This window comes from Streptomyces sp. NPDC047014, from assembly GCF_040644195.1.
Taxonomy (GTDB): Bacteria; Actinomycetota; Actinomycetes; order Streptomycetales; family Streptomycetaceae; genus Streptomyces.
Genome location: NZ_JBEYVX010000025.1, coordinates 1 through 56,713, shown reverse-complemented (window position 1 = coordinate 56,713; position 56,713 = coordinate 1). Strand labels below are relative to the sequence as shown.

Genomic DNA, 56,713 nt, shown 5'->3' with positions numbered 1-56,713 from the left:
CCTCGCCCTCGGGGAGCGTGGCCCGTCCCATGGAGACGGTGACGTCGCCCGCCTTGTCCAGGTGGACGCGCTTGACCCCGCCCCGGGTGGCGACGGCGAGGTCGCCCGCCTCGGCGTGGCCGGCGTACTGCAGGTAGCGGGCGAAGACGCGGACGCCGTTGCCGCACATCTCGGCGACGGAGCCGTCGCTGTTGCGGTAGTCCATGAACCACTCCGCCTCGCCGGCCAGGTGCGCCACCTCGGGGTGGGCGGCCGTCCGCACGACGTGCAGGACGCCGTCGCCGCCGATCCCGGCACGCCGGTCGCAGAGCCGGGCGACGGCGGACGCGGGCAGCTCGACGGCGTTGTCCGGGTCCGGGACGATCACGAAGTCGTTCTCGGTGCCGTGGCCCTTGAGGAAGGGGAGGGTGGTCTGCGTCACCGGCCCATCGTACCCAGCCGCAGCTCAGCGGGCCGGAGCGGCCGGGGTGACCGGCGCATCCAGGTGGCCGGCGCAGCCGGGGCCGGTCAGCGCAGCCGGGCGACCCGGTACACGGCCAGTCCTACGACGGCCAGCGCGACCAGGGCGTACAGCGCGGCCATGCGCCAGTCCGGACGGCGGCCGCTCCCCCGGGCCGGGAGGCCGGGCCAGGTGTAGCCGACCCGGCGGGCGGCCATCATGCCCCAGCCCCCGGCGCAGCAGCTGATCAGGAAGCCCAGCATGGCGACCACGGCACCGCCGTCACCGAACTCGAAGGCGAGCGGGAAGGCGAACATCAGGGAGCCGGTGGCGGCCAGCATCACGATGGGGGCGATCTGCCACAGCCGCAGGCGGCGCTGCGGACGCAGTTCGACCTCGACCTCCGGTCCGGCGGCGGCCGCGGCCTCGGCGGAGTCGGGGACGTCCGGGCCGTCGGGGCTCAGCCCGGCGGGGTCGGCGGGCAGACCGAGAACCGCGGTCCCGTCCACCGCGTCGAGAAGCATCGGCTCCGCTTCCCGCCGCGTGTCGTCCCGCCCGGTGTCACGAGGGCCGGCCTCCATCGCCACGCGCCCTCCCCACTCGGACTCAGTACGCCGCCATGCCATGCGGGTGATCGCACCCGTCGGAGTTTGATGATGGCACGCCCCCGGCCCTGCTATGGGCGCCCGGGGCGTCCCGATGCCATCACGTGATCAGGCTGTAACCGCTCGTTCGACCAACGACTGCGCGAGTCCGGGGAGTTCTCCCCGGTCGGCGGCGGCTCCGCTGAGCCAGTGGACCCGCGGATCGCGGCGGAACCAGGAGTCCTGGCGGCGGGCGAAGCGCTTGGTCGCGCGGACGGTCTCGGCCCGCGCCTCGTCCTCGGTGCACTCCCCCGCGAGGGCGGCCAGCACCTGCTGGTAGCCGAGGGCGCGGGAGGCGGTGATGCCGTCGCGCAGGCCGCGGGCCTCCAGGGCGCGGACCTCGTCGACCAGGCCCGCCTCCCACATGCGGTCCACGCGCAGGGTGATCCGCTCGTCCAGCTCCGGCCGGGCCACGTCCACGCCGATCTGGACGGTGTCGTAGACGGACTCGTGGCCGGGAAGGTTGGCGGTGAAGGGCCGGCCGGTGATCTCGATGACCTCCAGCGCGCGGACGATCCGCCGGCCGTTGCTCGGCAGGATGGCCGCGGCGGCGGCCGGGTCGGCGGCGGCGAGCCGGGCGTGCAGGGCTCCGGGGCCGCGCAGGGTGGCCTCGGCCTCCAGCCGGGCGCGGACCTCGGGGTCGGTGCCGGGGAACTCCATGACGTCGAGGGCGCCGCGGACGTAGAGGCCGGAGCCGCCGACGAGGACGGGGGTGCGGCCCTCGGCGAGCAGCCGGTCGATCTCGAGGCGGGCGAGCCGCTGGTACTCGGCGACGTTGGCGGTGTCGGTGACGTCCCAGATGTCGAGGAGGTGGTGGGGGACGCCGCCGCGCTCCTCCGTCGTCAGTTTGGCGGTGCCGATGTCCATCCCCCGGTACAGCTGCATGGAGTCGGCGTTGACGACCTCGCCGTCGAAGTGGCGGGCCAGGGCGACGCCCAGGTCGGACTTTCCTGCCGCGGTGGGACCGACGACGGCGATGACCCGCGGGGCGGGGGCTGCTTTGCTCACCGCCCCAGTTTCGCAAACCCCTCGGCATGTACCCGATCGAGCTACGTGACGGGGCCGGATCGGGGTCGTTGCCCTGGCGTGGTTCCGGCCGGTCGTGGGCCCGGCGCGCAGCCGGACACAGGTGCCGCCGGAACTTCACTCGCACGAGTAGCGTTACAGGAGGAGACATGGGCGTTTTTGATCGGTTTTTTCGTCGTAGGGCAGAGGCCGTGACCGAGGAGGTCGCGGCCGAGGCCGTGACGGTGGAGTCCGGCGCGGCCGAAGGGGCCGGGGCGGAGACCGAGCAGGCAGCCGCGGAGGCTCCGAAGGCGGAAGCCGTGGAGATCCCGAAGCAGCAGTCGGCCGAGGCGGCAGCGGACACCGAGGCCGGCGAGGGCGCCCGTACCTAGCCACCGCCAACGGAAGGTGACCCATGGGCCTGCTGGACAATCTGAAGGCCAAGCTCGCGCCGGCGAAGGAGAAGGTCGGCGACCTCGCCCAGAAGAACGAGGGCCGGATCCAGGAGGGTCTGGACAAGGTCGCGAAGGCCGTGGACTCCAAGACCCACGGCAAGTACAGCGGCCAGATCACGAGCGGCACGGGCCTGGCGAAGGACGCCCTGGGCAAGATCGCGCACAAGGACGCCCCCGGCCGCGGGCAGACCCCGCCGCCCGCGGCCCCCTGACGCGGCTCCGGAAGGGGCGCGGGACCGGCGGCACGGCCGTTCCCGCGCCCCTTCGGCGTACCCGCGGCCCGGCGGCTTACGTCGACAGCCAGCCGCTACGACCAGGCCGCGACGAAGTACCCCACCCCGTACGGGGCGTCCTCGTACAGCAGCCGTCCCGCGAGGCCCGCGCCCTCGGCGGCGCCCGCCAGCACCTGCCAGGGGGCCCGTCCGGCGGCCTGGAGCTCGCTCGCGAGCCCGGCGTCGAGCGCGGCGAGCGCGGCCGTGTCGGCGGTCCCCAGGGCGCGGGCGGCGGCCGCGTCGAAGGCGGCGGCGCGCTCGTCCAGGTAGCCGGGGGCCTTGAGGGTGCGGCAGGCGCTGCCGTCCCCGAGCACCAGCATGGCCACGCGCGCGGCGGACCGGCCGAGGTCCGCGCCGAGCAGCCCGCAGCCGCTCGGCGGAAGGTCCTCACCGACGGCCACACCGGCGACGGGGGCGGCCGTCCAGCGGGCCTGGCCGAGCAGCCACCCGGCCACCGCGAGGGAGACCGGGAGGGTGGTCCCGGTGGCATGGCCGGTCGGCGGTTCCCCCAGGTCGGGGCCGAGGGTGACGGTCAGGTCCACGCCGAACCCGGCGAAGCCGCCGGGTGTGCCCTGGTCGTACGCGCCGCCCTCGCCGGCGGCTCCGACCACGACGAGCAGGTCGGGCCGGGAGGCGGCGAGCACCGCGAGCGCGTCGGAGCAGGCGGTACGGGCGTCACCGAGCTCGGCGGCGGCGCCCGCGGCGACCTCCGGTACGAGCAGCGGCGGGGCGGGGCAGACGGCGGCGGCTACGAGCATGATCCGCAGCCTAGCCGGAGGGGCGGGCCGGGCAGCCCGCCGGCACCTCAGGAGGAGGCGGGCACCGAGCAGCCGGACACGGCGGCCGGGAGCGGCGCCGGGACGCCGAGCGTCGGGATGCCGAGCATGACCCCCGCGGGCTGCGCCGGGGCGGCGTTGCGCTTCTCCCAGGCGTCGCCGGCGCGGGTGCGGCGCACGGTCAGGGTCGGGCCCTCGGCGAGCAGGTGGTGCGGGGCGGCGTAGGTGATGTCGACGGTGACGACATCACCCGGGCGGACCTCCGCCTCCGGCTTGGTGAAGTGCACCAGGCGGTTGTCGGGGGCGCGGCCGGAGAGCCGGTGGGTGGCGCCGTCCTTGCGGCCCTCGCCCTCGGCGACCATGACCTCCAGGGTGCGGCCGACCTGCTTCTTGTTCTCCTCCCAGGAGATCTCCTCCTGGAGGGCGACCAGGCGCATGTAGCGGTCCTGGACGACCTCCTTGGGGATCTGCCCCTCCATGTCGGCGGCGGGGGTGCCGGGCCGCTTGGAGTACTGGAAGGTGAAGGCGTTCGCGAAGCGGGCCTCGCGGACCGCGTGCATCGTCTGCTGGAAGTCCTCCTCCGTCTCACCGGGGAAGCCCACGATGATGTCGGTGGAGATCGCCGCGTGCGGGATGGCGGCGCGGACCTTCTCGATGATGCCGAGGAAGCGCTCCTGCCGGTACGAGCGGCGCATCGCCTTGAGGATCGGGTCCGAGCCGGACTGGAGCGGCATGTGCAGCTGCGGCATCACGTTCGGCGTCTCGGCCATGGCGGCGATCACGTCGTCGGTGAAGTCGCGCGGGTGCGGGGAGGTGAAGCGGACCCGCTCCAGGCCCTCGATCTGCCCGCAGGCGCGCAGCAGCTTGCTGAACGCCTCGCGGTCGCCCAGGTCGGAGCCGTACGCGTTCACGTTCTGGCCGAGCAGGGTGATCTCCGAGACGCCCTCGCCGACCAGCGCCTCCACCTCGGCGAGGATGTCGCCGGGGCGGCGGTCCTCCTCCTTGCCGCGCAGCGCCGGAACGATGCAGAAGGTGCAGGTGTTGTTGCAGCCGACGGAGATCGAGACCCAGGCGGCGTAGGCGGACTCGCGGCGGGTCGGGAGCGTGGAGGGGAACGCCTCCAGCGACTCGGCGATCTCGACCTGCGCCTCTTCCTGGATGCGGGCGCGCTCCAGCAGCACGGGGAGCTTGCCGATGTTGTGCGTACCGAAGACGACGTCGACCCAGGGGGCCTTCTTGACGATCGTGTCCCGGTCCTTCTGGGCGAGGCAGCCGCCGACGGCGATCTGCATGCCGGGGCGCCGCGTCTTCATCGGGGCCAGCCGGCCGAGGTTGCCGTAGAGCTTGTTGTCGGCGTTCTCGCGGACCGCGCAGGTGTTGAAGACCACGACGTCGGCGTCGCCGTCGGAACCCTCGGGGGCGCGCACGTAACCGGCGTCCTCCAGCAGACCGGAAAGCCGCTCCGAGTCGTGCACGTTCATCTGGCACCCGTAGGTGCGCACCTCGTAGCTTCGCTTCACGTCCACTGCCTGGCTCCGGTCGCTGCTGGTCATGCACCAAGGGTAGGCGGTGGACGGAAGCCCTCCGCTCCCCTGTGGACAGAGCGCACCCGCGGGCGGCGGCCGGGCAGGAGGAGTCGCAGGTCAGCGCGGCCGGAAGCGGTCCGGGCCGGGGGCCCGGGCAGGGGCCGGGCCGTGACAGGAGGGCGGGGCGGGTGGCAGGATCGCGGGCATGCCCTACGTACCGCCCCGCATCAGCAGGCGCCGCGCCCTGCAGGTGGCGGTGGCCGTACTCGCCGTGCTCGGCCTGCTCACCTGGTGGCTGAACCCCTTCGGCAAGCCCGAGCTGCACGGCGGGCTCACTTTCAGCACGGGCGCGCAGACCGGCGTCTACCACCGCTACGGGCAGCTCCTCAAGCAGGAGCTGCGCCAGAGCATGCCCGGGGTGGACGTCGAGCTGATGACGAGCGAGGGCTCGCAGGAGAACCTGAAACGGCTGGCGACGGGCGAGGCGGACTTCACGGTCGCCACGGCGGACGCGGTCGCCAAGTACCGGCTGGACCACAAGCCCGGGGCGGACCTGCTGCGCGGCTGCGCGCGGCTCTACGACGACTACGTGCAGCTGGTGGTCCCGGCCGGCTCCCCGGTGCAGTCGGCCCGGGACCTGCGGGGCAAGCGGGTGGCGATAGGCCAGCCCGGCTCCGGGGTGCGGCTGGTCGCGGAGCGGCTGCTCGTCGCGGCGGGCCTCGACCCGGTGCTGGACCTCACACCGGTGTCCATAGGCATCGACACCATGCCGTCCGAGCTGGAGGCAGGCCGGATCGACGCCTTCTTCTGGTCGGGCGGCCTGCCGACGAACGCGGTGCAGAAGCTGTCGGAGCGCTCCGACATCCGGCTGGTGCAGCTCGGTGACCTGGTGGAACGGCTCCAGGGGGACGGCAGCCCGGCGCGGTACTACCGGACGGCCGTGATGCCGCAGGACGCGTACAAGCGGGCGCGCAACACCAGCGCGATCACCACCGTCGCCGTGCCGAACCTGCTGGTGACGACGGCGGCGAGCGATCCCGAGATGACCGAGCAGCTGACGCGGACGGTGATCAGCAGCCGCGACCTGGTGGGCCGCGAGGTGCACGCGGCGCAGCTGGTGGACCTGCGGACGGCGATCTACACCGACCCCCTGGAACTGCACGAGGGCGCGGGCCGGTACTACCGCTCCGAGAAGCCCTGACGGCCGGGCCGCACCTCTAGGAGGTGGGCCCCGGCAGCAGCATCGCCGCCGCCGCGGCCGCGCCGATCAGGCCCGCGTGCGTGCCCAGGCTCGCCGGTACCACCCGGAGCCCCGAGACGAAGCCCAGCGTGGCGTACTGGGCGAGGTGCGCCCGGATCGGCCCGAAGAGGGTGTCCCCGGCGGCGGCCACACCGCCCCCGACGACCGCGATGTCCGTCTCGACGAGGGTGGCGGTGGCCGCGATGGCGGCGGCCAGCGCGCGCCCGGCCCGGTCGTAGGCGGCCAGTGCCACCGGATCCCCCTGTTCCGCGGCCGCGGCCACCCCGGCGGCCGTGGCGTCGGGTGCGCCCGGGGCGTCCTCCCGGGCGGCCGGGGTCCAACCCTGCTCCAGGGCCCAGCGGGCGATCGCCGTACCGGAGGCCAGGGACTCGACGCAGCCGCGGCCGCCGCAGACGCACGGCTCGCCGTCGAAGGCCACGCTCATATGACCGATGTGGCCGGCGTTGCCGGTGGGGCCCGGGTGCAGCTGGTTGTTCAGGATCAGCCCGCCGCCCACGCCGGTGGAGACGACCATGCACAGCGCGTTCGCATGCCCCCGGGCCGCGCCCAGCCAGTGCTCGGCGGCGGTCATCGCCACCCCGTCGCCCGCCAGTACGGTCGGCAGCCCGGCCCCGCGCGCGGCGAGCTCGGCGGCCACGCGCTCCTGGACGGGGAAGTCCCGCCAGGCCCCGATGTTGACCGGGCTGACCGTGCCCCGGGAGGTGTCCACCGGGCCGGCGCTGCCGATCCCGCAGCGCACCGCCGAGCCCCACAGCGGCGAGGCCGACAGATCGGCGACGACCTCCGCGACCGCCGCCATGACGGCCTCGGCGTCGGTCCCGCGCGGGGTCGGGCGGCGGGTGGTGCCCGTCATCGTGCCGTCGGGGCAGACCAGCGCACCGGCGATCTTGGTGCCGCCGATGTCGATCGCCACCGTCGGTCCGGTGGCCGCCGCGTCCGGGCGCGGTACGGGGGACGGGGCGGTGGGGGTGATCACGGTGGCGGCTCCAGGAAGGGTTCAGGAATCAGTATGCGCCGGGGGTGGCGCCGTGCTGTCGCGCGGCTCCAGCCGGGGCCGCTCGCTCTCGCGTACCCCGGGCGGGCGCCCGGCGAGCACGGCGAGCAGTTCCTCGGCCGCCAGCCGCCCGAAGCCGGCGGTGTCGCGGACCAGCGCGGTGAGCCGGGGGTGGGTGACCCGGCAGAGCGCGGAGTCGTCCCAGGCCACGATCGAGAGCCGGCCGGGCACGGGGATGCCCAGCTCGGCGGCGACCGCACGCCCGGCGACGGCCATCACGTCGTTGTCGTAGACGAGCGCGGTCGGCGGACGCGGCTCGGCGAGCACCCGGCGGGTGGCCGCGGCCCCCTCCGCGTCGGAGTAGTCGGTGACCACGGAGCGCACGTCGCCGGGTCCGAGCCCGCGCCGCGCCGCCTCGGCGCGCAGCGAATCGATCCGGCGGACGGTGTGGGCCAGCGCGGGAAGGCCCGCGACGTGGACGATCCGGCGGTGGCCGAGGCCGTGGAGATGGTCCAGGACCTGGGCCATGGCCCCGGCGTCGTCGGCCCGGACGGCGGAGACGGCCGGGGCAGGAGTGGCTGGTGAGGCGGTGGACTGGGCGGGGATCGCCGGACCCGCCATCGCCGGGCCCGCCATCGCCGGGCCCTCCGTCGCCGGGCCCTCCGTCGCCGGACCCTTCGCCGCCGGTTCCGGTTCCGGTTCGCCGACGGTCACCGCCGGCAGGCCCAGTTCCGCGAGGAGCGCCGGCCGCGGGTCCCCCGTACGCGGGTCGACGACGAGGACCCCGTCCACCCGGCGTTCGGCCCACCAGCGGCGGTAGAGCGCGCATTCGGCGTCGATGTCCTCGACCACCTGGAAGAGCAGGGCGGTCCGCGCCGCCGACAGCGCCTCCTGGATCCCGGAGACCAGCTGGAGGAAGAAGGACTCGACGCCGAGGGTGTGCGCGGGCCGGGCCAGGACGAGTCCCACGGCGCCGGAGCGTTCGCCGGACAGGGCGCGCGCCGCGCTGTTGGGCTGCCAGCCCAGGTCTTCGGCGACGCGGTGGATCCGGGCCCTGGTCTCCTGGGAGACTCCCGGGCGGCCGTTCAGGGCGAAGGAGACGGCGCTCTCCGACACCCCCGCCCGTCGGGCGATGTCCTTGATCGTGGGTCTGCGGGCCATGACCTGCCTCATCCGTCCTTCGGGTGCGTCGCGCGCGGCCGGTCACGGACGGCGCGATGGCCGGACCGTACGCGATCCGGCCCCGCCGCGTGTGCCGAACGGGCCGTCATCCCCCTGAGCCCGCCCAGGTCATAGCTGCGGGGAAGCCTCCGGACGCTCACCGCGCGCCGTCCGAAAACCACCCTCGATTTCCCGTTCGCTTCCCTGTCGTCCGGTCCCTACTAAACCGCATTAGTCGCTCATGATCCAGCAATCAGAACCCTTGTGCCCACTGGGCTCAAGCGCATAAGTAGCACCATCCCGGGCCCTGTTGACTTTCCGCATCCGCAACGGCATTTTGTGGCGCGTCCGGTGAATTCGCGCACCACTCCAGAACCCGGGACCCCCTGTGCACGATGACGCACTCCGCTTCGGCGCCAACTACACGCCCGCCCGAGGCTGGTTCCACCACTGGCTGGACTTCGACCTGGACGAGGTACGGGCCGATCTCGACGCGATCGCCGCCCTCGGCCTGGACCACGTCCGCGTCTTCCCGCTGTGGCCGGTCTTCCAGCCCAACCGCACGCTGATCCGGCCGCGCGCCGTCGAACAGCTCGTCGCGCTCGCCGACGCCGCCGCCGAACGCGGGCTGGATGTGGCCGTGGACGGGCTGCAGGGGCACCTGTCCAGCTTCGACTTCCTGCCCTCCTGGGTCCGGACCTGGCACCGGAGCAACATGTTCACCGCCCCCGAGGTCGTCGCCGGGCAGGAGGAGTACCTGCGCACCCTGGCCGCCGCCCTCGCGGACCGGCCCCACTTCCTCGGCATGACGGTCGGCAACGAGATCAACCAGTTCTCCGACGACCCGCACCCCGACCCCGACCGCATCACCCCCGACCAGGCGGCCCGCTGGCTGGAGCGGATGCTCGACGCCTGCGAGCGGGGCGCGCCGGGCCGGCTGCACGTGCACGCCGAGTACGACGCCGCCTGGTACCGGGACGGCCACCCCTTCACCCCCGCCCAGGCGGCCCGGCTGGGTGGGGCCACCGCCGTCCACTCCTGGGTGTTCAACGGGACGGCGCAGCGCCACGGCGCGCGCGGGACGGCCACCGAGCACCATGCCGCCTATCTGATCGAGCTCTCCAAGGCGTGGGCCCTCGACCCGCACCGCCCGGTGTGGCTCCAGGAGACGGGCGCCCCGGCGCCGCTGATCCGGCCCGAGCAGGCCGCGCGGTTCACCGAGGCCACCCTGGCGAACGCGCTGGACTGCGCGGACCTGTGGGGGGTGACCTGGTGGTGCTCGCACGACGTGTCCCGGGAGCTCGCGGACTTCCCGGAGCTGGAGTACGGCCTCGGCCTGCTCACCAACGAGGGCAAGGTCAAGCCAGCGGGCGAGGCCGTCGCCCGGATCGCGGACCTCCGGCGGGGGCGCCCGCACCGGCCCGCACCGCGTACGACCGCGCTCGCGCTGGACACCGGAGAGCGCGCGGAGCACGCCGGGGGCTCCTGGCGGGCGGCATGCGCCCCCGGCGGCGCCTTCTTCGACGCCTGGGCCGCGCTGACGGCCGAGGGGGTGCGGCCCGCGGTGGTGCTCGCGGAGCACGCCGAGGACCCGGAGCGGCTGTCGGCCCGCGGGATCACCGAGGTCCTGCGCGTGCGGGACGTGATCCCGCCGCCCCCGGTCTGACCCCTCGGTCTGGCCCCTCGCTCTGCCCCCTGATCCGGTCCCCGTTTCCCGTCACCCCATTCCCACCACCCGCCCCATCCCCCTGAGGAGACCCGCATGCCCGAGACCGGCAACGGCGCCGGCCGTCGTACACCGCCCGCCCCCGACCCGTTACGCCCCACCCGGCGCAGAGTGCTGGCCGCCGGAGGCGGGGCCGCCGCGATGCTCGGCCTCGCCGGCCGGGCGCGGGCGGCCTCGGCCCCGCCGGCCCCGCTCGGCGCGCACGCCCCGTCCACCGCCCCGCCGATGGCCCCGGCGAGCGCTCCGACCCCGGGCGACCTGGCCCCGTACGCCTCCTACTGGTTCCCGGACACGCTGCCCGCCGGGAGCCCCGGGCCCGGCATCGTGTGGCGCTCGCTGCGCGCGTGGCGGCCGGAGAGCGATCCCGATCTGGCGTACAACACCGCGACCGTGCCGCTGGCCGGGCGGTTCACCCCGGTGCCCGCGAACCGGGAGGCCCGCGCCGACCGGGCCCGTATCGCCTCGCTCGTCTCCTTCGGGCCCACCGCCGGGAACCCCTCCCAGGGCTCCCCGACCGCCGACTCCTACGCGCTCACGCACTGGGCGTACCTCGACGAGCTGGTCTTCTGGGGCGGCTCCGCGGGCGAGGGGATCATCCTCGCCCCGAACGCGCCCCTGGTGGACGCCGCCCACCGCAACGGGGTCCGCGTGCTGGGCAATGTCTTCCTGCCACCCGTCGCCTACGGCGGCGACCTCCGTTGGACCCGCGATCTGGTCCAGCGCGACGCCCTGGGCCGTTTCCCGATCGCGGAACAGCTCGCCCTGGTGGCCCGTACGTACGGCTTCGACGGCTGGTTCGTGAACGCCGAGACGGACGGCGGCGACAGCACCCTCGCCACCCGGATGCGGGAGTTCCTGCGCGCCCTGCGGGCGGCGGGCGAGCCGTACGGGCTGCGCATCACCTGGTACGACGCCATGAACAGCACCGGCCGGGTCGGCTGGCAGGGCGCGCTCAACGCGCTCAATCAGGAGTTCTTCGAGGACCGGGCCGGCCCGGTCGCCGACACCCTGTTCGTGGACTTCCGCTGGACCCCGGGCACGCTGGCCGCCTCGGGCGCGCTCGCGGACCGGCTGGGCCGCTCCCGCCACGAGCTGTGGGCCGCCGTGGACACCGAGTCCCGCGGCTGGGACGCGCCCGTGGACTGGGACGCGATCGTCCCTCGCGACCGCGAGCACATCGTGAGCTACGGCTTCTACCGGCCCGAATGGACCCGCAACCACCTCACCGACCGCTCCCCCGGCGCCTTCCACCACGCGGACGACCGCTTCTGGACGGGCTCCTCGCTGGATCCCTCCCGGCCCGATACCGGGGACCACTGGCGGGCGCCCGCCACGGTGGTCGCGGACCGCTCCACCGTCACCGCGCTGCCCTTCGCCTGCTCCTTCAACACCGGCCACGGGCTGCGCTGGTACGAGAACGGAGCGGTCGCCTCCGAGACCCCGTGGACCCACCTCGGGCTGCAGGACCGGCTGCCCGGCCGCCGCTGGGTGGTGGACACCGCCGGGGAGCGCCCCGCGGTGACCCTGGACTTCGCGGACGCCTGGCGCGGCGGCTCCAGCCTGCTGGTCTCGGGGGCGGTGACCGCCCCGGTGACGGTGGGGCTGCATACGACGCGGCTGCCGCTGACCCGGGCGAGCGTGCTGGAGCTGGTGCACTCCACCGGCGCCGGTTCCGGCCGGGTGGCGGTGGAGATCGGCGTGGCGACCCGCGAGCCGTCCGCCCCCGGCGAGCCGGTCCCGTACACCTGGCTGCGGGGCGGGAGCGCGGACGCAGGGCGGGGCTGGCGCACCACGCGGGCGGCGCTCGCGCCGCTGGCCGGGAGGACCGCGTACGCCCTGGCCGTACGGATCACCGCGCGCGGGAAGAGGCCGGTGGTGTGGCGACTCGGCGCGGTATCGGTACACGACGAGCCCCGCACCCGGCGCCCGTCCCCGGCCGGATCCCCGGCCGTCGATGCCTCGGCCCAGCAGAACGGCCGCGCCCGGCTCCGCCTGTCCTGGCGCCCGGCGGCCGGTCCGGGCGGGCGGCCGCGGCACTACGAGGTGGCGCGGGTGCTCCCCGGCGGCGGCAGGCGCTTCCTCGGCGGCACCTGCGGCACGGCCCTGTACCTCGACGGGGTGGAGCGCGCGGGCCGGGAGGCGGCGGCGGTGTTCGAGGTACGGGCCGTGGACGAGCTGTACGCGGCCTCCGAGCCCGTCCGCACGGCCCTGCCCTGGGAGCCGTAGCCCGGGGGCGGGGGCAGGGGCGCGAGCCAGCGGGCCGGGGGGTCAGTGCCGGTCGGAGCCGTGCGGGGCGGTGCGCGGGACGGCCACCGTCACCCGGAGCCCGTGCGGCGGGTTCGTCTCGTAGGAGAGGGATCCGCCGCCCGCGGCGAGCAGGGCCCGGGAGATCGACAGGCCCAGCCCGGAGCCCTTGATGTTCTGGTGGCGGCCGCTGCGCCAGAAGCGGTCACCGACGCGCAGCAGCTCCTCCTCGGTGAGGCCGGGGCCGCGGTCGGCGACGACCACGCGGACCGTGCCCGCCTCGGCGGCGACGGCCACCTCGACCTGTTCACCGGCGGGGGTGAATTTCAGGGCGTTGTCGATGACGGCGTCGAGCGCGCTGGACAGGGCGATGGGATCGGCCCAGCCGGTGAGGGCGGTCCGGCCCGTCCCGATGAGCCGTACGCCCTTCTCCTCCGCGACCGGGCGCCAGGCGGCGACGCGCTCGGCGGTGAGCGCGCCGATGTCGGTGAGGCTGATCTCGGCGGAGGCGTGCTCGGCCAGCGCCAGGTCCAGCAGGTCGTCGAGGACCTGGGTCAGGCGCTTGCCCTCCGTGCGGACGGAGGCGATCTCCTCGTTGCCCTCGGGCAGTTCGAGGGCGAGCAGCTCGATGCGCAGGAGCAGCGCGGCGAGCGGGTTGCGCAGCTGGTGCGAGGCGTCGGCGACGAACGCCCGCTGCTGCTCCAGCACCTCCTCCACGTTGTCGGCCATCTCGTTGAACGAGCGGGCCAGGCGTTGGAGTTCCGGCGGGCCCCCGGCGGCCGCGACGCGCGAGTTCATCCGGCCGGTGGCGATGCCGTGCGCGGCGGCGTCGAGGGTACGGACGGGCTTGAGCACCCAGCTGGTCAGGCGCAGGGCGGCGCCGAAGGCGACGAGCATGGCGGCGGCGAGCCCGGCCGCGATCAGCAGCCACCCGCGCAGGATGCGGGCCCGCATCTGGTCGGTCGGGGACTCGGTGGCGACGACCGCGACCACGTCCCCGTCGAGGACCACCGGGGAGACGACGAGGAGTTTGCCGTTCGGCTGCCAGGGCCACACCTGCGGCGGGTCGTGGCTGCGCCGGCCGGCCAGCGCCTGGTCCAGGGCGTCGGCGCCCTCGCCGGACTTGGGGAGCTGCCACCAGCCCGGGGAGCGGGCCAGGGCGTTGGCGTCGCGGAAGAAGACGCCGACGCGGATGCCGTACAGCTCCTGGTAGCGGGCGAGTTCGAGCTGGAGGAGGTCGCGGCGCTCGTCGGCGCCGGTGGAGCCGGAGCCCTGGGCGTCGATGACGAACTGGGCGAGCGCGGCGAAGCGGGCGCTGTCGTCGATGCGGTCGACGACGACCCGCTGCTGCTGCCCGGCGGCGAGGGAGACGGCGAGCGGGAAGCCGAGCGCGAGCAGGGTGCCCGCCATGAGGATGACGAGCAGGGGGAGCAGACGGGCGCGCACGGCAGGCGGTCCTACGGGGCGGTCGGGGCGGTGGGAGCGCTCGGGGCGACGAGCCGGTAGCCCACCCCTCGGACGGTCTCGATCAGGGCGGGCATGCGCAGCTTGGAGCGCAGCGAGGCCACATGGACCTCCAGGGTGCGCCCGGTCCCCTCCCAGCTGGTGCGCCACACCTCGCTGATGATCTGCTCGCGGCGGAAGACGACCCCGGGGCGCTGCGCGAGCAGGGCCAGCAGGTCGAATTCCTTGCGGGTGAGGGGTACGTCCGCGCCGTCCACGCTGACCCGGCGGGTGGGCAGCTCGATGCTGACGGGGCCGAGCCGGACCGTGGCGGGCGTACCGCCGCCGGGGGTGACGGCCTCGTCGGCGGCCGCTCCGGTGCGCCGGGCGACGGCGTGGATGCGGGCCAGCAGCTCGCCGGTGTCGTAGGGCTTGGTGACGTAGTCGTCGGCGCCCATGTTCAGCCCGTGGATGCGGGAGCGTACGTCGGCCCGCGCGGTCACCATGATGACCGGGGTGGAGGTGCGCTTGCGGATCCGGCCGCACACCTCGTAGCCGTCCTGGTCGGGCAGGCCGAGATCGAGCAGGACCACGCCGAAGGGCGGGGCGCCGGCGGGCAGCAGGGCCTGCAGGGCCTCCTCGCCGTTGCGGGCGTGGGTGACCTGGAAGCCGTGCCGGGCGAGGATCGCGGACAGGGCGGCGGCGACGTGGTCGTCGTCCTCGACGAGCAGCAGTCTCATCTCGTCCCCCTCTCCTCTCTTCTCTTTCGGTTCCCCGTGCCCGGCTCCGGACTCCGGCTCCGGCCGTACGCGCCGCGCGTGGGGCGCGCTCACGGCCACGCACGTGACCACCATGCATACACGCCGATGCCGGGTCCCACGTCAAGGGGCTGCCGCCGCGGCGCGCCTTCCGTTATGCACCCGGTATTCGGACATGATCGTCCGAACCGTGTCGTACACGGAGCGTATCCGGCGGAGGCCGGATCGTTATCCTCAATTCTCCCTCAGATGTGATGACGGTGTGCTCGTCTCGTCACTACTGTCCTCCCAACCGAGGAGGACGGAGCTAGAAGCCGATGAGCGGAGTATCAGTGACCAAGGACGTGCAGGACGCGGCCGGTGCCGCGGACGACCTGGTCGTACTGAGCAACGTCAACAAGCACTTCGGCGCGCTGCACGTGCTTCAGGACGTCAATCTGAGCATTGCCCGCGGCGAGGTGGTCGTGGTGATCGGTCCTTCGGGATCGGGCAAGTCCACGCTGTGCCGGACCATCAACCGCCTGGAGACCATCGACTCGGGCACGATCACGCTCGACGGCAAGGAACTGCCCTCGGAGGGCAAGGAACTCGCCCGGCTGCGCGCCGATGTCGGCATGGTCTTCCAGTCGTTCAACCTCTTCGCGCACAAGACGGTGCTGCAGAACGTCATGCTGGGCCAGCAGAAGGTCCGCAAGACCGACCAGGCCGCGGCGCACGCGAAGGCGGTGGCCCTGCTGGACCGGGTGGGCGTCGGCTCGCAGGCCGACAAGTACCCGGCGCAGCTCTCGGGCGGCCAGCAGCAGCGCGTGGCGATCGCCCGTGCGCTGGCGATGGAGCCGAAGGTGATGCTCTTCGACGAGCCGACCTCGGCGCTGGACCCGGAGATGATCAACGAGGTGCTGGAGGTCATGCAGCAGCTCGCCCGGGAGGGCATGACGATGGTGGTCGTCACGCACGAGATGGGCTTCGCCCGCTCCGCCGCCAACCGGGTCGTCTTCATGGCCGACGGAAAGATCGTCGAAGAGGCCACCCCGGAGCAGTTCTTCAGCAACCCGCGCAGTGACCGGGCGAAGGACTTCCTGTCGAAGATCCTGCACCACTGACGACCCACGTCTGGTAGTGATCCCCTGGCGGCCCGACCCCCGCGTCGTCGCTCGTCGTTCAACAACGTCTCATCCGAGGGAAGTTCACCATGAAGATCTCCAAGGCCGCCGCGGCCGCGGCTGTCGCCGTCGCCCTGTCCCTGACCGCGACCGCGTGTGGCGGCAGCAAGCAGGACGCCGGCAGTGACGGCGGTGCGTCCGGTGGCGCCAAGGACAAGATCGTCGTCGGCATCAAGTACGACCAGCCCGGCCTCGGCCTCAAGACCCCGGACGGCAAGTTCACGGGCTTCGACGTCGACGTGGCGACCTACGTGGCCAAGGAGCTCGGCTACCAGCCCGACCAGATCGAGTTCAAGCAGGCCGTCAGCGCCGAGCGCGAGAACCTGATCTCCAACGGCGACGTCAAGTTCATCGTCGCGACGTACTCGATCAACGACAAGCGCAAGGAGCGGGTCGACTTCGCCGGCCCGTACTTCCTCGCGCACCAGGACCTGCTGGTCCGCGCCGACGACACCTCGATCACCAAGGCCGAGGACCTGAACAAGAAGAAGCTCTGCTCGGTCACCGGCTCGACCTCGGCCCAGAACGTCAAGACCAAGCTGGCCCCCGAGGCCGACCTGCTGGAGCAGGGTGGCTACTCCGAGTGCCTGACGGGCCTGGAGAACAAGAAGGTCGACGCCCTCACCACGGACAACTCGATCCTGGCGGGCTACGCGGCCCAGGACAAGAACAAGGGCAAGTTCAAGCTGGTCGGCCTGAGCCTGAGCAACGAGAACTACGGCATCGGTCTGAAGAAGGGCGACAAGGAGCTCCAGACCAAGATCAACGCCGCGCTCAAGAAGATGGTCGCGGACGGCAGCTGGCAGCAGGCCGTGGACAAGAACCTGGGCCCGGCCAACTTCAAGAACGAGCCTGCCCCGCAGATCACCGAAGGCAGCTGATTCATCGGTGAGGCTCGTCGCCGCCCGCCTGCCGCGGGCGGCGGCGCGTCTCACCGGCCATCCTGGGGAGAGCGCAGGGCATCGTGTTCGATTTTCTTGATTCCGGGCAGTACGACGTGCTCGGAGCCTTCTGGGTGACGGTTCAGCTCACCCTCTACTCGGCGGTCGGGTCCCTGATCTGGGGCACCGTCCTGGCGGGGATGCGGGTCAGCCCGGTCCCGCTGCTGCGGAGCTTCGGTACCGCGTACGTCAACCTGGTGCGCAACACGCCGCTCACCTTGCTGATCATCGGATGTTCGCTGGGTCTCAGCCAGACCCTCGGCATCGATCTGGGTGGCACCACCTTCAAGGAGACCGGTTTCCGGCTCGCCGTTCTCGGACTGGTCGCCTACACCGGCACCTTCGTCTGCGAGGCCCTGCGCTCCGGTATCAACACCGTGCCCGTGGGGCAGGCCGAAGCGGCCCGCGCACTGGGGCTGAGCTTCTTCCAGGTCCTCACCCTGATCGTGCTCCCCCAGGCATTCCGGGCGGTCGTCGGACCGCTCGCCAACGTACTGATCGCGCTCACCAAGAACACCACGGTGGCGGCGACCATCGGCGTGGCCGAGGCGGCCCTGCTGATGAAGGAAATGCTGGAGAACGAGGCGCAGGCGGTCTTCGCGGTCTTCGCGGTCTTCGCCCTCGGTTTCGTCCTGCTGACCCTGCCCACCGGCCTGCTGCTGGGCTGGGTGGCCAAGCGAGTGGCGGTGAAGCGATGAGTTCCGTGCTGTACGACACCCCGGGCCCCAGGGCCAAGGTGCGCAACTGGATCTACAGCGGGATCTTCGTCGTCCTGTTCGCGCTCGTCCTGTGGTGGGCGCTGTCCCTCATGGCCGAGAAGGGCCAGCTGGACGCCGACAAGTGGTCCCCCTTCGTCACCGACAGCCGGGTCTGGACCACCTACCTGCTGCCCGGCCTGGTCGAGACGCTGAAGGCCGGCGCGCTCTCCATGATCATCGCCCTCCCGTTCGGTGCGGTGCTGGGTATCGGCCGGCTTTCCGACCACGCCGGTGTGCGGGCCGCGGTCGGCGCCTGGGTGGAGTTCTTCCGCGCCATCCCGGTGCTGATGCTGATGCTGTTCAGCAACGCGCTGTTCGCGCCGCAGTTCATGGATGTCCCCTCCGACACCCGGCCGTTCTGGGCCGTGGTCACGGGCCTGGTCCTCTACAACTCGGCCGTCATCGCCGAGGTCGTCCGGGCAGGTGTGCTCTCCCTCCCGAAGGGACAGGCGGAGGCAGCGAAGGCGATCGGCCTGCGCAAGGGCCAGACCATGACCCACGTGCTGCTGCCGCAGGCCGTCACGGCGATGCTGCCCGCGCTGGTCAGCCAGCTCGTGGTGATCCTCAAGGACACCGCGCTCGGCGGCGCCCTGCTCGGCTTCGCGGAGCTGCTTTCCACGAACCGGCAGATCTCCGCGAACTACAGCAACACCATCGCCACCCTCTTCGTGATCGCCCTGATCTACATCGCGGTGAACTTCGCCCTGACCACCTTCGCCTCCTGGATGGAGAAGCGGCTGAGGCAGTCGAAGAAGGGCACCGGCGCGGTCGTCGAGGGCGACGTGGCCGAGGTCGACGCGGGCGGCGCCGCCGGCGTGGGCAAGGCGCCCTGAGACCGGAGGGCCTGACGTCCGGTCAGCGAAACGGTACGGCTCACGTGGTGCGGCGGAACTCATCCGCCGCACCACGCCGCGTTGCGCCGTCGAGTGTCACTTGACGCAGACACCTCCAATGGGTTGCATACGTTCTGTGATCACATACCGGACATCGGGAGCCGCGCCATGGACCCGGTGATCGTCGTCGGCGCCGGGCCCGTCGGGCTGGCCCTGTCCCTCGCCCTGGCGGGCGCGGGCGTGCCCTCCGTCGTGCTCGACGAGCGGCCCGGCAAGGACGAGGTCCGGCCCGCCCGTACCGTCGTCCTGCACGCCGAGACCGCCGCCATGGTGCACCGGCTCGGCTGCAGGACGCTGCGCGACGAGGGCGCGTACTTCGCCGCCTGGCGCACCATGCGCCGCGGCCGGGCCGCGCAGCGGATCACCTTCGAGGACCGCCAGGCCCCCCTGCACCTCCCCCAGCACGCCCTGACACGCGGGCTGCGCGACGCCGCCGCCGCGCACCCCCTCGTGCAGCTGGTCCACGACACCAAGCTGGACTCCCTGGAACAGGACGAGCGCGGGATCACCGCGCACACCCGGGGCGCCGAGACCACCTGGTGGCGCGGGAGCCACCTCGTCGGCTGCGACGGCGCCCGCTCCACCGTGCGCAAGCTGCTCGGTATCCGCTTCCCCGGACGCACCGCCGTGGAGCGGCACGCCGTGGCCGCGCTGCGCACCGAACTGCCCTGGCCCGGCGAGGCCCTGCTGCACCGGGGCGGCGCGCAGGAGGTCACCTCCCGGCCGCTGCGCGACGGGGTCTGGCGGCTGGACTGGCTGCTTCCGGCGCGCGGCGAGCTGGTGACCCCCGACGCGCTGGTCACCCTGATCCGCGACACCCTCGCGGTGTGGTGCGGGGGCACGACTCCCCCGTACGACCTCATCGACACCGGCGTCCACACCCTCCACCACCGCCTCGCCCGGCGCTGGCGCGACGGGCGGGCCTTCCTCGCCGGGGATGCCGCGCACCTGCTGGGCGCGCTCGGCACGCAGGGCGTGGAGGAGGGGCTGAGGGACGTGGAGAACCTGGCGTGGAAGCTCTCCCTGGCCTGGCACCAGGGGGCTTCGGAAGCCCTGCTCGACAGCTACGAGGAGGAGCGGCGCACCTCGGTCGCCGCCCGGCTGCGCGCCGCCGACCAGGCCATGCCGGCGCTGCGGACCGGCGGGGGCCTGCGGACCTATCTGCCGGGGGCCGCGCGGTCCGCCGAGTCCCTGCTCACCGACGGCCACCTGGGGCGCGGGCCGCTGGGCGCCGAGCCGGCGTACGCCCCTCCGGCCGCCGTACGCGAGGTGGCGACGGCCACGGAACCGGGCGGGCCGGTGGCCAACGTGCCCGTCACCGCGCCGGACGGCGCGACGGTGCCGCTGCGCGATCTGCTCGGGCAAGGGAAGCTGCTGGTGGTGCTGGTGGCTCCCGGGACCGGGGTGTGGGACCGGCGGCACTGGCTCGGCGCCGGGCTGATGCCCCGTCTGGCCGCCGCGGTCGGCGCCCTGCCGGCCCGCGCCGACCTGCTGGTGGCCGACGCCTATCCGGGGGCTCCGGCGCACACCGTGCTGCTGGTGCGGCCGGACGGGCATCTCGCGGCGACGTTCGCGGGGGTGCTGCCCGAGGAGCTGTACGACGCGGCGGACGCCGTGCGGGCGGGTGCGCCGGAGTCCCGGGCGGTGGTCCCGGCCAAGACCTCGACCGCCGTGATCGATTGACCGTGTCCGGGCCTCCGTGGTTCACTCGCGGAATGACCGGCAACGACGTACGCCTGTGGCGGAGGGTCCATATGGACCTGCTCCGCTACGCGGGCTGCGTGTGTCGCCCTTCCTGCTGATTCGCCCTCCCTCCGCGCGCCCCGTGCCGTCCACCGGCCCGCGCGCGTTTCCGCGAACCCAGGAAATGGTCACCTCTCCATGTCTGCTGCACCCGCGTACACCCCTGAGCCCGTGCTGGCCGGGGGCCCCACGATCACCGAACTCCTCGACTTCGCCCTCCGTACCGCGGCCGATCCCACGATCGTGGCCTCCCTCCCCCTCGACCCCGAGGGCCGTACCTGGATCCGGCTGGACGGTCCCGGCGGCAGCGAGGCGTGGCTGATCGGCTGGCCGCCGGGCACCGGCACCGGCTGGCACGACCACGCCGAGTCCCGGGGGGCGTTCGCCACCGCCCGGGGCCGTCTCACCGAGCGCTCGCTGGCCGTACGGCTGCCCTCGGAGGGCTGGCGTTCGCTGGAGCTGGCTCCCGGGGTCGACCGCAGCCGCGTCCTGGAGGCGGGTGCCGGGCGGGCCTTCTCCCAGCACCATGTGCACGAGGTGCTGAACGAGTCCGCGACCGCGCACGCCGTCTCGGTGCACGCCTACTACCCGCCTCTCCCGCTGATCCGGCGCTACAGCCGCAGCGGGCCGGTGCTGCATCTGGAGCAGGTCGAGCGTGCGGCGGAGTGGCAGTGAGCGGGCCGGTCGGCATCGACGAGCTGCTGGAGCGGGTCCGCGCGGGCTATACGCGGGTGGACGCGCGGGAGGCGTACGCCGCTTCGCTCGCGGGGGCGGTGCTGGTGGACATCCGCTACCAGGCGCTGCGCGAGCGGGAGGGGCTGATCCCGGGGGCGCTGGTGATCGAGCGCAACGAGCTGGAGTGGCGGCTGGATCCGCGGGGCAGCCACCGCGTGCCCGAGGCCACGGGCCATGACCTGCGGGTGGTGGTGATCTGCAACGAGGGCTACGCCTCCAGCCTCGCGGCGGCCTCCCTCCACGCGCTGGGCCTGCACCGGGCGACGGACCTGACGGGCGGCTTCCAGGCATGGCGCGCGGCCGGCCTGCCGGTCACGGCTCCGGCCTGAGCGGCGGGGCGGCGGACGGAGCGGGCTGCGCCTGACGGCCCGTCACCGTCCGGTACGGAACCGGCCCGGGGCTGTTCGCGCCCCGGGCCCACCGGTTCACTCCCCCGGGTGAGGGAAGTCGTCGGGGTCCTCGCCCTCCGACTCCAGGGCGCGGCGGACCACCCGCAGGGCCATGCCCTCCGGGTATCCCTTGCGGGCGAGCATGCCGGCGAGTCTGCGGATCCGCTTGTCCCGCTCCAGGCCCCGGGTCGCACGGAGCTTGCGCTCCACCAGCTCCCGGGCGGTCTCCTCCTCCTGGTCGGAATCCAGCTGCTCCAGGGCGTCCGCCACGAGGGTGGCGTGCACCCCCTTGGTACGGAGCTCCTGGGCGAGGGCCCGGCGCGCGAGACCGCGGCCGCGGTGCCGGGACTCGACCCAGGCGCCGGCGAAGGCCGCGTCGTCGATGAGGCCGACCTCCTCGTACCGGGAGAGGACCTCCTGCGCCACCTCCTCCGGGATGCCCCGCTTCTCCAGGGCGTCGGCAAGCTGGCGCCTGGTACGGGGGCTCCCCGTGAGCAGGCGCAGACAGATCGCCCGCGCCTGCTCCTCGGGACTCTGGGGCGGCAGCTCCTGGCGGCCCTCACGGCCCGCCCGGCTCCCGCCGCCCCTCTCTTCGTGCTCGCGCACGGATCAGCTCTTGGCCACGGCCGTCTTGGCCGCCGTCTTGGCCTTCGACGCCGGGGCGGGCACGGCCGTGGCGGCGGCGTCGGCCGGAGCGGCGGCGGCCTCGTCCGCGGAGTCGTCCCTCTTGATCCCGACGCCCAGCTTCTCCTTGATCTTCCGCTCGATCTCGTTGGCGAGATCCGGGTTGTCCTTGAGGAAGTTGCGGGCGTTCTCCTTGCCCTGGCCGAGCTGGTCGCCCTCGTACGTGTACCAGGCGCCGGCCTTGCGGATGAAGCCGTGCTCCACGCCCATGTCGATCAGGCCGCCCTCGCGGCTGATGCCCTGGCCGTAGAGGATGTCGAACTCGGCCTGCTTGAAGGGCGGCGCGACCTTGTTCTTGACCACCTTGCAGCGGGTGCGGTTGCCGACGGCCTCGGTGCCGTCCTTGAGGGTCTCGATGCGGCGGATGTCGATGCGCACGGAGGCGTAGAACTTGAGCGCGCGGCCACCGGTCGTGGTCTCCGGCGAGCCGAACATCACACCGATCTTCTCGCGGAGCTGGTTGATGAAGATCGCGGTGGTCTTGGACTGGTTGAGCGCACCGGTGATCTTGCGAAGCGCCTGGCTCATCAGGCGGGCCTGGAGACCGACGTGCGAGTCGCCCATCTCGCCCTCGATCTCGGCGCGGGGCACGAGGGCCGCGACGGAGTCGATGACGATCAGGTCGAGGGCGCCGGAGCGGACGAGCATGTCCACGATCTCCAGTGCCTGCTCGCCGGTGTCGGGCTGGGAGAGGATGAGGTTGTCGGTGTCGACGCCGAGGGCCTTGGCGTACTCGGGGTCGAGCGCGTGCTCGGCGTCCACGAAGGCGACGGTGCCGCCGGCCTTCTGCGCGTTGGCCACGGCGTGCAGGGTCAGGGTCGTCTTGCCGGAGGACTCCGGGCCGTAGATCTCGACGACGCGGCCGCGCGGCAGGCCGCCGACGCCGAGCGCGATGTCCAGGGCGGTCGACCCGGTGGAGATGACCTCGATGGGGTCGTTCGGCTTGTCGCCGAGACGCATGACCGCGCCCTTGCCGAATTGCCGTTCAATCTGTGCGAGCGCGGCGTCGAGAGCCTTCTCGCGGTCGGTGCCTGCCATGGGTTCCACCCGGTTTGCTTGAGTCGATCGCTTCACGCCTTTGACGCTAATGCCTGCCACTGACAATGCGCCTCCACGGCCGTTCCGGCTGTGGATAACCCATCAGAATGGATGTTCGATTTCCCTGTCAAGCGCACCACGCCGAGCGCGGAACGCCTGACCCCCGGCCAGGAGACGCACCCCGCCCGCCCACGGGAACCCACCGGTCCGCCGGGACCCGTCGGCAGCGCTGTTTCGTAGGGTCGTCGGGTGAGAGTGATGATCCGGGGGTTTCGGGGAGGCGTGGCGTTTCTGGGGGCCGGGCTCGTGGTGGGGGCCGTGATCGTGCCCGGTACCGGGGTGGCCACGCTGTGGTGGGGGCTGCCCGCGGCCGTGTGCGCGTTCCTGGCCGGGCGGCAGCCCGGGCGGGACCGGCGGACCGCCCTCGCGCTCGGCGGGGTGCTCGTGGCCGCCGCGCTCGCCATGCTGCTGGTGCCCGCCTGGCCGGGGTGGGCGAGCCGGTTCGTCGGGCTGTTGCTCGTGGCGGCCATGCTGCCCTGGTTCGCGGGGCGGTTCCTGCGCCAGTACCGCGAGCTGGTCGAGGCCGGGTGGGAGCGGGCCGCGCGGCTGGAGCGCGAGCAGCGGCTGGTCGCGGAGCAGGCCCGGCTGCGCGAGCGGACCCGGATCGCCCAGGACATGCACGATCTGCTCGGCCACGACCTCAGCCTCATCGCCCTCTCGGCGGGAGCCCTCAAGCTGGCGCCCGGCCTCGCCGACGAGCACCGCGCCGCGGCCCAGGACATCCGGGCCCGGGCCGCCGCCGCCGTGGACCGGCTCGGGGAGGTGATCGGAGTGCTCCGCGAGCCCCCGCGGCCCGACCCGGCGGCGGCCGGCACCCCCGCGGAGACGGGGGCCCGGCACGACAGCCTCGACAGTCTCGGCGGGCTCGTCGAGCGGGCGGCCGCCGCCGGGCTCGACGTACGGCTGCGCGTGGAGGGCGCGCCGGCCGGCCACGAGGTCCCGCGCCCCGTGGAGCGGGCCGCACACCGGGTCGTGCAGGAGGCGCTGACGAACGTGGCCAAGCACGCCCCGGGCCACCGGGCGACCGTCCGCGTCCGGCACACCGGGGCCCGTACCGAGGTGGAGGTCACCGACAGCGCCCTCGGCCCCGCTCCCGCCCCGGCCGCGCACCCCGCACCGCGCGCCGCCGGCCACCGCTCCGGCCTCGTCGGGCTGGAGGAGCGGGTCCGGCTGGCCGGGGGCACCTTCGCCGCGGGCCCCGAGGACGCCGGCTTCGCCGTCCGGGCCGCGCTGCCGCACCGCCCCGGGCCCGCCCCCGTACCGCACCGCCCCGTACCGCACCGCGAGGGGCCGGGGGCCGCCGGGTACGCGCTGCCGCCCGAGCACCACAGCGCCCGGCGCCGCCTCGGCCGTACCGCCGTCGCGGCCGTGCTCGTCCCGCTGTGCACCACGCTCCTGCTGATCGGCGGGGTGCGGGTCTGGGACACCGCGACGGCCCGCCAGTCGGTGCTGAGCCCCCACCACTACGGCCTGCTGCGCCTCGGCCAGCCCCGCGCGGAGGTGGAGCCGTACCTGCCGGAGCGCCAGACGACCCGCCGCCCGGCGGATCCGGGCCCGGCGGCTCCGGACGCGGCGTGCGAGTTCTACGTACAGACCGCGGACCCCTTCGACGACCGCTCGGGCGACATCTACCGCCTCTGCTTCCGGGCCGGACGCCTGGTCTCCACCGACGACTACACGGGAAAGGGCGTCCGATGATCCGGATCCTGATCGCCGACGACGAGCCCATGATCCGCGCCGGGGTGCGCACGATCCTCACCACCGACCCCGGCATCACGGTCGTCGCCGAGGCCGCCGACGGCCGCGAGGCGGTGGAGCTCGCCCAGTCCCACCGCCCGGACGTCGCCGTGCTCGACATCCGGATGCCGGGGACCGGCGGCATCGAGGCGGCCACCGAGATCCGCCGGACCGTACCCGGCACGGGCGTGGCGATGCTGACCACCTTCGGCGAGGACGAGTACATCCTGCGCGCCCTCACCGAGGGGGCCACCGGCTTCCTGATCAAGTCCGGCGAGCCGGAGGAGCTGATCGCGGGCGTCCGCGCCGTGGCCGACGGGGCCGCCTACCTGTCACCGAAGGTCGCCGCCCGCGTCGTGGCGCACCTCGCCGCCGGCGGGGCGGGCGCCCGGGCCGGCCGGCAGGCCGCGGCCCGCGCCCGCGTGGAGACCCTGACCGCCCGGGAACGGGAGGTACTGGGCTTCCTCGGCGGCGGGCTGTCCAACGGGCAGATAGCCCGCCGGCTCCGGCTGGCCGAAGGCACCGTGAAGGCCCATGTCAGCTCGATCCTGGCGCGGCTCGGCGTCGACAACCGGGCCGCGGCGGCCGTGCTCGCCCACGAGGCCGGCGGGATCCCGGCGCCGCCGCCCGGGCTGCCGCACCAGGGCTGAGGCCGCGGCCTCGGCCGCCGGCTGCGCGAGCAGGCGTACGGTGACCACCGCGGCCGTGGCCAGCAGCGCCCCGGCCAGCACGTCGTGCGGGTAGTGCACCCCGACGAGCACCCGCAGCAGCGCGGCCGCCGCCCCGACGGGCAGGGCGAGCGCGGCGAGCCGGGGGCGTACGGAGGCCACGCCGACCGCCATGGCCACGGCGAGGGTGGAGTGGTTGCTCGGGAAGGACCAGTCGCCCACCTCGGGGCAGTCCGCGAGCGCGGCGGCGCCCGGCACCGCACGGCAGGGCCGCTCCTCCTCCAGGATCACCTTGAGGGTCTCGCTGAGCCCGTAGGCCAGGAGGACGGCGGCGCCCACGGCGGCCACGGCGCCCAGGACCCGGGCGTCACGGCGGCGCAGGGCGTCCCAACCCACCCAGGCCAGCAGCAGCCCGAGGAAGATCACGGTGCCCTCGCTCGCCGCCTCCAGGGCCGTCTCCGCCCAGGGCGGCGCGTCCGCCAGGGCCCCGGTCAGGGAGCGGTAGAGCGCGGCCGAAGCGCCCCGCGTCTGCTCCCCGTCCGGTGCCAGCAGGGCCACGCCCGCACCGCCCGTGCCCGCCGCCGCGCCCGCCCAGGCCAGCCGCCGCCCCCACCCGTACCGCTCGATCGCCTTCATCCCACGACCGTAGGAAGCTCACGTTCCGGGCACCTCGGCCGAACGGCTTCCGGCAACCCTGACGATCGTCAGGGTTGACTTGAGCCGAACTTCCGGTAAACGACTCTCCGACGATTCACCGTCACGTACTGAGGCGCGCGGGCCGGGACCTGAGCAAGCCTCAGCCCGGGGGCGAGCCTCAGCCCGGCGTCGCCACCCCGAGCGAGGTCGCGCCCCACGGCTTCGGCGAGCCCTCCACGTAGAACTCGTCCAGCGCGCCGATCGTGAAGCCCGCGTCCGTCAGCAGCCGGGCGGTCGGCCGCGTGAGGTGGCAGCCGCCGCAGAGCCGGATCTGGAGCGGGTCGAGGCGGTGCTGCCAGCGGCGCACGCCCCGGTCGGCCGCCGGGGCGATCCCGTGCTCGACGAAGTGCAGGCTCCCGCCGGGCCGCAGGACGCGCCGCAGTTCCCGGAGGGCCGCGACGGGGTCCGGGACGGTGCACAGGGTCCAGGTGCACAGGGCGGTGTCGAAACGGTGGTCCTCGAAGGGCAGCGCCTGGCCGTCGAGACCGGCCCGCCGCACCGGGACGGACGAGGCGGCGATCCGCCCGGCGGCCAGCCCCCAGCCCACGTCGGAGGGCTCGACGGCGGCGACGCCCGCAAGGCCCGGCGGGTAGTAGGGCACGTTGTGGCCGGTGCCGAAGCCGATCTCGACGACCTCCCCGGTGAGGCCCGCGCAGACCCGGCGGCGCAGCGGCACGGTGATCGCCGCGCCGCAGGCCAGGTCGACGAGGCGCGGCACGATCCGTTCGGCGTAGAAACCCATGGCGTGCTCCCGTGCTCCTGTCGTCCGGTGGTCCCCGCCGTTCCCTGCGGCCGCGTTCAGCATGGCACCGGCCGGGCCGCGCGCGGGGCTTCACCACCCCCGCCCCACCCCATGGAGTGACAACCCAGGGTTGACGCTCCCCGACTGTCAACCTAGGGTTGCCTCCATGACGAACCCTGCGGTGGAACCCGTTCGCATGACCAATCCGGTACGCCTCGACGACCTCATCGAGGCCATCAACAAGGTCCACACCGACCCCCTGGAGCAGCTCAGCGGCGCCGTCGTCGCCGCCGAGGCCCTGGGGGACGTCGCGGACCACCTCATCGGCCACTTCGTCGACCAGGCCCGCCGCTCCGGCGCCTCCTGGACCGACATCGGCCGCAGCATGGGCGTCACCCGCCAGGCCGCCCAGAAGCGCTTCGTGCCCAAGGCCGACAAGGAGGGCTCCCCCGCCCTCGACCCGAACGCGGGCTTCGGCCGGTTCACCCCCCGCGCCCGCAACGTCGTCGTGACCGCCCAGAACGAGGCCCGCGCCGCCGGCAACACCGAGATCCGCACCGAACACCTCGTCCTCGGGCTGGTGTCGGAGTCCGAGGGCCTGGCCGGGCTCGCCCTGCGCGCCCAGGACGTGCCCACCGAGGAGGTACGGGCCGCCGCGCTCGCCCTCCTGCCCCCGGCCCAGGAGGAGGTGCCCGAGCTGGTCCCCTTCGACGCCTCCGCGAAGAAGGCCCTGGAGCTGACCTTCCGCGAGGCCCTGCGCCTCGGCCACGACTTCGTCGGCACCGAGCACATCCTGCTCGCGCTCCTGGAACTGGAGCACGGGGAGGGCGTACTGAGCGGTCTCGGCGTGGACAAGGCCCGCGCCGAGGCCACCGTCACCGAAGCCCTGGCAGTCGTCCTCGGCGACGCGGACGGGAAGTGACCGTATCGGCCCCGTGCGTCAGCTCGTAGCGCCTGACGTACGCGCCGAGGAACGCCTGCAGCGTGGCGACGGCCGGGATCGCGATGAGCGCCCCGACCGCGCCCAGCAGGGCGGTGCCGGCGATGACCGAGCCGAAGGCCACCGCCGGATGGATGTCGACCGTCTTCGAGGTCAGCTTCGGCTGGAGGACGTAGTTCTCGAATTGCTGGTACACCACCACGAATCCCAGGACGTACAGCGCGTACCAGGGGTTGACGGTGAAGGCGATCAGGACCGGTAGCGCGCCCGCGAGATAGGTGCCGATGGTGGGGATGAACTGCGAGACCAGCCCCACCCACACGGCGAGCGCGGGCGCGTACGGCACCCCGAGGATCGCCAGCAGGATGTAGTGCGCGACGCCCGAGACCAGCGCCATCAGCGTGCGCGAGTAGAGGTATCCGCCGGTCTTGGCCACGGCGATCTCCCAGGCGCGCAGCACCTCGGACTGCTTCGCGGGCGGCAGTACGGAGCACAGCGCGCGGCGCAGCCTGGGCCCGTCGGCGGCGAAGTAGAAGGAGAACAGGCCGATCGTCAGCAGCTTGAAGAGCCCGCCGAGCACGGTGGCGGACACATCGAGCACGCCGGAGGCGCTGTTCTGCACGTACTTGCGCAGCCAGTCGGAGCGCAGCACGCTCTCCTGGATCTCCAGGCGGGACAGGTCGGTGCGGAAGGTGGAGTTGATCGACCTGATCACGGAGTCCAGGTAGCCGGGGAAGCCCTCCACCATGGCGACGATCTGCCCGGCGAGCAGGGAGCCGAGCAGCGCCACGAATCCGGCGGTGACGACGAACACGCCGATGAACATCACGAAGGTGGCCAGTCCCCGGCGCATACCGCCCGCGGCCATCCGGGCCACGGCGGGCTCGATCGCGAGGGCGAGGAAGAACGCAATCAGGATGTTGACGAGCAGCCCGATCAGCTGGTGGAAGGCCCAGCTGCCGAGCTGGAAGCAGGCGACGAGGGCCAGTACGAGGACCACCGCGCGCGGCAGCCAGCGCGGCATACGCCCGTCGTCGTCGGCGCGGGCGGCGCGGGGCGGCGGGCCCCCGGGCCCGGCGGCGCCGGCCTCCGGCCCCGGATCCGCGCGGGTGACCCCGGCAGCCCCGGCGGCCGCTTCGGCGGCCACGTCGGGATGCGCGTGCGGCGACCGGTACGGCGGCCCGCCCTCGGCGTCAGGAGTCGGGTCGGTCGTCGTCTCATCGCTGGCTGCCACGCCGCCCAGTCTGTCCCACCGGCGGCCCGCTCCGCGAAGCGGTGCCGCCCGCCGGGGCCGGGGCGGGGCCGGAGCGGGGCCAGGACGGTGCCGGTGCGGTCCCCCGGCGCGGGATCAGCGCAGCGAGGCGGGCACGTCCATGGCCGAACAGACCGCGCGCCACACGTCCTTGGTCTCCCAGCCCGCGTCCAGCGCCTGGTGGACCGTCCGCCCGCCGAGCTCCGTCATGACGTGGTCCCGCGCGAAGGAGTCGGCATACGCCTCGCCGAAGTGCTCCGCCATCCGTTCCCAGAAAATCGTCAACCGCATGTCCCCAGTATCCCGCCCCGGGAGAGTGCACCGGCAGCGTTCACCCCTCCTCGCCGCACCGCCGCGCCCTAGGTTGCACGCATGCCCGGAGACGAAGCTTCCGCACAGCCCCCGCAGCCCGCCCGGATCCCCGCCCCCCAGCCGGAGCAGGGCCCGCTGGCCCGCGCCGAGCAGTTCATCTGGCTCACCGCCCGCGTCCTGGAGCAGCGCCGGTTCGCCTTCCACTTCCTCGGCGGGGCCGCCGACCCGGTGGACACCGCCCTCGGCTCCTACCTCAACGGCGACGGCGGCTACGGCCACGCCCTCGACCCGGACCTGCGCGGTCCGCTGAGCCAGCCCCTGCACACCGCGCACGCCCTGCGCGTCCTGGACACCCTCGGCCGGTGCGGCGGGCAGCGCATCGAACGGCTCTGCCGCCACCTGACCGGGGTCTCCACCGCCGAGGGCGCGCTCCCGGTGGTCTTCCCCGCCCCGCGCGCCTATCCCGCGGCCCCCTACCACCCGGTGCAGGACGATCCGCCGGGCGAGCTGCTGACCACGGGCCCCGTGGTCGGCGTACTGCACCGCAACCGGGTCTGGCACGCCTGGCTGTTCCGGGCCACGGACTTCTGCTGGGACCGGATCGAGAACCTGCGCCACTCCCACCCGTACGAGATCCAGAGCGCGGTGGCCTTCCTCGACGGCGTCCCGGACCGGGCGCGGGCCGCGGCCGCCGCCGACCGGCTGGGGCGGCTGGTGCGCGAGCAGCGCCTGGTGGTGCTCGACCCGGAGCGGCGCGCGGAGTACCCGCCCGCGCCGGGCTACGGGCCGCAGGAGCTGCTGTTCCCGTACGACTTCGCGCGGCGGCCCGAATCGCTGGCCCGCGGCTGGTTCACCGACGAGGAGCTGGGCCGCGCGCTGGACTTCCTGGCCGCCGAGCAGGAGCCGGACGGCGGCTGGCCGGTGCGCCGCCGGGAGTGGGCGCCGGGCAGCGCGCTGGAGCGGCGGCCGATCGCCACGCTGGACGCGCTGCTGACGCTGCGGGCGTACGGCCGGCTCGCGACCGGGGTCAGCCGCCCAGGGCCCGTACCCCCGCCGTGACGACGACGGCGGCGGCGACCACCAGCAGGAACGGCGCGCGCAGCAGCAGCGCCAGCCCGGCGGCGGCCAGCCCGGCGGCGCGGGCGTCCACGACGAGCGCGGAGCCGGTGGCGAAGGTCTGCTGCGCGGTGAGCGCGGCGAGCAGCGCCACGGGCAGCAGGGCGGCCAGGCGGCGCACCACGGGCCGTTCCAGCGCGCCGGCGGGCACGAGCAGTCCGGCGTACTTGACCGCGTAGCAGCCGACGACGGTGAGGGCGATGGCGATCCAGACGGTCACGGACGGCGTCCCTTCATCCACAGCACGGCGGGTGCGGCCAGGGCCGCGATCAGTACGGGCACCCCGGCGGGCAGCACGGGCAGGAAGCCCAGCCCGAGCACGAGCGCGAGGGCGGCGACCGCCCGCTCGGTGCCGGTCCTGAGCATCGGCGCGAGCAGCGCGAGGAACACGGCGGGGCCGGCGGCGTCCAGCCCCCACGCCCGGGTGTCCCCGATGGCCTCGGCGCCGAGCGCGCCGAGCAGGGTGGTGAGGTTCCACAGCGCGTAGAGGGTGAGCCCGGTGGCGGTGAAGCCGAGCCGGGCCGATTTCCGGTCGGGCTGGGCCAGCGCCACGGCGGTGGTCTCGTCGATCACCCAGTGCGCGGCGAGGGGGCGGACGGCGCGGGGCAGCCCGAGCAGCTGGGAGAGGCGCAGCCCGTAGAAGGCGTTGCGGGTGCCGAGGAAGAAGGCGCCGGCCGCCGCCGTGAACGGGTTGCCGCCCGCGGCCAGCGCTCCGACCAGCGCGAACTGCGAGGCCCCGGTGAAGACGAGCAGGCTGAGCACACACGCCTGGAGGGTGCTGATCCCGGCGCCCGCGGCGGTCACCCCGAAGGCGAAGCCGGACAGGCCGACGGCCACCCCGACGCCGAGCGCGTCCCGCACCACGGCGGCGCGCGGCCGCCCCGGCGCGACCGGTGTCTGTCGTGTCTCCGGCTCTGCGGCCGTGCTGTGCTCTCCCACGCCCCGAACGTACGCGCGGCGCATCCCGCCGGTCTTGTACGTTCTTGCGCGCGCCCGGCGGAGCCGCGCTAGCCCCCGGCCCGCCCCCGCCGGTAGGCGCCCGGCGGGACGCCCACGATCCGGGTGAAGTGGCGGTTCAGGTGCGGCTGGTCGGTGAACCCGACGGCGACGGCCGCCTCCGCCGGCGGGGTGCCCGCGTCGAGGAGGCCGCGGGCACGGCGGACCCGCGCGTCGGTGAGCCAGGTGTGCGGCGGCATCCCGTACCGCTGGCGGAAGGCCCGCAGCAGGGCGAACGGGCTGGTGCCCAGCTCGGCCGCCAGCTGCTCCAGGGAGGGCGGATCGGCCATCCGCTCCTCCAGCAGGGCCCGGGCGGCGGCCGCGTCGGCGCCGCCCGCACCGCGCGGCGGCCGGGCGGGCAGCGGTCCGGCGTGCCGGGTGAGCATCCGTGCGACCACGCCGCGCAGCATGGTGTCGGCGGCCAGCGCGTTCCCCGCCTCGGCGGCCCGGTGCACCTCGGTGATCGTCCGGGACGCCTGCGGGTCGGCGACCATGTCGGCGGTGAAGCCGGGGGTGCCGCGCGGGGTGCCGATCTCGGCGGCCACCTCGGCGATCAGCTCGCGGGAGGGGTAGAGGGTGGAGTACGCCCAGCCCTCGGGGGCCCCGGCGCGCGCCGAGTGCGGCACCTCGGGGTTGATCAGCACCACGCTGCCCGGCCCGGCGCGCAGCGCATGGCCGGGGAGGCCGATCTCCTCGATGCCGCCGGTGACGGCCGCGATGACATAGCCGTCGTGGGCGTGGCGGGGGAAGGTGTGGCGCACGTAGTGGGCGCGCAGCAGGTCGAGGCCCGGCAGTGCGGCGTACCGCCAGTGCCGTGCCCACTCCCGGTGGCCGTCGCGCGTCCCCATGCCCCCATTCTGCGCTCCGGCCGGGGCGCGCGTCCGCGCAGGTCCGGGCCGCTGTCAGTGGCGGGGTGCACGATGGGGGCATGGCAGGCGCTGCGCTCGATTCGTTCTCCCCCGCGACCCGCTCGTGGTTCACGGGGGCCTTCGTCACGCCCACCTCCGCCCAGGAGGGAGCCTGGCGGGCGATCGGGGAGGGTTCGGATGTGCTGGTGGTCGCCCCCACCGGCTCCGGCAAGACCCTGGCCGCCTTCCTCGCCGCCCTGGACCGGCTGGCCTCCACCCCGCCGCCCGCCGAGGCGCGCAAGCGCTGCCGTGTGCTGTATGTGTCGCCGCTCAAGGCCCTCGCCGTGGACGTGGAGCGCAATCTGCGCAGCCCGCTGACGGGGATCCGGCAGGAGTCGGTGCGGCTCGGACTGCCCGAGCCGGACATCCGGGTGGGCATCCGCTCCGGGGACACCCCGGCGGCGGAGCGGCGGGCGCTGGCCACCCGCCCGCCGGACATCCTGATCACCACCCCCGAGTCGCTGTTCCTGATGCTGACCTCGGCGGCGCGCGAGGCCCTGACCGGGATCGAGACGGTGATCCTGGACGAGGTGCACGCGGTCGCCGGCACCAAGCGCGGCGCGCACCTGGCCGTGACCCTGGAGCGGCTGGACGAGCTGCTGCCGCGCCCGGCCCGCCGGATCGGGCTGTCGGCGACGGTCCGCCCGGTGGACGAGGTCGCCCGGTACCTCGCGCCCCGCGGCCGGGTGGAGATCGTCCAGCCGCCGTCGGCGAAGGAGTTCGACCTGTCGGTGGTCGTCCCGGTGCAGGACATGGGCGAGCTGGGCGGCTCCCCGGCGACGGAGGGCCGGGAGGGCGGCGACCGGCCGTCGATCTGGCCGCAGGTGGAGGAGCGCATCGCGGATCTGGTGCAGGCCCACCGGTCGACGATCGTGTTCGCCAACTCCCGCCGCCTCGCGGAGCGGCTGTGCAACCGGCTCAACGAGATCGCGTACGAGCGGGAGGTGGGCGAGAAGCTGCCCGAGCACGGCTCACCGGCCGAGCTGATGGCCCAGTCCGGCGCGGCCCTGGGCGCCCCGCCGCTGCTGGCGCGGGCCCACCACGGGTCGGTGTCCAAGGAGCAGCGGGCCCTGGTCGAGGAGGACTTGAAGGCGGGCCGGCTGCCGGCCGTGGTGGCCACCTCCAGCCTGGAGCTGGGCATCGACATGGGTGCGGTGGACCTGGTGGTGCAGGTGGAGTCGCCGCCGTCGGTGGCCTCCGGGCTCCAGCGCGTGGGCCGGGCCGGGCACCAGGTCGGCGCGGTGTCCACGGGCGTGGTCTTCCCCAAGTACCGGGGCGATCTCGTGCAGGCGGCCGTGGTCACCGAGCGGATGCGCTCGGGCGCCATCGAATCCCTGCGGGTCCCGGCCAATCCGCTGGACGTGCTGGCGCAGCAGCTGGTCGCCATGGTCGCGATGGACACCTGGCAGCTGGACGACCTGCTGGCCCTGGTGCGGCGGGCCGCGCCCTTCGCGGCGCTGCCGGAGTCGGCGTTCACGGCGGTGCTCGACATGCTCGCCGGGCGCTATCCCTCGGACGCGTTCGCGGAGCTCCGGCCGCGCGTCGTGTGGGACCGCGTGGCGGGTACGGTCACGGGCCGGCCGGGAGCGCAGCGGCTCGCGGTCACCTCCGGCGGCACGATCCCCGACCGCGGGCTGTTCGGTGTCTTCCTGGCGGGCTCCGATCCGAAGAAGGGCGGCGGCCGGGTCGGCGAGCTCGACGAGGAGATGGTCTACGAGTCCCGCGTAGGGGACGTGTTCACCCTGGGCACCACCACCTGGCGGATCGAGGACATCACCCGCGACCGGGTCCTGGTCACCCCCGCCCCCGGGGTGCCGGGCCGGCTGCCGTTCTGGAAGGGCGACCAGCTGGGCCGCCCGCTCGAACTGGGCCGTGCGGTCGGGGCGTTCCTCCGCGAGCTGGGTGCCCTCACCGAGGAGGACGGCCGGTCGCGGCTGCGGGCGGCCGGGCTGGACGCCTGGGCCGCCGACAACGTCCTGGCGTATCTGGCGGAGCAGCGCGAGGCGTGCGGGCATGTCCCGGACGACCGGACCATCGTGGTGGAGCGCTTCCGCGACGAGCTGGGCGACTGGCGGGTCGTGGTCCACTCCCCCTTCGGCGCGCAGGTGCACGCCCCGTGGGCGCTGGCCCTGGGCGCCCGCCTTGCCGAGAAGTACGGCATGGACGCCCAGGTGATGCACGCGGACGACGGCATCGTGCTCCGCCTGCCCGACGCCGACCTGATGTCCCTGGACCTCCTCGACCACGACCCGGCGGCCCCGCCCGCCTTCGAGTTCGACGACGGGCAGGCCCCGCTCGGCGCGGCCGATGTCGCCTTCGACCACGGGGACGTCCAGCAGATCGTCACCGACCAGGTCGGCGGCTCGGCCCTGTTCGCCTCCCGCTTCCGCGAGTGCGCGGCCCGCGCCCTGCTGCTGCCGAGGCGCAGCCCCGGGCGGCGCACCCCGCTGTGGCAGCAGCGCCAGCGCGCCTCGCAACTGCTCCAGGTGGCCTCCGAGTTCGGCTCCTTCCCGATCGTGCTGGAAGCCGTACGGGAATGCCTGCAGGACGTCTTCGACGTGCCCGGCCTGACCGAGCTGATGGGGGACATCGAGGCGCGCCGGGTGCGGCTGGTGGAGGTCACCACCCCGGAGCCCTCCCCCTTCGCCCGGTCCCTGCTCTTCGGCTACGTGGCGCAGTTCCTCTACGAGGGGGACTCGCCGCTGGCCGAGCGCCGCGCGGCCGCGCTGTCGCTGGACTCCCGGCTGCTGGCCGAACTGCTCGGCCAGGCGGAGCTGCGCGAACTGCTCGACGCGCAGGTACTGGAGGATCTGGAGCGGGAGCTCCAGTGGCTCACGGAGGACCGCCAGGCCAAGGACGCCGAGTCCGTGGCGGATCTGCTGAGGCTGCTCGGCCCGCTGACGGAGGATCAACTGACGGCGCGGGGCGCGGATCCCGCCTGGGCCGGGGAGCTGGCGGCCGCCCGCCGCGTGATCCGGGTCCGGATCGCCGGCAGGGACCACTGGGCGGCCGTGGAGGACGCCGGGCGGCTGCGGGACGCGCTGGGCACGGCGCTGCCCGTCGGTGTGCCGGAGGCGTTCACCGAGCCGGTCAAGGACCCGCTGGGTGATCTGCTCGCCCGGTACGCCCGCACGCACGGGCCGTTCACCACGGCCGCCGTCGCCACCGCCTTCGGGCTGGGCACGGCGGTGACCGAGGGGGCGCTGAACCGGCTCGCCGCGGCGGGCCGGGTGGTGCAGGGCGAGTTCCATCCGGCGGGCATCGGCCAGGAGTGGTGCGACGCGACGGTCCTGCGCCGGCTCCGCCGCCGTTCGCTGGCCGCACTCCGGCAGGAGCTGGAACCGGTCCCGCCGGCCTCACTGGCCACCTTCCTCCCGCAGTGGCAGCACCTGGGCGGCGGCCTGCGCGGGCTCGACGGGCTGGCCCGCGCGGTCGAACAGCTCCAGGGCGCCCCCGTTCCGGCCTCGGCCCTGGAGCGCCTGATCCTGCCGTCACGGGTCAGCGGGTACTCCCCGGCGCTGCTGGACGAGCTGACCACCACGGGCGAGGTGGTCTGGGCGGGCGCGGGCGCCCTCCCGGGCAAGGACGGCTGGGTCTCGCTCTACCTGGCGGAGGCGGCGCCGCTGCTGCTGCCTCCGCCGCACCCGCTGGAGCCGGATCCGGTGCAGCAGGCGGTGCTGGCCGCGCTCGCCGGGGGGTACGGCCTGTTCTTCCGGCAGATCTCGCAGGCGGTGCGGGCCGAGTTCCCCGAGGTGTCCGATCTCGCGCTGTCCGAGGCCCTGTGGGACCTGGCCTGGTCGGGCCGGCTCACCAACGACACCCTGGCCCCGCTGCGCTCCCTGCTGGGCTCGGGCCGTACGGCGGGGTCGACGGCGCACCGGGCCCGCCGTACGGTCCCGCGCGGCAGGTACGGCACGCTCAGCGCCACCGCGTCGCGGACGGGCCCGCCGACCGTCTCCGGGCGCTGGTCGCTGCTGCCGCAGCACGCCCCCGACCCGACGCACCGGGCGCACGCCCTCGCCCGGACCCTGCTGGACCGGCATGGCGTGGTGACGCGGGGGGCGGTCGCCGCCGAGGGGGTGGAGGGGGGTTTCAGCGCGGTCTACCGGGTGCTGTCGGCCTTCGAGGACAGCGGGCAGGCCCGCCGGGGCTATGTGGTGGAGGGGCTGGGCGCGGCGCAGTTCGCGATGGACGGCGCGGTGGACCGGCTCCGGGCCGCCGAGCGGACCCCGCCCCCGCTGGCGGCGGTGGTCCTGGCCGCCGCCGACCCGGCCAACGCGTACGGGGCGGCCCTGCCCTGGCCGGAGCCGCCGGCCGGCGTCACCCACAAGCCGGGCCGCAAGGCGGGCTCCCTGGTGGTCCTGGTCGACGGGGAGCTGTGCCTGTACCTGGAGCGCGGCGGCAAAACCCTGCTGGCCTGGCCGCAGGAACCGGACGACCCCCGCCTCACGGCCGCGGTGACAGCCCTCACCGCGGCCTCCCGCACCGGCACCCTGCCGTCCCTCACCCTGGAGCGCATCAACACCACGGCCGCCCTGACCTCCCCCTTGGGCCCACCCCTGGAATCCGCCGGCTTCCACGCCACCCCCCGCGGCCTCCGCCTCCGCCCCTGACCGCAGGAGTCGGCCGGGCTCGCCGCCCGGAGCCGTCGGCATCGCCCCCGGAGCGGCGGATCGGCCCGCCTCCCCCTCACCTGCGGGCGAGAATAGGGGTATGCCCGAAGGTGACAGCATTCGGCGGGCCGCCACCCGTCTGCACACGGCCCTCGCGGGCCGGGAGCTCACCCGCAGTGACCTGCGGGTCCCCCGGTTCGCCACCGCCGACCTCACCGGACGCCGCACCCTGGACGTCACCCCGCGCGGCAAGCACCTCCTGCACCGGGTCGAGGGGGGCCTCACCCTGCACAGCCACCTCCGCATGGACGGCTCCTGGCGGATCTTCGCGCCCGGCCAGAAGTGGCACGGCGGCCCGGAGTACGAGATCCGCGCCGTCCTCGCCACCGCCGAGCGGACGGCCGTGGGCTACCGCCTGCCCGTCCTGGAACTGATCCGCACCGCCGAGGAGGAGCATGCCGTGGGCCATCTCGGCCCCGACCTCCTCGGCCCGGACTGGGACCCCGACCGGGCCGCCGCCAATCTGCTCGCCGACCCCGAGCGGCCCCTCGGCGAAGCCCTGCTCGATCAGCGCAACCTGGCCGGGATCGGCAACATCTACAAGGCCGAGGTGTGCTTCCTGGCCCAGGTCACACCCTGGACCCCGGTCGGCGCGCTCCCCGAGGAGAACCTGCCCCGCCTGGCTTCCGCCGCCCACCGGCTGCTCGCCGCGAACTGCGGCACCGAGCCCGGTCACCGCCGCAACACCACCGGCCGCCGCCGCCCCGGCCAGGAGCTGTTCGTGTACGGGCGGGCCCAGCGGCCCTGCCTGCGCTGCGGCACCACTGTGCGCGAGGCCACCCAGGACGACCGCCCCACCTACTGGTGCCCCCGCTGCCAGACCGGCCCCACCCCCTGAACCCCGGCCCGCACAGCGATTGACGGCCCGTCAGATCCGGTCGTACGGTCCCGGCATGCCCACACCCGCAACCCCGCACCCCGCCCCGCACCCCGCCGCGTACGCCGCCCCGCACCACGCCCCGTACGACCTCACCGGCCGCACCGCCCTCGTCACGGGCGCCGCCGGCGGCATCGGCCGGGCCACCGCCGTCCTGCTCGCCGCGGCCGGCGCCCGCGTGCACTGCGCCGACCGGGACGCCCCGGGCCTGGAGGAGACCGCCGCGCTCATCGCGAAGGCGGGCGGCACCGCCGAGGTCCACTCCCTGGACGTCACCGACCGGGCCGCCCTCCGCGCCGCCGTCACCGCCGCCGGGCCCCTCGACATCGCCGCCGCCATCGCCGGGATCATGCACACCAGCACCGTCCTGGAGACCACCGACGAGGACCTGGACCGGGTCCTGGACATCAACTTCAAGGGGGTCCTGCGCACCTGCCAGGAGGCCGCCCGCTCCATGATCGCGGCGGGCCGCCCCGGGTCGATCGTCACCATGGCCTCCGGCGCCGTGGACGCCGCCCAGCCCGGCCTGCTCTGCTACAGCGCCGCCAAGGCCGCCGTGGTCCAGCTGACCCGGACCCTCGCCACCGAGGCCGGCCCGCACGGCATACGCGTCAACGCCGTCGCCCCGGGATGGATCCGCACCCCCATGACCGCCCGCCACGGCGACGAGGTCCAGCGGCGGACCGAGGCCGCGATGGTCCGCCTGGCCCCGCTGGGCCGCGTCGGGGAGCCGGAGGACATCGCCCGGGCCGTGCTCTACCTGGCCTGCGACGCCTCGTCCTTCATGACGGGCCAGATCCTCCGCCCGAACGGCGGGGTGTCGATGCCCTGGTAGCAGCCGCGGCTCCCGTAGCTCCTGCGGCTTCCGTGACCCCCGCGACCACCCCGCCGGCCCCGCCCGGAGCCACCGCCTCCGCCCCGGAGCCGCCCGCCCGCCACCGCGCCCGCGCCCTCCGTACCGGCGCCGGTACGCAGTGCACCGGCAGCAGCCCCAGCCCCCAGCCGCCGACCGCCACCGCGCCCTCCACGGCCCCGGACTCCGCCGGGACCAGGACCAGCCTCAGCACGGCCCACCACCACAGGGCCCCCACCGCCAGCGCGAGGGCCGGCATCACAGGTATGCGCAGCAACAGCCGCACCGACTGCCTCCCAGGGGGGCCGGGACCCGGACGCGCCCATCGTCTCGCACCCCCCGCGCGCCCGCACCCAGAACGGCCGGGAGCCCCGGCCGGTGGGTCACACCGGCCGGGGCTCCGGCCACACTCGAACACGCACGTGCTCACTCACGCGGCTACGACATTCACCGCTTCCGCAGGCGCCTTGATGGTCACCCGCTCCGGACCCGCGACCGAAGCCATGGATACCGAATTGAGCATCGGGCGGACCGGTACGCCGACCGGTTCGCTTGCCGCGGCCGACTGTGCCAGCTCGGCCAGCGACAGTTCGTCACTGACTTCGCGCATCAGCTCGGACATCCGTACGTCCAACGCGTCGCAGATCGCGGAGAGCAGCTCGGAGGATGCCTCCTTCTGCCCCCGCTCCACCTCGGAGAGATAGCCGAGCGAGACTCGGGCCGACGAGGAGACTTCGCGCAGAGTACGGCCCTGGCGCTGGCGCTGCCGACGCAGCACGTCACCCAGCAGGCGACGGAGCAGAATCATCGGTGGCTCCCTCCTCTGACCGTGTAGCCGCATCCTTCACGCCCCACCGTACCGCCTCGCGCCGCGGCCGTGCGGGGAGCGATGTCGTGTTCACTCAGGGCTGCAAACATCAAATCCCCCCGTTCTGTTCCGTATCCTGCCTCCGCGCATTCTCCCGGAGTTGGTCCGCGAGAAGCCCGAGCACTGTGCGTGCACTCTCCCTACGAATTTCCGTCCGGGAGCCGTTCAACCTCAGCCGGGCCGTTTTCCTGCCCGCCGGACCGTCCACCGCGACGAAAACCGTCCCCACCGGCTGCCCGTCCTGCGGGTCCGGACCGGCCACGCCCGTGGTCGCGATTCCCCACGAAGCGCCCATCACGCGCCGCACCCCGGCTGCCATCTCGGCCGCGACCTGCGCGTTCACCGCGCCCTCGGCCCGCAGCAGCGCGGCGTCCACGCCGAGCACCGCATGCTTGACCTCCGTGGCGTAGGCCGTGACCGATCCGCGGAACGACCGAGAAGCACCGGGTACGGCCGTGAGGTCGGCCGCCACCATCCCGCCGGTCAGGGATTCCGCCACCGCGAGCGTCTGGTCACGCTCCGCGAGCAGCCGCAGCACCTCGGCCGCCGCTCCGGCCGCCCCCTCGTCGGTCACCGGGCGGCCCGCTCCGCGGCCAGGCCCTGGCGGCGCAGCACGACGGCCTGCCGGATGTAATCCAAACCGGTGACCACGGTCAGCACGACAGCGACCGCCATCACCCAGAAGCGGAAGGTGGCCAGCGGCCCGGTGAGCGCGAGCACGTACATGCCCACGGCCGTGCCCTGCGCCAGGGTCTTGAGCTTGCCGCCGCGGCTGGCCGGAATCACCCCGTAGCGGATGACCCAGAAGCGCATCAGCGTGATCCCCAGCTCCCGCCCGAGGATCACCCCGGTCACCCACCAGGGGAGATCACCCAGCCAGGACAGACAGATGAGCGCCGACCCCATGATCGCCTTGTCGGCGATGGGATCGGCGATCTTGCCGAAGTCCGTGACCAGGTTGTACGTCCGGGCCAGGTGCCCGTCGAAGATGTCCGTGATCATGGCCACGGCGAAGGCCGCCCACGCCCAGGCCCGCCAGACGGGGTTGTAGCCCCCGTCGGCGAGCAGCAGGAGGACGAATCCCGGCACGAGGACGAGCCGGACCATCGTCAGGATGTTGGCGATGTTCCACAGGCTGGCCTGATCGACGGCCGCGGCCCCCAGCTTCGCGCCGGGAACGGGCCGGCGGCCGGTCCCGCCCGCCGTCGATGCCGGGACTCCGGTCATCCGGCCGCCTCCTCGAAGTCCAGGTCCAGGGGCTCGGCCACCAGGTCCACGCCCAGCGTGCCGACGACCTTCGCCGTGACGATACGCCCGGGGACCAGGCCCGCGCCGTCCGTGAAGACGACCTGGCCGTCGGTCTCGGGGGCCTGGTGGGCGGCGCGCCCGTAGGCACCCTCGCCCTCCTCGGCCTCGTCCAGCGGCACGACCGTCTCGACGAGTACCTCCAGGGTCTCCCCGATCCGCTCCTCGGCGCGCTGCGTGGTCAGCTCCTCGGCGAGCCGCTGCATATGGGCCAGGCGGGCGGCGATGGTCTCCTCGTCCAGCTTGTTCTCGTAGGTGACGGCCTCGGTGCCGTCCTCGTCGGAGTAGCCGAAGACGCCGATGGCGTCCAGGCGGGCGTGGGTGAGGAAACGCTCCAGCTCGGCGAAGTCGGCCTCCGTCTCGCCGGGGAAGCCGACGATGAAGTTGGAGCGGACGCCGGCCTGCGGGGCCTTGGAGCGGATGGTGTCCAGCAGCTCCAGGAAGCGGTCGGTGTCACCGAAGCGGCGCATGGCGCGCAGCACGTCGGGCGCGGAGTGCTGGAAGGACAGGTCGAAGTACGGCACGACCTTGGGGGTGGAGGTGAGTACGTCGATCAGGCCCGGCCGCATCTCGGCGGGCTGGAGGTAGCTGACGCGCACGCGCTCGATGCCGTCCACGGCGGCCAGCTCGGGCAGCAGGGTCTCCAGCAGCCGGATGTCCCCGAGGTCCTTGCCGTAGGAGGTGTTGTTCTCGGAGACCAGCATGATCTCCTTGACGCCCTGCTCGGCCAGCCAGCGGGTCTCGCCCAGTACGTCGGAGGGGCGGCGGGAGATGAAGGACCCGCGGAAGGACGGGATGGCGCAGAAGGAGCAGCGGCGGTCGCAGCCGGAGGCCAGCTTGACCGAGGCCACCGGGCTGTTGTCCAGGCGGCGGCGCAGGGGCGCGCGCGGCCCGGAGGCGGGCGCGACACCCTCGGGCAGGTCCGCGGGCGCCTCAGCGGGCTCCTCGGCGGGTCCCTGGGCGTGTCCGGGCAGGGCGACGGCGGCGCTCTGCCGCTCGGCGGGGCTGATCGGCAGCAGCTGGCGGCGGTCGCGCGGGGCGTGGGCCTCGACGCTGCCACCGCTGAGGATGGTCTGGAGGCGGCCGGAGATGTCGGCGTAGTCGTCGAAACCGAGGACCCCGTCGGCCTCGGGGAGGGCGTCGGCGAGCTCCTTTCCGTAGCGCTCGGCCATGCAGCCGACCGCGACGACGGCCTGGGTCCGGCCGTGATCCTTGAGATCGTTGGCTTCCAGGAGGGCGTCTACGGAGTCCTTCTTGGCGGCTTCGACGAAGCCGCAGGTGTTGACGACGGCCACATCCGCGTCGGCGGCGTCCTCGACGAGCTCCCAGCCATCCGCCGCCAGGCGGCCTGCGAGCTCCTCCGAGTCCACCTCGTTACGGGCGCAGCCAAGAGTGACAAGGGCGACGGTACGGCGTTCGGGCATGGACTCAAGACTACTTCGTCCCGGCGTCGGCCCCCGCCGCACGTCCCCGTACGCGGAGATCCCCGGGGTGCCGTGGCACCCCGGGGATCTCCGGAGCCTGCTGTCCGCCCTGCGGCGGCCCCTCGGTCAGCCCGCCTGCGGCTGGTCCTTGAGGGGGTCCTCCTTGGTGTAGGTGAGACGTTCCACCTGGCCGGGACGGAAGTCGTCCTTGATCTCCTTGCCGTTCACGAAGAGCTTCACGACGCCGGCGTCGCCGAGCACGAGGTCGACGGACTCCTTGTCGGTGAAGGTCTTGGACTCCCCCTGGACGAGCGTGCCGTCGAACAGCAGCCGGCCGGTGGAAGCCTTCGCGGAGATCCAGCTCTCGCCGGTGTCGGCCGTCAGGACGACCGTGACGAGGTCCTTGGGGGCGGCCGCGATGGCGCTGTCGGAGGGCTTGGGGGTCTGGGGTGCCTGCGGGACCTGGGCGGGCGGCTTGGCGACCGTCTGCTTGGGCGCGGGCTTGGGCGAGGCGGAACCTTCCGCCATCGGCCGCTTCTCGGTCTCGCCGCCGCCGCTGAACGCGGTGAAGCCGACGAAGCCGATCACGGCGACGATGGCCGCCACCATGGCGGCGGTCCAGTTGGGCCGCTGCCGCTCGGGCCGGATGCGCTCGGCCTCGAACATCGGCGCGGCGGGGGTGGGGGCGGGCCGCCCGCCGTGGGCCGCGTCGTAGCTCTCGACCAGCGGGCCCGGATCGAGGTCGACGGCGCGGGCGAGGGTGCGGATGTGGCCGCGGGCGTACACGTCGCCGCCGCAGCGCGTGAAGTCGTCCTCCTCGATCGCGTGCACGATGGGGATGCGCACGCGGGTGGTGGAACTGACCTCGTCGACGGTGAGCCCGGCGGCGATCCGGGCCTTCTTGAGGGCCGTCCCGATGGACGGCTCATCGACGGAACGTTCGACGAGCCGGTCCTCGGACCGGTCGTCGGTCGAAGGACGCTCGTCTTCGGGGGAGTTGGCGTTGCCGATGGACACAAGGGCGCCTTTCGAGCGTGTAGCCACCTGCTGGATGTCCAGTCTAGGGGGGGTACGAAAGGGTGGAGCAACCGGAGGGTGCTCTTCCTACGCCATACGAATGGCGCCGGGAGTTCCCCTCCGGCGTGGCGGCCCGACGCCGTACGCGGGTCGTGCGCGGGGCCGCTCCCTCCCTTCAACTTGACGCGGCCCCAAGGGAAACGGTTGCCCGCGATTCGGCTACGAATCCGTCTCGCCGCGGATGACCGCGAGCACCCCGTCCAGCTCGTCCGCCTTGAGCAGGACGTCGCGTGCCTTCGAGCCCTCGCTGGGCCCGACGATCCCCCGCGACTCCATCAGGTCCATGAGCCGTCCGGCCTTCGCGAAGCCCACCCGCAGCTTGCGCTGGAGCATCGAGGTGGAGCCGAACTGCGTGGTCACCACCAGCTCCGCCGCCTGGCACAGCAGGTCCAGGTCGTCGCCGATCTCCTCGTCGATCTCCTTCTTCTGCTTCTGCCCGACGGTGACGTCGTCCCGGAAGACGGGCGCCATCTGGTCCTTGCAGTGCTGGACGATCCCGGCGATCTCGTCCTCGGTGACGAAGGCGCCCTGGAGGCGGACGGGCTTGTTCGCGCCCATCGGCAGGAACAGCCCGTCGCCCTTGCCGATCAGCTTCTCCGCGCCCGGCTGGTCGAGGATGACCCGGCTGTCCGCGAGCGAGGAGGTGGCGAAGGCCAGGCGCGAGGGCACGTTCGCCTTGATCAGGCCGGTGACCACGTCCACGGAGGGCCGCTGGGTGGCGAGCACCAGGTGGATGCCGGCCGCGCGGGCCAGCTGGGTGATGCGGACGATCGAGTCCTCGACGTCGCGCGGGGCCACCATCATCAGGTCCGCGAGCTCGTCGACGATGACCAGCAGGTACGGGTAGGGGCTGAGCTCCCGCTCGCTGCCCGGCGGCAGTTTGATCTTGCCGTCCCGGATGGCCCGGTTGAAGTCGTCGATGTGCCGGAAGCCGAAGGCGGCCAGGTCGTCGTAGCGCAGGTCCATCTCGCGCACGACCCACTGCAGGGCCTCGGCGGCCCGCTTGGGGTTGGTGATGATCGGCGTGATCAGGTGCGGGATGCCCTCGTAGGCCGTCAGCTCCACCCGCTTGGGGTCGACGAGCACCATCCGGACGTCCTCCGGGGTGGCCCGCACCATGATCGAGGTGATCAGGCAGTTGATGCAGGAGGACTTGCCGGAGCCGGTGGCGCCGGCGACGAGCACGTGCGGCATCTTGGCGAGGTTCGCCATGACGTAGCCGCCCTCGACGTCCTTGCCGAGCGCGACGAGCATCGGGTGGTCGTCCTCGGCGGCGTCCGCGAGGCGCAGCACGTCACCGAGGTTGACCATCTCTCGGTCGGTGTTGGGGATCTCGATGCCGACGGCGGACTTGCCCGGGATCGGGCTGATGATCCGCACGTCGGGGCTGGCCACCGCGTAGGCGATGTTCTTGGTCAGGGCCGTGATCCGCTCCACCTTCACGGCGGCGCCGAGGGTGACCTCGTAGCGGGTGACCGTCGGGCCGCGCGTGAAGCCGGTGACGTCGGCGTCCACCTTGAACTCGGTGAACACATTGCGCAGAGAGGCGACCACGGCGTCGTTGGCGGCGCTGCGGGTCTTGCCCGGACCGCCCTTCTCCAGCAGGTCCAGCGAGGGCAGGGCGTACGTGATGTCCCCGCGCAGCTGGAGCTGCTCGGCGCGGGCCGGAAGGGGCTGGGCCTCCGGCGGGGCCTTCGTGAGGTCCGGCACCGACAGGGTCCCGGAGGCCGCGGCGGTGGTGGCGTGCGGCTGCTCGGCGGTGGCCTCCGCCGGGCTCTCCGCGGGGGCTTCCGCGGGCCGGCCGGGCGCCGCCGGGCGCGCGGGTGCGGCTGCCTTGGCGGCGCGGGCGGGCCGGGCGGCCGGCACCGGAGTGGTGTGCTCCGCCCCCTCGCGCTCGCCGCCGATGCCCTGGGTGAGGTCCGCGACCAGCGGGGAGGGCGGCATGCCCCCGTAGACCGCGCCGTCCAGCGCGGCGGCGGCCGCGGCGGCCACGTCGACGGCGTCCATCTCCCGGTCCATCGCGGGCCGGGCGGCGGACCTGCGCGGCCTGCGCCGCCGGGCCAGCGCCTCCTCCTCGGCGGCGCTCTCCGGGTCGCCGGAGTCCGGTCCGGCCCCGCCGCGGGCCCGCCACTGCTCGGGGTCGTGCCGCCCGGCCGGGCCGGCCTCGGCCTCCCCGTAGCCCTCGTCGTACTCGTTCGGGGCGATGACCCCGAGCCGGATGCCGAGCCGGCGCAGCCGCTGCGGGATCGCGTTGACCGGGGTCGCGGTGACCACGAGCAGCCCGAAGACGGTGAGCAGCACCAGCATCGGCACGGCCAGCGGGGCGCCCATGCTGAAGATCAGCGGCTTGGAGGCGGCCCAGCCGATGAGCCCGCCGGCGTCCTGCATGGCGGTGGTGCCCTCGTCCCGGCCGGGAGCCCCGCAGGCGATGTGGACCAGGCCCAGCACGCCGATGGCGAGGGCGGAGAGCCCGACGCCGATCCGGCCGTTGGCGTCGGCCTGCTCGGGGTGGCGGATGAAACGCACGGCCATGACACCGAGCAGTACCGGTACGAGCAGATCCAGTCGGCCGAAGGCACCGGTGACCAGCATGGTGACCAGATCCCCGACGGGTCCGCTCAGGTTCGACCAGGTCCCGGCGGCCACGATCAGCGCGAGCGCCAGCAGCAGCAGCGCGAGGCCGTCCTTGCGGTGGGCGGGGTCCAGGTTCTTCGCGCCGTGACCGATGCCGCGGAAGACGGCGCCGACCGCGTGCGCGCAGCCCAGCCACACCGCGCGCACCAGCCGCACCACACCGCCCGTCGGGGACGGCGCGGGCCTGGCCGCGACCTTCTTGACCGGCGCGCGCCGCGCGGGCGCCGCCTTCTTCGCGGGGGGCTTGCGGGCGGGGGCCGCCTTCTTCGCCGGCGCCGCCGTACGGCCGGTGCGGCCCTTCGCGGCGCCCGCGGCGCTCGGGGAACCCTTACCGGACGTACGAGAGGCCATGCGCCCGAGGTTACCGGTGCGCGCGCCGGTGGACACGCGTGCCCACCCCTTCACCCGTTCGTGTCGCCGTCTCCGCGCCCTCTTTGACGCTCCGCCAGGCCACGACGCTCCGCCAGGCCGCCGGTACGCGGGGTCAGTTCTGCGCGGGCAGGACCGGGGCCCCGCCGGCCGTCCCCGGCTCCAGGGCGTCGAGCGCCCGGCGCAGCCCGGTGAGCTTGCGCTCCAGATGGGCCGCGGTGGCCACCACGCCCGCGTCGGCCGCGTCCTCGCCGAGCTGCTTCGTCAGGGCCTCCGCCTGCTCCTCCACGGCGGCCAGCCGCGCGGAGAGCTCGGCCAGCAACCCGGCCGTCTCCTTGCCCGCGTCCACGCCGTTGGCGCCGCCGCCCTCCAGCTGGAGGCGCAACAGGCCCGCCTGCTCGCGCAGTTGGCAGTTCTTCGTGTAGAGCTCCACGAACACCGAGACCTTGGCCCGCAGCACCCACGGGTCGAAGGGCTTGGAGATGTAGTCCACCGCACCCGCCGCGTAACCGCGGAAGGTGTGGTGCGGACCGTGGTTGATCGCGGTGAGGAAGATGATCGGGATGTCCCTGGTCCGCTCACGCCGCTTGATGTGCGCGGCGGTCTCGAAACCGTCCATGCCCGGCATCTGGACATCCAGCAGGATGACCGCGAAATCGTCCGTCAGCAGCGCCTTGAGCGCTTCCTCCCCCGACGACGCCCGGACCAGTGTCTGATCGAGCGCGGAGAGGATGGCCTCCAGCGCCAGCAGATTCTCCGGCCGGTCGTCGACCAGGAGGATCTTGGCCTTCTGCACCATGCCCTGTCCTCCTCGCCCCGGCACGGGGCCTCCCCGGCTCCTGGCTCCGGCCCGGCTGCCGGGACCCGTCCCGGAGAACGGCACCCGTGCGCCGTCCGTCCTTGTGCCGGTCATCGTAGCCCCAGTCGCGACATCGCCACACCCTGTCACCGAGATGTCACTGTGCACGAAGCGGAAACGTCGCGCGAGGGCGGAAGGTTCCCCGTTTGCCATGGTTGCGCACTTTCGCGCCCCCCGTGCACCGGCATACGGTCCCCTTCCGCTCCCCCTCGCTCACTTGCCCCGCATCCACTGCTCCATCACCGACAACAGGTGGTCCGGGTCGACCGGCTTGGTGACGTAGTCGGAGGCCCCGGAGTCGATGGCCTTCTCCTTGTCCCCCTTCATCGCCTTGGCCGTCAGCGCGATGATCGGCAGCCCCGCGAACTGCGGCATCCGCCGGATCGCGGAGGTCGTGGCGTAGCCGTCCATCTCCGGCATCATGATGTCCATCAGGACGAGCGTCACATCCTCGTGCTGCTCCAGGACCTCGATGCCCTCCCGCCCGTTCTCCGCGTACAGCACGGCCAGCCCGTGCTGTTCCAGGACGCTGGTGAGCGCGAAGACGTTGCGGACGTCGTCGTCCACGATGAGCACCCGCTCGCCGTGGAAGTCGTAGGTCCGCGGCGGCACCGGCAGCTCCTCCTGCCCGCTGTCCCACCCGTCCTCGGCCCCCGCCGGACTCGGCTGCCCCGGCACGGCCGTACGCGGTTCCAGGTCGCTCAGCGGCTTGCGCCGCCGCCGGAACAGCGCGCCGCCGCCCTGCCCGGATCCGCCCTGCCCCGGCCCGGCCGTCTCCACCGCCGTCGCCCGGGCGGGCGGGGCCGGAGCCGCCGGTACGGCCGAGGGCCCGGCCGGGAGCATCGGCAGCCCGGGCTGCGCCCCGTCCAGCGAGCGGCGGTACAGCTCGCCGCGGCCGCCGCCGGGGGTGGGGGGCGCGTACCCCTGCGGCGGCAGCTCGCTCGGGTGCAGCGGCAGGTACAGCGTGAAGGTGGAGCCGCGGCCGGGCTCGCTGGCCGCGTGGATCTCACCGCCCAGCAGCCGGGCGATCTCCCGGCTGATGGACAGCCCGAGCCCGGTGCCGCCGTACTTGCGGCTCGTCGTACCGTCCGCCTGCTTGAACGCCTCGAAGATCACGAGCATCTTGCTCTCCGCGATCCCGATGCCGGTGTCGGTCACCGAGAAGGCGATCAGGTCCGCGTCCGCCTCCCGCAGCGAACCGGCCTCCAGCAGCTGCTCCCGGATCGCCGTCGGCACGTCCGCACCGGCCGGGCGGATCACCAGCTCCACGGCCCCGCCGTCGGTGAACTTCACCGCGTTCGACAGCAGATTGCGCAGCACCTGCAGCAGCCGCTGCTCGTCGGTGTGCAGCGTGGCCGGCAGCTCCGGCGAGACCCGCACCGAGAAGTCCAGGCCCTTCTCCGCCGTCAGCGGCCGGAAGGTCGCCTCCACGTAGTCCACGAGCTGCACCAGCGCGATCCGGGTCGGGGAGACGTCCATCTTCCCGGCCTCGACCTTCGACAGGTCCAGGATGTCGTTGATCAGCTGGAGCAGGTCGGAACCGGCCCCGTGGATCGTCTCGGCGAACTCCACCTGCTTCGGCGACAGGTTCTCGTCCGCGTTGTCCGCGAGCAGCTTGGCCAGGATCAGCAGCGAGTTGAGCGGGGTGCGCAGCTCGTGCGACATGTTCGCCAGGAACTCGGACTTGTAGCGCATCGAGACCGCAAGCTGCTCGGCGCGCTCCTCCAGGACCTGCCGGGCCTCCTCGATCTCGGTGTTCTTCACCTCGATGTCCCGGTTCTGCTGGGCCAGCAGCTCGGCCTTCTCCTCCAGCTCCGCGTTGGCGGCCTGCAGGGCCTTCTGCCGGTTCTCCAGCTCGTCGGAGCGCTCGCGCAGCTGCTCAGTCATCTCCTGCGACTGCTTGAGCAGCATCTCCGTCTTGGAGTTGACGCTGATGGTGTTGACGCTCGTACCGATCATCTCGGCGATCTGGCTGAGGAAGTCCTTCTGGATCTGCGTGAAGGGGGTGAAGGAGGCCAGCTCGATCACGCCGAGCAGCGTCCCCTCGAAGAGCACCGGCAGCACGATCACATGCGCCGGCGGGGCCTCGCCCAGACCCGAGGAGATCTTGAGGTAGCCGGGCGGGGTGTTCTCGACGAGGATCGTCCGCTTCTCCTCGGCGACCGCCCCGATCAGCCCCTCCCCCGGCCGGAAGGAGATCGGCATCTGGCCGCCCGCGTAGGCGTAGCTGCCGCGCATCCGCAGCTCGTACGAGCCGTCCGCGCCCCCTTCCGTCCCGATCTCGGTGGTGCCCCCGGCCGGTACGGCCAGGAAGAAGGCGCCGTGCTGCGCGGAGACCACCGGGGTCAGCTCGCTCATGATCAGCGAGGCCACGTCGTCCAGGTCGCGGCGGCCCTGCATCAGGGCGGAGATCCGGGCCAGGTTGCCCTTGAGCCAGTCCTGCTCCTTGTTGGCCAGGGTGGTGTCGCGCAGGTTGACGATCATCGTGTTGATGTTGTCCTGGAGGACCTGGATCTCGCCCGCCGCGTCCACGTCGACCTTGAGGCTGAGATCGCCCCGGGTCACCGCGGTGGCCACCGCCGCGATCGCGCGCACCTGCCGGGTCAGGTTCCCGGCCATCTCGTTCACGGACTCGGTGAGGTCCCGCCAGGTGCCGTCCACGTCGCGGACCCGCGCCTGGCCGCCGAGGATGCCCTCGGTGCCCACCTCGCGGGCCACCCGGGTCACCTGGTCGGCGAAGGAGGACAGCTGGTCGACCATCGTGTTGATGGTCGTCTTGAGCTCCAGGATCTCCCCGCGCGCGTCGATGTCGATCTTCTTGGTCATGTCGCCCTTGGCGATGGCGGTCGTGACCATGGCGATCTGCCGCACCTGGCCGGTGAGGTTCGAGGCCATGAAGTTCACCGAGTCGGTGAGGTCCTTCCACGTCCCCGAGACCCCGGGCACGTGGGCCTGACCGCCGAGGCGGCCCTCCGTACCCACCTCGCGCGCCACGCGCGTCACCTCGTCGGCGAAGGACGACAGGGTCTTCACCATCGTGTTGACGGTGTCGGCGAGCTGCGCGACCTCGCCGCGCGCCTCGACGGTGACCTTCTTGGTCAGGTCGCCGTTGGCGACCGCCGCCGAGACCTGCGAGATGTTGCGCACCTGCGAGGTCAGGTTGTTGGCCATCAGGTTGACGTTGTCGGTCAGGTCCTTCCAGATGCCCGTGACCCCGCGCACCCGGGCCTGACCGCCGAGGATGCCCTCGGAGCCCACCTCACGGGCCACGCGCGTCACCTGCTCCGCGAAGGAGGACAGCTGGTCGACCATCGTGTTCACGGTGGTGACCAGTTCGAGGATCTCGCCCTTGGCGTCGACGGTGATCTTCTTGGAGAGGTCTCCGGTGGCCACCGCCGTGGTCACCTCGGCGATGTTGCGCACCTGGGACGTCAGGTTGTTCGCCATGAAGTTGACGGACTTGGTGAGGTCCTTCCAGGTGCCGGAGACGCCCTTCACCTCGGCCTGGCCGCCCAGGATGCCCTCGGTACCCACCTCACGGGCCACCCGGGTCACCTGCTCCGCGAAGTTCGACAGCTGGTCGACCATCGTGTTCAGGGTGTTCTTGAGCTCCAGGATCTCGCCCCGGGCGTCCACGTCGATCTTCTGCGACAGGTCACCGCGCGCCACGGCCGTCGCGACCTGCGCGATATTGCGCACCTGGGAGGTCAGGTTCCCGGCCATGCCGTTCACCGAATCGGTCAGGTCCCGCCAGACACCGGCCACGCCGGGCACCTGCGCCTGACCGCCGAGGCGGCCCTCCGTACCCACGTCCCGGGCCACCCGGGTGACCTGCTCGGCGAAGGCCGAGAGCTGGTCGACCATTGTGTTGATGGTGTTCTTGAGCTCCAGGATCTCGCCCCGGGCGTCCACGTCGATCTTCTGGGAGAGATCGCCCCGGGCCACCGCCGTGGTCACCTGGGCGATCTGGCGCACCTGGGACGTGAGGTTCCCGGCCATGAAGTTGACGGAGTCGGTCAGCTCCTTCCAGGTCCCGGAAACCCCCTCCACCCGGGCCTGGCCGCCGAGGCGGCCCTCCGTACCCACGTCGCGGGCCATGCGCGTGACCTGGTCGGCGAAGGAGGACAGCTGGTCCACCATCGTGTTCACGGTGTTCTTGAGCTGGAGCATCTCGCCCGAGACGTCCACCGTGACCTTCTGCGACAGATCGCCGTTGGCCACCGCCGTGGTCACCTGCGCGATATTGCGGACCTGGCCGGTGAGGTTGCGGAAGGCGGTGTTCACCGAGTCGGTGAGGTCCTTCCACGTACCGGCCGCCCCGGGCACCTGGGCCTGACCGCCCAGCTCGCCCTCGACGCCGACCTCACGGGCCACCCGCGTCACTTCCGAACCGAAGGACTGGAGCTGGTCCACCATCGTGTTGACGGTGTTCTTGAGCTCCAGCATCTCGCCGGCCACATCGACGGTGACCTTCTGCGAGAGATCGCCGTTGGCCACCGCAGTCGTCACCTGCGCGATGTCCCGCACCTGCGTGGTCAGGTTCCGGAAGACCGTGTTCACCGAGTCGGTGAGGTCCTTCCAGGTCCCCGCGGCCCCCGGCACCTGCGCCTGGCCGCCCAGCGTGCCCTTGGCCCCGACCTCGCTGGCCACGCGCGTGACCTCGTCCGCGAAGGTCCGCAGGGTCTCGGTCATCTGGTTGATCGTTTCGGCCAGCTGCGCCACCTCGCCGCGCGCGCTGACCCGTACCTTCTGCGACAGGTCACCGTTCGCGACCGCCGTCGTCACCTGCGCGATCCCGCGCACCTGGGCCGTCAGGTTCCCGGCCATGGTGTTGACCGAGTCCGTCAGGTCCTTCCACACACCGGCGACCCCGGGCACCTTCGCCTGGCCGCCCAGCTCGCCCTCCGTACCCACCTCGCGGGCGACCCGCGTCACCTCGGAGGAGAACGACGACAGCTGGTCCACCATCGTGTTCACGGTGTTCTTCAGCTGGAGCATCTCGCCGGCCACATGCACCGTGACCTTGCGCGACAGATCGCCCTTCGCGACCGCCGTGGTCACGAGAGCGATGTCACGCACCTGGGCGGTGAGCCGGTACGCCATCGTGTTGACGGAGTCGGTCAGGTCCTTCCAGGAACCGGACATCCCCCGCACCTGGGCCTGACCGCCGAGCTTGCCCTCGGTGCCCACCTCCAGCGCCACCCGCGTCACCTCGTCGGTGAACGCGGACAGCTGGTCGACCAGGTTGTTGACCGTCCGCCCGACCCGCAGGAACTCGCCGCGCAGCGGATGCCCCGCCCCGTCGGCGGTCTGCGTCCGCAGGTCCATCCGCTGGTCGAGATCGCCCTCGGCCACCGCCGACAGCACCCGGCCCACCTCGGACACCGGCCGGGCCAGATCGTCCACCAGCTGGTTCGAGGCGTCGATCGCCGCCGCCCAGGAGCCCTCGCAGGCGCCCGTTTCCAGCCGTTCGCTGAGCTTGCCCTCCCTGCCCACCGTCCGCCGGACCCGGGACAGCTCCCCGGTCAGATGCAGATTCCGGTCGGCGACCTCGTTGTAGACGGCGGCGATCTCCGCCATCACGCCCTCGCCGGACACCGTCAGCCGCTTGCGGAAGTTCCCGTCCCGCATCGACACCAGGGCCGTGAGCAGCCGGTTCAGCGCGGCGGTATCGACCTCCGTCGTCCCGCCGCGCCGGGAACGCCCGCCCTTGGGCCGCGTCCCCGTACGCCGCACCGCTGCGCCAGACTCCACCGTGTCCCTCCCGAAAGGGTCGACCGCTGTTCCACCGGACGCCGACTCCTCGCGAGCCGGCACTCCAAGCCTGCCCAGTGTTTCACCCTGGCCGAACCCGGCCATAACACTTCGGCACCATCGCATACCCGCCGTACCCTGCGGGTGGATTCCCCGACGACGGCACCATGCCGCCCGTGAAGGTAAGTAACCTGGCATCCGATGTCCAACCGCGTCGAAGGAGACTCGTGATCACGGCACGGGCGGCGGCCAGCTTCGATCCCCTCGGGCGCTCGGTCGCCGCGGCCCGCGCGTTCGTCCGCGACACCCTGCAGGGCTGGGGGTTCGCGGACATCGTCGACGACGCCGTGGTCCTGACCAGCGAGCTCGTCACCAATGCGGTGGTCCACGCCGGGACCAGCGCCGAAGTGCTGTGCCTGCGCACCGAGGACGGCGTCCGCGTCGAGGTCGCCGACCGCTACCCGGAGCGCGAACTGCCGCTGCGGCACCCCGGCGACAGCCCGTACGCCGACCCCGACCGCGAGAACGGCCGCGGGCTGATGCTGTGCGCGGCCCTCGCCACCCGCTGGGGCGTCGAGTACACCGCCACGCACAAGCACGTCTGGTTCCGCCTCGACCTCCCCGACCGCCCGGTCGGCACCCGCTCCGCGGGCCCCGTCGTCCCCGACCGGCTGCTGCCGCTGGCCGACAGCCGGGTCCGCGTCGCCGTCCTCCAGATCGACTCCGCCGACGCCGTCTCCGCCTGGAACGACGACGCCGAGCACATCTTCGGATACCCGGCGGAGAAGGCCCTCGGCCGCCCCCTCGCCGAGCTGGCCGCCTGGCCGCAGACCCCCGGCACCGGCACCGGCATCGCCGAGGCCCTGCGCCTGTCCCGCTGGGAGGGCAGCTACGGCGTCCGCGGCGCCGACGGCCGCGTCATCCCCGTCTACGCCTCCCACCTGCGGGTCCGCGATGCCCACGGCGAGCCGTCCACCGTGTGCCTCCTGGTCCACGACGACGAGCGCGCCCTCCTCCAGACCCCGGTACGGGTCCCCGCCACCGACAGCGGCGCCCTCACCGAGCCCCGCCCCGCGGACCCCTTCGAGGTCTTCATCGGCTCCCCCGCCCCCGACGACCTCGACGGCCTGCTCCAGCGCACCGTCGAACGGGCCCGGGACCTCCTCGACGCCGACGCCGCCTTCCTGCTGCTCGCCACCGACGACGAGACCGAGCTGGAGGTCCGCGCGACCACCGGCCTGCCCTCCACCCGCCAGCGCTTCGCCCGCGTGCCCGTCGAAGCCGGCGCCAACCGCTACGGATCGGCCCGGCTCCCCGCCGTCCACGACGACCTCGTCGCCCTCCCCGGCGCCGTCCCGCTGCTGGAGAGCACCGGCATGCGCTCCGCGGTCACCGTCCCCCTCAAGGTGGAGGGCCGCCTCACCGGCTCCCTCGGCGTCGCCGCCGAAGCCCCCGACCGGTACACCAACGAGGAGGCGCTGCACCTCCAGTTCGCCGCCGACCGCATCGCCCTCGCCGTGGAGTCCGCCCGCCTCGGCGAGCTGGAGCGCCTGCGCCGCGGCTCGCTGTCCTTCCTCGTCGAAGCCTCCGACCTGCTGGCCGGCACCCTGGACCGGGACCAGACCCTCGCCCTCATGGCGCAGATGACCGTCCCCACGCTCGCCACCTGGTGCGCCGTCTACACCATCGCCGACCAGTCCTCCGACCCGTACCTCTCCTACGTACTGCACGAGGACGAGGACCGCATCGACGGGCTCAAGGACCTGCTCTCCCGGGTCAGCCCGCCCGACCCGGTCCGCGAGGCCGGCGCCCGCCCGTGGCCCGACGCCGCGCTCGCGGTCGGCGGCGAGACGGTGATCCTGCCCCTCCTCGCCCGCAACCGCGTGATCGGCCTGCTCACCCTCGGCAAGCCGCGCGAGGAGCACTTCCGCCAGGAGATCCTGGAACTGGCCGAGGACCTGTCCCGCAGGGCCGCCCTCGCACTCGACAACGCCCGCCTGTACTCCGAGCGCACCGCCATCAGCCGCTCCCTCCAGCGCAGCCTGCTCCCGCCCGGCTCCCCCGCGATTCCCGGCATGGAGGTCGAGGTCATCTACCGCGCGGCGGGCGAGGGCAACGAGGTCGGCGGCGACTTCTACGACGTCTTCCCGATCCGCGACGGCGCGTACGGCTTCGCCATCGGCGACGTCTGCGGCACCGGCCCCGAGGCCGCCGCCGTCACCGGCCTCGCCCGGCACGCCCTGCGGCTCCTGGCCCGCGAGGGCCTGGGCGGCCCGGCCGTCCTGGAACGGCTGAACGCGGCCATCCTCGACGAGGGCGCCCGCAGCCGCTTCCTCACCCTCCTCTACGGCGAACTGCACCCGCAGCCCGACGGCGGCGCCCTGATGAAGGTGGTCTGCGCGGGCCACCCACTGCCGCTGCGCCTGCGCCCGAACGGCGAGGTCGACCCGGCCGCGGACCCGCAGCCCCTGCTGGGCGTCATCGAGGACCTGGACCTCTACGAGCAGACCCTCACCCTCGACCCGGGCGATGTCCTGCTCTGCGTCACGGACGGCGTCACCGAACGCCGCGAGGGCAGCCGCATGCTGGGCGACGACGGCCTCACGGAGGTCCTCACGACCTGTACGGGCCTCACCGCCGGCGCGGTGGCCTCCCGTGTGCTGCGGGCGGTGGAACGCTTCGCCGCCGAACCCGCCTCGGACGACATGGCCATCCTGGCCTTCCGCGTCCCGCATCCGCGGGTCGGCGATTAATCCCGGTGCGGGGAGCACCGGTCTGGGCTAGCCTCGGCGCCCATGCCGACTCCCCGTACCCGCCCCGATTACACCGCCGACGAACGCACCCAGCTGCTGGGCTGGCTCGACATGCAGCGTTCGATCATCCACTGGAAGTGCGAGGGCCTTTCCGAGGCCGACGCCCACCGCCCGGTCCTGCCGTCCTCCCCGCTGATGACGGCGGCGGGCCTGGTCTCCCATATGCGCTGGGTGGAGCACTGCTGGTTCGAGGTCATGCTCCTGGACCGCCCGTCCGCCCCGAACCCGCAGTTCGCGGACGGCGAGGGCGCGGACATGCAGGTCGACGGCATCCCCCTGAGCCGGCTGCTGGAGGAGTACGACCGCCAGTGCGCGGTGTCGAACGAGATCCTGGCCTCGCTCTCGCTGGACGACACGGGCCGGAACACCGCATACAAGGCCGGCGCCGCCTCGGTGCGCTGGGTCCTGCTCCACATGATCGAGGAAACCGCCCGCCATGCCGGCCACATGGACGCCATACGCGAGCTCCTGGACGGCGAGAAGGGCTACTACTGACAACAGCCGGTCCGGCCCTGAAACGCAAAAAAGCCCCCGCCGAGTGGCGGGGGCTTTTCTGTTTGGAGCCCTTTAACGGAATCGAACCGTTGACCTTCTCCTTACCATGGAGACGCTCTACCGACTGAGCTAAAAGGGCGGGTTGTTCGGCGGCGTCCTACTCTCCCACAGGGTCCCCCCTGCAGTACCATCGGCGCTGAAAGGCTTAGCTTCCGGGTTCGGAATGTAACCGGGCGT

48 protein-coding genes, 1 tRNA gene, 1 rRNA gene and 1 pseudogene (1 of these 51 cut by a window edge) are annotated in these 56,713 nt (G+C 73.4%); 22 read left to right on the top strand and 29 right to left on the bottom strand.

The annotated features are described in order from the left end of the window. From dapF to miaA, 3 genes are all read right to left on the bottom strand, one after another. On the bottom strand, positions 1-421 hold the 5' portion of the coding sequence (gene dapF / locus ABZ873_RS16880; protein ID WP_360871752.1) for a diaminopimelate epimerase. It extends 455 nt beyond the left edge of the window; the window shows 421 of its 876 coding nt (coding positions 1-421); it begins with the start codon at positions 419-421; the stop codon falls past the left edge of the window. Positions 422-507: 86 nt separating this feature from the next. Further along, entirely contained in the window at positions 508-1,020 is a 513-nt protein-coding gene (locus tag ABZ873_RS16875) for a hypothetical protein (RefSeq protein ID WP_360871800.1), read from the bottom strand. A gap of 132 nt (positions 1,021-1,152) precedes the next feature. Beyond that, positions 1,153-2,091, bottom strand: coding sequence for a tRNA (adenosine(37)-N6)-dimethylallyltransferase MiaA (gene miaA, locus ABZ873_RS16870; RefSeq protein ID WP_360871749.1), 939 nt, complete (start codon positions 2,089-2,091; stop codon positions 1,153-1,155). Positions 2,092-2,300: 209 nt separating this feature from the next. Between miaA and ABZ873_RS16865 the strand changes: the two genes are divergently transcribed. Further along, the gene (locus ABZ873_RS16865) at positions 2,301-2,480 is read left to right on the top strand and encodes a gliding motility protein (RefSeq protein ID WP_360871747.1); all 180 of its coding nucleotides are present in this window, start codon (positions 2,301-2,303) and stop codon (positions 2,478-2,480) included. Positions 2,481-2,503: 23 nt separating this feature from the next. Further along, positions 2,504-2,755 carry an antitoxin gene (locus tag ABZ873_RS16860; protein ID WP_360871745.1) on the top strand — a complete coding sequence of 84 codons (252 nt, stop codon included), beginning with the start codon at positions 2,504-2,506 and terminating at the stop codon, positions 2,753-2,755. A gap of 95 nt (positions 2,756-2,850) precedes the next feature. On the opposite strand, the gene ABZ873_RS16855 is transcribed toward ABZ873_RS16860, so the two are convergent. Both ABZ873_RS16855 and miaB read right to left on the bottom strand, forming a co-directional pair. Beyond that, positions 2,851-3,573, bottom strand: coding sequence for a hypothetical protein (locus tag ABZ873_RS16855; protein ID WP_360871743.1), 723 nt, complete (start codon positions 3,571-3,573; stop codon positions 2,851-2,853). 47 nt (positions 3,574-3,620) lie between these two features. After that, positions 3,621-5,144: a tRNA (N6-isopentenyl adenosine(37)-C2)-methylthiotransferase MiaB gene (miaB, locus tag ABZ873_RS16850; protein WP_360871741.1), complete on the bottom strand. Its 1,524-nt coding sequence runs from the start codon at positions 5,142-5,144 to the stop codon at positions 3,621-3,623. A gap of 178 nt (positions 5,145-5,322) precedes the next feature. Here miaB and ABZ873_RS16845 point away from each other — a divergent pair, with 178 nt between their 5' ends. Further along, complete coding sequence (locus ABZ873_RS16845; protein ID WP_360871739.1) at positions 5,323-6,318, top strand: TAXI family TRAP transporter solute-binding subunit; 996 nt, start codon at positions 5,323-5,325, stop codon at positions 6,316-6,318. Between the two features lie 16 nt (positions 6,319-6,334). Here the strand turns inward: ABZ873_RS16845 and ABZ873_RS16840 are convergent, their stop codons facing one another. Next, positions 6,335-7,291 carry an ROK family protein gene (locus tag ABZ873_RS16840; RefSeq protein ID WP_360871797.1) on the bottom strand — a complete coding sequence of 319 codons (957 nt, stop codon included), beginning with the start codon at positions 7,289-7,291 and terminating at the stop codon, positions 6,335-6,337. An 84-nt stretch (positions 7,292-7,375) separates the two neighbouring features. After that, positions 7,376-8,533 carry a substrate-binding domain-containing protein gene (locus ABZ873_RS16835; protein ID WP_360871736.1) on the bottom strand — a complete coding sequence of 386 codons (1,158 nt, stop codon included), beginning with the start codon at positions 8,531-8,533 and terminating at the stop codon, positions 7,376-7,378. Between the two features lie 388 nt (positions 8,534-8,921). Here ABZ873_RS16835 and ABZ873_RS16830 point away from each other — a divergent pair, with 388 nt between their 5' ends. Both ABZ873_RS16830 and ABZ873_RS16825 read left to right on the top strand, forming a co-directional pair. Continuing rightward, positions 8,922-10,199: a glycosyl hydrolase gene (locus ABZ873_RS16830; protein WP_360871733.1), complete on the top strand. Its 1,278-nt coding sequence runs from the start codon at positions 8,922-8,924 to the stop codon at positions 10,197-10,199. A 96-nt stretch (positions 10,200-10,295) separates the two neighbouring features. After that, positions 10,296-12,485, top strand: a complete 2,190-nt coding sequence (locus tag ABZ873_RS16825) for an endo-beta-N-acetylglucosaminidase (RefSeq protein WP_360871730.1) — start codon at positions 10,296-10,298, stop codon at positions 12,483-12,485. Between the two features lie 42 nt (positions 12,486-12,527). Here ABZ873_RS16825 and ABZ873_RS16820 read toward each other — a convergent pair whose 3' ends face one another. Further along, positions 12,528-13,949, bottom strand: coding sequence for a HAMP domain-containing sensor histidine kinase (locus ABZ873_RS16820; RefSeq protein WP_360871728.1), 1,422 nt, complete (start codon positions 13,947-13,949; stop codon positions 12,528-12,530). 11 nt (positions 13,950-13,960) lie between these two features. After that, the gene (locus ABZ873_RS16815) at positions 13,961-14,686 is read right to left on the bottom strand and encodes a response regulator transcription factor (RefSeq protein WP_360871726.1); all 726 of its coding nucleotides are present in this window, start codon (positions 14,684-14,686) and stop codon (positions 13,961-13,963) included. Between the two features lie 335 nt (positions 14,687-15,021). On the opposite strand from ABZ873_RS16815, the gene ABZ873_RS16810 reads away from it, so the two are divergent. The 8 genes from ABZ873_RS16810 (at position 15,022) to ABZ873_RS16775 (ending at position 21,266) form a co-directional block, all read left to right on the top strand. Further along, a complete protein-coding gene (locus ABZ873_RS16810) occupies positions 15,022-15,807 on the top strand; it encodes an amino acid ABC transporter ATP-binding protein (protein WP_360871723.1) in 786 nt (261 codons plus the stop codon). A gap of 89 nt (positions 15,808-15,896) precedes the next feature. Beyond that, positions 15,897-16,748, top strand: coding sequence for a glutamate ABC transporter substrate-binding protein (locus ABZ873_RS16805; protein WP_360871721.1), 852 nt, complete (start codon positions 15,897-15,899; stop codon positions 16,746-16,748). Between the two features lie 83 nt (positions 16,749-16,831). Beyond that, positions 16,832-17,506: an amino acid ABC transporter permease gene (locus ABZ873_RS16800; RefSeq protein WP_360871718.1), complete on the top strand. Its 675-nt coding sequence runs from the start codon at positions 16,832-16,834 to the stop codon at positions 17,504-17,506. After that, positions 17,503-18,399 carry an amino acid ABC transporter permease gene (locus ABZ873_RS16795; RefSeq protein WP_360871715.1) on the top strand — a complete coding sequence of 299 codons (897 nt, stop codon included), beginning with the start codon at positions 17,503-17,505 and terminating at the stop codon, positions 18,397-18,399. Before ABZ873_RS16800 ends, ABZ873_RS16795 begins: the two co-directional genes overlap by 4 nt. A 168-nt stretch (positions 18,400-18,567) precedes the next feature. Beyond that, a complete protein-coding gene (locus ABZ873_RS16790) occupies positions 18,568-20,142 on the top strand; it encodes an FAD-dependent monooxygenase (protein ID WP_360871712.1) in 1,575 nt (524 codons plus the stop codon). Positions 20,143-20,174: 32 nt separating this feature from the next. Then, positions 20,175-20,261, top strand: a complete 87-nt coding sequence (locus ABZ873_RS16785) for a putative leader peptide (RefSeq protein WP_311318651.1) — start codon at positions 20,175-20,177, stop codon at positions 20,259-20,261. 79 nt (positions 20,262-20,340) lie between these two features. Continuing rightward, on the top strand, positions 20,341-20,877 hold the full coding sequence (locus ABZ873_RS16780) for a cysteine dioxygenase (protein ID WP_360871709.1): 537 nt from the start codon (positions 20,341-20,343) through the stop codon (positions 20,875-20,877). Next, a complete protein-coding gene (locus ABZ873_RS16775; protein WP_360871707.1) occupies positions 20,874-21,266 on the top strand; it encodes a rhodanese-like domain-containing protein in 393 nt (130 codons plus the stop codon). The genes ABZ873_RS16780 and ABZ873_RS16775 overlap by 4 nt, the downstream gene beginning before the upstream one ends. A 96-nt stretch (positions 21,267-21,362) precedes the next feature. On the opposite strand, the gene recX is transcribed toward ABZ873_RS16775, so the two are convergent. Then, positions 21,363-21,932 (bottom strand): recombination regulator RecX, encoded by a 570-nt coding sequence (recX, locus tag ABZ873_RS16770; protein WP_360871704.1) that lies wholly within the window; start codon positions 21,930-21,932, stop codon positions 21,363-21,365. 3 nt (positions 21,933-21,935) lie between these two features. Then, the gene (gene recA, locus ABZ873_RS16765) at positions 21,936-23,048 is read right to left on the bottom strand and encodes a recombinase RecA (protein WP_360871702.1); all 1,113 of its coding nucleotides are present in this window, start codon (positions 23,046-23,048) and stop codon (positions 21,936-21,938) included. Between the two features lie 282 nt (positions 23,049-23,330). Between recA and ABZ873_RS16760 the strand changes: the two genes are divergently transcribed. Both ABZ873_RS16760 and ABZ873_RS16755 read left to right on the top strand, forming a co-directional pair. Further along, positions 23,331-24,806 (top strand): histidine kinase, encoded by a 1,476-nt coding sequence (locus tag ABZ873_RS16760; protein WP_360871699.1) that lies wholly within the window; start codon positions 23,331-23,333, stop codon positions 24,804-24,806. Further along, complete coding sequence (locus ABZ873_RS16755; RefSeq protein WP_360871696.1) at positions 24,803-25,495, top strand: response regulator transcription factor; 693 nt, start codon at positions 24,803-24,805, stop codon at positions 25,493-25,495. The genes ABZ873_RS16760 and ABZ873_RS16755 overlap by 4 nt, the downstream gene beginning before the upstream one ends. A gap of 42 nt (positions 25,496-25,537) precedes the next feature. Here the strand turns inward: ABZ873_RS16755 and ABZ873_RS16750 are convergent. After that, positions 25,538-26,149 (bottom strand): annotated as a pseudogene (locus ABZ873_RS16750) (phosphatase PAP2 family protein); the annotation flags it as partial. Between the two features lie 178 nt (positions 26,150-26,327). Beyond that, a complete protein-coding gene (locus tag ABZ873_RS16745; protein WP_360871693.1) occupies positions 26,328-26,951 on the bottom strand; it encodes a class I SAM-dependent methyltransferase in 624 nt (207 codons plus the stop codon). Positions 26,952-27,117: 166 nt separating this feature from the next. On the opposite strand from ABZ873_RS16745, the gene ABZ873_RS16740 reads away from it, so the two are divergent. Next, positions 27,118-27,873, top strand: a complete 756-nt coding sequence (locus ABZ873_RS16740) for a Clp protease N-terminal domain-containing protein (protein WP_360871690.1) — start codon at positions 27,118-27,120, stop codon at positions 27,871-27,873. Here ABZ873_RS16740 and ABZ873_RS16735 read toward each other — a convergent pair. Then, positions 27,827-29,125, bottom strand: coding sequence for an AI-2E family transporter (locus ABZ873_RS16735; protein WP_360871687.1), 1,299 nt, complete (start codon positions 29,123-29,125; stop codon positions 27,827-27,829). The genes ABZ873_RS16740 and ABZ873_RS16735 overlap by 47 nt on opposite strands. Positions 29,126-29,239: 114 nt before the next feature. Beyond that, positions 29,240-29,434, bottom strand: a complete 195-nt coding sequence (locus tag ABZ873_RS16730; protein ID WP_360871684.1) for a DUF3046 domain-containing protein — start codon at positions 29,432-29,434, stop codon at positions 29,240-29,242. A gap of 81 nt (positions 29,435-29,515) precedes the next feature. Between ABZ873_RS16730 and ABZ873_RS16725 the strand changes: the two genes are divergently transcribed. Then, the gene (locus ABZ873_RS16725; protein WP_360871681.1) at positions 29,516-30,514 is read left to right on the top strand and encodes a hypothetical protein; all 999 of its coding nucleotides are present in this window, start codon (positions 29,516-29,518) and stop codon (positions 30,512-30,514) included. On the opposite strand, the gene ABZ873_RS16720 is transcribed toward ABZ873_RS16725, so the two are convergent. Genes ABZ873_RS16720 through ABZ873_RS16710 form a run of 3 tightly spaced genes read right to left on the bottom strand, consistent with a single transcriptional unit; the run spans position 30,483 to position 32,415 of the window. Continuing rightward, positions 30,483-30,791 (bottom strand): AzlD domain-containing protein, encoded by a 309-nt coding sequence (locus tag ABZ873_RS16720; RefSeq protein WP_360871678.1) that lies wholly within the window; start codon positions 30,789-30,791, stop codon positions 30,483-30,485. The two genes, ABZ873_RS16725 and ABZ873_RS16720, sit on opposite strands and share 32 nt — an antisense overlap. Continuing rightward, positions 30,788-31,534 (bottom strand): AzlC family ABC transporter permease, encoded by a 747-nt coding sequence (locus ABZ873_RS16715; RefSeq protein WP_360871676.1) that lies wholly within the window; start codon positions 31,532-31,534, stop codon positions 30,788-30,790. The genes ABZ873_RS16720 and ABZ873_RS16715 overlap by 4 nt, the downstream gene beginning before the upstream one ends. 44 nt (positions 31,535-31,578) lie before the next feature. After that, positions 31,579-32,415 carry an AraC family transcriptional regulator gene (locus tag ABZ873_RS16710; protein ID WP_360871673.1) on the bottom strand — a complete coding sequence of 279 codons (837 nt, stop codon included), beginning with the start codon at positions 32,413-32,415 and terminating at the stop codon, positions 31,579-31,581. Between the two features lie 80 nt (positions 32,416-32,495). On the opposite strand from ABZ873_RS16710, the gene ABZ873_RS16705 reads away from it, so the two are divergent. The 3 genes from ABZ873_RS16705 (at position 32,496) to ABZ873_RS16695 (ending at position 38,860) form a co-directional block, all read left to right on the top strand. After that, a complete protein-coding gene (locus ABZ873_RS16705; RefSeq protein WP_360871671.1) occupies positions 32,496-37,088 on the top strand; it encodes an ATP-dependent helicase in 4,593 nt (1,530 codons plus the stop codon). A gap of 100 nt (positions 37,089-37,188) precedes the next feature. Beyond that, complete coding sequence (locus tag ABZ873_RS16700) at positions 37,189-37,986, top strand: DNA-formamidopyrimidine glycosylase family protein (RefSeq protein ID WP_360871669.1); 798 nt, start codon at positions 37,189-37,191, stop codon at positions 37,984-37,986. A 19-nt stretch (positions 37,987-38,005) separates the two neighbouring features. After that, entirely contained in the window at positions 38,006-38,860 is an 855-nt protein-coding gene (locus ABZ873_RS16695; protein WP_360871665.1) for an SDR family NAD(P)-dependent oxidoreductase, read from the top strand. On the opposite strand, the gene ABZ873_RS16690 is transcribed toward ABZ873_RS16695, so the two are convergent. From ABZ873_RS16690 to ABZ873_RS16650, 9 genes are all read right to left on the bottom strand, one after another. Then, positions 38,808-39,137 (bottom strand): hypothetical protein, encoded by a 330-nt coding sequence (locus ABZ873_RS16690; RefSeq protein WP_360871794.1) that lies wholly within the window; start codon positions 39,135-39,137, stop codon positions 38,808-38,810. The two genes, ABZ873_RS16695 and ABZ873_RS16690, sit on opposite strands and share 53 nt — an antisense overlap. A 171-nt stretch (positions 39,138-39,308) precedes the next feature. Next, positions 39,309-39,686 carry a helix-turn-helix transcriptional regulator gene (locus ABZ873_RS16685; protein ID WP_360871662.1) on the bottom strand — a complete coding sequence of 126 codons (378 nt, stop codon included), beginning with the start codon at positions 39,684-39,686 and terminating at the stop codon, positions 39,309-39,311. Positions 39,687-39,795: 109 nt separating this feature from the next. Continuing rightward, entirely contained in the window at positions 39,796-40,320 is a 525-nt protein-coding gene (locus ABZ873_RS16680) for a CinA family protein (RefSeq protein WP_360871659.1), read from the bottom strand. Further along, a complete protein-coding gene (gene pgsA, locus ABZ873_RS16675; RefSeq protein ID WP_360871656.1) occupies positions 40,317-40,973 on the bottom strand; it encodes a CDP-diacylglycerol--glycerol-3-phosphate 3-phosphatidyltransferase in 657 nt (218 codons plus the stop codon). The genes ABZ873_RS16680 and pgsA overlap by 4 nt, the downstream gene beginning before the upstream one ends. Continuing rightward, a complete protein-coding gene (gene rimO, locus ABZ873_RS16670) occupies positions 40,970-42,475 on the bottom strand; it encodes a 30S ribosomal protein S12 methylthiotransferase RimO (protein ID WP_360871653.1) in 1,506 nt (501 codons plus the stop codon). The genes pgsA and rimO overlap by 4 nt, the downstream gene beginning before the upstream one ends. A gap of 126 nt (positions 42,476-42,601) precedes the next feature. Then, a complete protein-coding gene (locus ABZ873_RS16665) occupies positions 42,602-43,492 on the bottom strand; it encodes a RodZ domain-containing protein (RefSeq protein WP_360871650.1) in 891 nt (296 codons plus the stop codon). 219 nt (positions 43,493-43,711) lie between these two features. Next, positions 43,712-46,537 carry a DNA translocase FtsK gene (locus tag ABZ873_RS16660; RefSeq protein ID WP_360871647.1) on the bottom strand — a complete coding sequence of 942 codons (2,826 nt, stop codon included), beginning with the start codon at positions 46,535-46,537 and terminating at the stop codon, positions 43,712-43,714. Between the two features lie 133 nt (positions 46,538-46,670). Next, the gene (locus tag ABZ873_RS16655; RefSeq protein ID WP_360871643.1) at positions 46,671-47,354 is read right to left on the bottom strand and encodes a response regulator; all 684 of its coding nucleotides are present in this window, start codon (positions 47,352-47,354) and stop codon (positions 46,671-46,673) included. Between the two features lie 273 nt (positions 47,355-47,627). Continuing rightward, entirely contained in the window at positions 47,628-53,168 is a 5,541-nt protein-coding gene (locus ABZ873_RS16650; protein ID WP_360871640.1) for a HAMP domain-containing protein, read from the bottom strand. 167 nt (positions 53,169-53,335) lie between these two features. Here ABZ873_RS16650 and ABZ873_RS16645 point away from each other — a divergent pair, with 167 nt between their 5' ends. After that, the gene (locus tag ABZ873_RS16645) at positions 53,336-55,921 is read left to right on the top strand and encodes a SpoIIE family protein phosphatase (protein WP_360871637.1); all 2,586 of its coding nucleotides are present in this window, start codon (positions 53,336-53,338) and stop codon (positions 55,919-55,921) included. Positions 55,922-55,963: 42 nt separating this feature from the next. Continuing rightward, entirely contained in the window at positions 55,964-56,476 is a 513-nt protein-coding gene (locus tag ABZ873_RS16640; RefSeq protein ID WP_360871634.1) for a DinB family protein, read from the top strand. A 63-nt stretch (positions 56,477-56,539) separates the two neighbouring features. Here ABZ873_RS16640 and ABZ873_RS16635 read toward each other — a convergent pair. Both ABZ873_RS16635 and rrf read right to left on the bottom strand, forming a co-directional pair. Beyond that, positions 56,540-56,615: transfer RNA gene (locus ABZ873_RS16635), tRNA-Thr, on the bottom strand. Positions 56,616-56,620: 5 nt separating this feature from the next. Beyond that, a 5S ribosomal RNA gene (rrf, locus tag ABZ873_RS16630) occupies positions 56,621-56,713 on the bottom strand; the annotation flags it as partial.

Bases quoted from the DNA above. Each gene is read 5' to 3' on its own strand.
- ABZ873_RS16740 (WP_360871690.1), top strand. From the start codon at position 27,118: ATGACGAACCCTGCGGTGGAACCCGTTCGCATGACCAATCCGGTACGC.
- ABZ873_RS16730 (WP_360871684.1), bottom strand. From the start codon at position 29,434: ATGCGGTTGACGATTTTCTGGGAACGGATGGCGGAGCACTTCGGCGAG.
- ABZ873_RS16810 (WP_360871723.1), top strand. From the start codon at position 15,022: ATGAGCGGAGTATCAGTGACCAAGGACGTGCAGGACGCGGCCGGTGCC.
- ABZ873_RS16835 (WP_360871736.1), bottom strand. From the start codon at position 8,533: ATGGCCCGCAGACCCACGATCAAGGACATCGCCCGACGGGCGGGGGTG.
- ABZ873_RS16755 (WP_360871696.1), top strand. From the start codon at position 24,803: ATGATCCGGATCCTGATCGCCGACGACGAGCCCATGATCCGCGCCGGG.
- ABZ873_RS16705 (WP_360871671.1), top strand. From the start codon at position 32,496: ATGGCAGGCGCTGCGCTCGATTCGTTCTCCCCCGCGACCCGCTCGTGG.
- ABZ873_RS16715 (WP_360871676.1), bottom strand. From the start codon at position 31,534: ATGCGCCGCGCGTACGTTCGGGGCGTGGGAGAGCACAGCACGGCCGCA.
- ABZ873_RS16790 (WP_360871712.1), top strand. From the start codon at position 18,568: ATGGACCCGGTGATCGTCGTCGGCGCCGGGCCCGTCGGGCTGGCCCTG.
- ABZ873_RS16845 (WP_360871739.1), top strand. From the start codon at position 5,323: ATGCCCTACGTACCGCCCCGCATCAGCAGGCGCCGCGCCCTGCAGGTG.
- ABZ873_RS16655 (WP_360871643.1), bottom strand. From the start codon at position 47,354: ATGGTGCAGAAGGCCAAGATCCTCCTGGTCGACGACCGGCCGGAGAAT.
- miaB (WP_360871741.1), bottom strand. From the start codon at position 5,144: ATGACCAGCAGCGACCGGAGCCAGGCAGTGGACGTGAAGCGAAGCTAC.
- ABZ873_RS16640 (WP_360871634.1), top strand. From the start codon at position 55,964: ATGCCGACTCCCCGTACCCGCCCCGATTACACCGCCGACGAACGCACC.
- ABZ873_RS16815 (WP_360871726.1), bottom strand. From the start codon at position 14,686: ATGAGACTGCTGCTCGTCGAGGACGACGACCACGTCGCCGCCGCCCTG.
- ABZ873_RS16690 (WP_360871794.1), bottom strand. From the start codon at position 39,137: ATGCCGGCCCTCGCGCTGGCGGTGGGGGCCCTGTGGTGGTGGGCCGTG.
- ABZ873_RS16825 (WP_360871730.1), top strand. From the start codon at position 10,296: ATGCCCGAGACCGGCAACGGCGCCGGCCGTCGTACACCGCCCGCCCCC.
- ABZ873_RS16805 (WP_360871721.1), top strand. From the start codon at position 15,897: ATGAAGATCTCCAAGGCCGCCGCGGCCGCGGCTGTCGCCGTCGCCCTG.
- ABZ873_RS16710 (WP_360871673.1), bottom strand. From the start codon at position 32,415: ATGGGGACGCGCGACGGCCACCGGGAGTGGGCACGGCACTGGCGGTAC.
- ABZ873_RS16855 (WP_360871743.1), bottom strand. From the start codon at position 3,573: ATGCTCGTAGCCGCCGCCGTCTGCCCCGCCCCGCCGCTGCTCGTACCG.
- ABZ873_RS16685 (WP_360871662.1), bottom strand. From the start codon at position 39,686: ATGATTCTGCTCCGTCGCCTGCTGGGTGACGTGCTGCGTCGGCAGCGC.
- pgsA (WP_360871656.1), bottom strand. From the start codon at position 40,973: ATGACCGGAGTCCCGGCATCGACGGCGGGCGGGACCGGCCGCCGGCCC.
- ABZ873_RS16700 (WP_360871669.1), top strand. From the start codon at position 37,189: ATGCCCGAAGGTGACAGCATTCGGCGGGCCGCCACCCGTCTGCACACG.
- ABZ873_RS16785 (WP_311318651.1), top strand. From the start codon at position 20,175: ATGACCGGCAACGACGTACGCCTGTGGCGGAGGGTCCATATGGACCTG.
- ABZ873_RS16745 (WP_360871693.1), bottom strand. From the start codon at position 26,951: ATGGGTTTCTACGCCGAACGGATCGTGCCGCGCCTCGTCGACCTGGCC.
- ABZ873_RS16875 (WP_360871800.1), bottom strand. From the start codon at position 1,020: ATGGAGGCCGGCCCTCGTGACACCGGGCGGGACGACACGCGGCGGGAA.
- ABZ873_RS16725 (WP_360871681.1), top strand. From the start codon at position 29,516: ATGCCCGGAGACGAAGCTTCCGCACAGCCCCCGCAGCCCGCCCGGATC.
- ABZ873_RS16860 (WP_360871745.1), top strand. From the start codon at position 2,504: ATGGGCCTGCTGGACAATCTGAAGGCCAAGCTCGCGCCGGCGAAGGAG.
- ABZ873_RS16660 (WP_360871647.1), bottom strand. From the start codon at position 46,537: ATGGCCTCTCGTACGTCCGGTAAGGGTTCCCCGAGCGCCGCGGGCGCC.
- ABZ873_RS16645 (WP_360871637.1), top strand. From the start codon at position 53,336: ATGCCGCCCGTGAAGGTAAGTAACCTGGCATCCGATGTCCAACCGCGT.
- rimO (WP_360871653.1), bottom strand. From the start codon at position 42,475: ATGCCCGAACGCCGTACCGTCGCCCTTGTCACTCTTGGCTGCGCCCGT.
- ABZ873_RS16780 (WP_360871709.1), top strand. From the start codon at position 20,341: ATGTCTGCTGCACCCGCGTACACCCCTGAGCCCGTGCTGGCCGGGGGC.
- ABZ873_RS16795 (WP_360871715.1), top strand. From the start codon at position 17,503: ATGAGTTCCGTGCTGTACGACACCCCGGGCCCCAGGGCCAAGGTGCGC.
- recA (WP_360871702.1), bottom strand. From the start codon at position 23,048: ATGGCAGGCACCGACCGCGAGAAGGCTCTCGACGCCGCGCTCGCACAG.